Raw genomic sequence first — 56,026 nt, 5'->3', positions numbered from 1 at the left:
GCGGATGTATCTGGGCGTGATCCCGCAAGTGGGCCCCAATTTCGTCAGCTATGCGCTGTTGCGCTTTGAGATCAACATCCGCGCCTCGGCCATCCTCGGCTTTGTGGGCGCAGGCGGCATCGGCTATGAGCTGCGCAATGCCATGTCCTGGGGCCAGGGGCGCTATGACGAGGCGGCGGCGATCTTCCTTCTTCTCTTTGTCACCATCGTTGCGGTGGATCAGATCTCGGACCGCCTGCGCGCCCGTCTGACCCATGGCGCCCGGGCAGGGGTCACGGCATGAGCACCGCCACCACCGATCTGGACCTGATCCACCTGAAACATCAGGCCGACCGTCTTTTCACCCGCAAGCGGCTGTTGGGCTTTGGCCTGCCTGCGCTGGTACTGGCCTATCTGGCCTATATCTTCTTCGCCTTCGACATGCCGGGGCTGGCCGCGCGGGCCAACTGGGACAACGGCCGCACGCTGGTGGCCGACAGCTACAGCTACAAGACCCATGTCACCCGCGACAACCGCTCGGGCGCGGTGTCCGTCGCGGTCGAGGGCGAGCGCAAGGGCACCTGGTCCGACGGGCAGGCACCCGAATGGGTCGCCTTGGGTGAGACCACCGTCATCGACCTCACGGGCGGCCATATCGTCCGCTTTGGCCCCGAGACGGTGGAATATGACATCCCCGGCTATGGCACCCTGCGCGCCACACCGACCCGCACACAGGGCGTGGTCACCGAACTGCCGCCGGGCGAGGTGCCCGACTGGATCAACCAGTCGAAAAACCGCATCAGCGTCACCACCGAGGCCGGGCGCCTGACGGTGACCCGCAACCGGTCGGAAGTGTTCCGCTACTTCGCGGGGTGGGAACTGTTCTGGTTCACCCTCGACAGCCCCTATCACGGCCTGTCCCCCGCAGAACTGGCCCGCCGTGCGGCCAATGGCGAGGCGGGGGCGATCTGGCACGACTTTTGGAACAATGCCATGTGGCGGCATGGCGACGTGGCCTGGGCCATTGGCGAGACCATCCTGATGGCCTTTCTCGGCACCTTTGGCGCCGCCATCATCGCCTTGCCGCTGGCCTTTCTTGCCGCGCGCAACTTCAACCCGCTGGCGCCGGTCCGTTTTGCGGTGCGCCGCATCTTCGACTTCGTCCGCGGGGTCGATGCGCTGATCTGGACCGTGGTGCTGGCCCGCGCCTTCGGCCCCGGCCCGCTGACCGGCGCGCTGGCGATCCTGGTCACCGACAGCGGCACCTTTGGCAAGATCTTCTCCGAGGCGCTGGAAAACGTCGATGCCAAGCAGATCGAGGGCGTGCAATCCACCGGCGCCAATGCCGCGCAGCGCTACCGCTTTGGCGTGATCCCGCAGATCACCCCGGTGCTGCTCAGCCAGGTGCTCTACTTCCTCGAATCCAACACCCGCAGCGCCACCATCATCGGGGCGATCACCGGCGGCGGCATCGGCTTGTTGCTGACCCAGGCGATCATCACCCAGAAGGACTGGGAAGAGGTCGCCTATTACATCGTGCTCATCGTGCTGATGGTGATGCTGATGGACTGGCTGTCGGGCTGGCTGCGTGCCCGCCTGATCCGGGGCGAGGCGGCAAAGCCTCGCAAACGGCGCGCCGCGCTCCAGCCTGATCCGCTCCTGCTGCCCTGATCCTAGCAAGGACCCAAACCGATGGCCCGTCTCAGCGCCGAAGCCCCCTTCCTGCACCCCGGTTGCCAGATCACCGACAGCCGCTTTGGCGCCTATGTCGAGATCGGCGCCAATAGCCGCCTGACCAACACGACATGGGGCGACTACAGCTATTGCGACCGCACTTGCGACATCGCCAATGCCCGCATTGGCAAGTTTGCCAATATCGCCAGCTTCACCCGTATCGGCGCCACCGATCACCCGATGGAAAAGGCTTCGCTGCATCATTTCCACTATCGTTCGGCCGATTACTGGGACGATGCCGAACACGATGCAGACTGGTTCGCCCATCGCGCCGGTCGCACCGCCACCATCGGCCATGACACCTGGATCGGTCACGCCGCCATCATCAAGCCCGAGGTCACCATCGGCCATGGCGCGGTGATCGCCTCGGGCAGTATCGTGACCAGGGACGTGGCCCCCTATACCATCGTCGGCGGCAATACCGCGCGGCTGATCCGTCGCCGCTACCCCGAGGACGTGGCCGAGCGGATGATGGCGCTGGCCTGGTGGGACTGGGACCATGCCCGCCTGCGCGCCGCGCTGCCCGATTTCCGCAGCCTGCGGGCAGAGGCGTTTCTGGAGAAATACGCCTGATCCGCTGACGCGGGCCATTTTAACAAACGCGTGACCTGCGCCCGCGAATGGGGCACACTCGGACCGACGCGCCGTTCGGCGTGTCCATCCGGGATAGACATGCTCAGACCCTTCATCTCGTCGCGCACGCTGCATGGTCTTGACGCGGGGCTGGCGCAGAGCGCAGGCCGCGCTGCCGCCCGGCGCGCGCTGGCGGAGTGCGATCTGCCTGCCGAGGCGCTCGACAATCCGCGCCTCTACATCTCGCAGCTGGACGAGTTGCTCTTTCTGAACCGGATCGCCGGAATCGCCGGAACCGACAATCTGCTGTTCGCCCTCGGGCCCTATGCGAGTGTCCGCAATTACGGTCCGTTTGGTGACTATGTGACCTCTGCCCCCACCTTTGGTGCGGCCTTGCGGATGACCTGCGAATTGATGGCCTATCACGCCTCGCTGGACCGGATATCGCTGGGCCAGACCGGCCAGGGGTTCCGCTTTACCTATCACGCAGCCGTCCGCAATGCGCCGGGCTATTCGCATTACGCGACACTGGCGCTTGCCGTGGTGCTCAGCATCGCGACCTCCTATATCGGCAACCGCCACCGCCGCATGGTCGCGCTCAACTTCCCCAAACCCCGCGAAACCGCGGGGTATGAGGCGTTTTTTGGCTGCGACGTCCGGTTCGACCAGCCCGAGTTGCGGCTGGTCTTCGATCCCGAGGCCGAGTTTGCCCGCCGCATCGTTCCGGCCACTGGTGATCTGACCCTGGCCGATGTCGCCCGCGACGCCTTTGGGTCGGCGCCGCAGACTCTGCTCGAGACAGTCCGGGCGCTGGTACGCGCAAGTCTGGCGGACGATCCGGGTATTGAGCGGGTCGCCCATCAGCTTGACATGTCCGCTCGCACCCTGCGCCGGCGGCTTGAGGATCAGGGCACCAGCTTTCGCGATCTTGTCCGCGCTGTGCGGGTGGACATGGCGCAGGAACTCATCCTGTTCTCCGGTCTGGATCTGACCGAGATATCGCAGCGGGTGGGTTATTCCCATGTCTCGCATCTGGGCCGCGCCTTTCGGCAGGTCACCGGCATGACACCCTCCACGGCGCGCGCGGCCCAGACGGGCCGCTGATCCGGTGCGACATGGCCGGAAATGGTTACCGGGCCCGGTGGCCGGGCGGCTAGACTTGCCGCCAGAACCTCAGGAGCGTGACCATGCCGATATCCAGACTGTCCCTTGCCGCCATTCTGACCGGTCTCGCCACCACTGGCGCCGCGCTTGCCGAACCTGTCGCCGTCACGGTCGACAATTTCGACCGCGCCGAAACCAACGAGATCATGAAATCCTATGTGGGCGTGGCGGGCATCGGTGAATGGGTCCACAACCGGGCGCCCACTCCGATTGATCAGCAGAACGTCGTTCGGATGAACCGCGACACGCTCTATTCCTTTGCGGTGGTCGACATGAGCACCCCGGTCACCATCGTCAAACCGGAAAGCGACCGCTTTCAGTCGATGCTGCTGATCAACGAAGAGCATTCGATGCTGCCCGCCATACACGAGGACGGCACCTTCACTATCCCGCCCTCGCTGGTCGGCACCCGCTATCTGGCGGTGGTGATCCGCACCTTTGCCGACCCAAACGACCCCGAGGATGTCAAGGCCGCCAACGCGCTTCAGGATCAGTTGCAGATCGTTCAGCCTGACAAGGGCGCATTCGAGAGCCCCGACTGGGATCCCGAAAGCCTGGCGCGCGTCCGCGACGCGATCAAGGTGCTGGGCAATACCCGCAGCGACACCACCCCCTATTTCGGGCAAAAGGCGCTTCTCAACCCGCTCTATCACCTGATCGGCACCGCGGTCGGCTGGGGCGGGAACCCGCCCGAGGCGGCGATGTACACGCTTGGGCTGGTCCCCAACAATGACGGCACCCCCTATACCGTCACGGCCAAGGACGTGCCGGTAAACGGGTTCTGGTCGGTCACCGTCTACAATGCCCAAGGCTTTATGGAGGCCAACGATCTGGGCGTCTATTCCTACAACAACGTCACCGCCAAGCCGAACGCCGACGGCGGCTATACCATCAACTTCGGCGGCTGCGCGGACGGGCGCATCAACTGCATCCCGATCATGCAGGGCTGGAACTATGCCATCCGCCTCTACCAACCCCGCGCTGAGATCCTGGACGGAACCTGGAGATTCCCCGATTTTCAGCCCGCGGGCTGATCCGACGCACCCCGCCGGGCTTGTCTCGGGGTGCCTCGTATGCGACGCTCGGAATGAAACGCCATCGCTTCCCCGGAGACGATCATGAAACACCTGACTTCCACAGTCTTTGCGCTGGCTCTCGCGGCGGCGACGCCGCTCGCGGCCCAGCAATCCAACTGGCGATACGAGGCGACGGTCTATCTCTTCACCGCAGAGACCGAGACCGGCGTGACCACACCCACCGGCACCATCGAGGGCACGCTCAGCTTCAAGGATGCGCTCGACAATCTCGACTTTGCCTTCATGGGCGCGTTCGGCGCCACCAACGGCCAATGGAGCTTTCTGGCCGATTACATGCTGACCGACATCTCCTTTGGCAATCCGACGCCGGGCGGTGCCTTTTCGGGCATCAACACGGCGGCCAAGACGCAGGTGTTTAACGCCTATGCCGCCTACCGCGTGCATGAAACCCCCGATCTCGCCGTTGATCTTGGCGCCGGTCTGCGCTGGTTCGATACCCGCACCACGCTGACCGCGCTGCCGGGAATCCTGCCGGGGCGTACCGTGGTGGCCAATGACAACTGGATCGACCCGGTGATCGCGCTGCGCGCTCGGGTGCGCCTGTCCGACAGGTGGAACGGCACCGCCTTCTTCGACTATGGCGGATTTCAGAGCGACAGCGAAAGCTGGCAGGCGCTGCTTACTGCCGACTACCAGTTGAACGACAACTGGCGGCTACGGTTCGGTTATCGCCACCTGTCGGTCGATCACACGCTGTCGAACGGCAACGACTACTCGTTCACCCAGTCCGGCCCGGTCTTTGGCGCCACCTACCGGTTCTGACAGCGCTTGGCCGCGCCGCCCGGCTGCCGTAAGAACGGCACACGCAGCCGGAGACCCGCATGACCCGCGACTGGATCGCCCTTGACTGGACCACGACGCGCCGCCGCCTCTGGGTGATGCGCGGTCGCGACGTGCTGGACGAGGCCGTCGATGACGGCCCGCGCCCCGCCGATGCCGCCTCGATCCTCGCACTGGTGGCCGGACGGCACGCGGGACAGGGGGTTCCGGTCATTGCCTGCGGTCCGCTTGGCCCGGTGCGCGATGTGGTCCCCTGTACGCCGCTCTCGGGCGGGCTCTGGCAGATCGACCTTGGCGATCCCCGTGTGGTGCTGAACGCGGTGCCGGGTCTTGCGCAGGCCGAACCCGCCGACATGATGCAGGGCGATGAAACCCGCGTTGCCGGGTTTCTTGCCCTCAACCCCGGTTGGGACGGTGTGATCTGCCTGACCGGCGACACCAGCCGCTGGGTGCATGTCAGCGCCGGTGAAGTTGTAAGTTTCCGCAGCTTCCTCTCGGGGGCGATACTCTCGTCGCTGGCCGCCGGGACGGTTCTGGGGCGCTGGCTGGGCGCGGCGGGGGTGGATGCCGGTGCGTTTTCCGATGCGGTTGCCGATGGCCTGTCGCGACCCGAGCAGATGCTGGCCCGCCTCTGGAGCGCCCATGCCGCTGCCACGCTGCAGGGGCTGCCGGAAGAGGCCGCGCGTGCGCAGATTCTCGGCGGGCTGATCGGGGCGGAACTGGCAGCGACCCGGCCGTTCTGGTTGGGACAGCAACTTGCGGTAATGGGAGAGGGCCAGATGCCTCGCCTCTATGTCGATGCTCTGGCCGCACAGGGGGCACCCGCGACCCAGGCCGATGCAACGCGGATGACCCGGCAGGGGCTGATCGCCGCATGGGAGGCGATCACCGCTTGAGCTGTGCGCCGACCACGGGCAAAAGTCGACCGACCGATACAAGGGGGCCAGATGAGCTTTACCACCGAAATCGAAGTCCGGTTCAAACATTGCGATCCGGCGGGCATCGTGTTTTTCCCGCGCTATTTCGAAATGATCAACGACGTGGTCGAAGACTGGTTCGCCACCGATCTGGGCCTGCCGTTTCACGAGTTGGTCAAGGAAAACGGCGCCCCTACGGCGCAGATCCAGGCCACCTTCACCGCGCCCTCGATGCATGGCGATGTACTCACCTTTCGGCTGACGCCCACCCGGATCGGCAATTCGAGCCTTGACTACGAATTGACGGCGCATTGCGGCGACGAGTTGCGCCTGCGAGCCTCGACGACATTGGTGCATGTGGCCCGGTTGGGCCGGTCGCTGCCCTGGCCCCAGGCCATCCGCGACCGGGTGGCGGCTCAGATCGCCAGTGCCTGACTGGCCAGCCCCGGCAAGTCGCTGAAATCGGCAAAGGCCGCCCGATGCGGCACCTCTGCGACCGGCCGCTTGCGATAGCCTTGGGTGAACAGCAGAAAGGGGACCTCGGCGTTCTGTGCGGTTTCCGCATCGACCTCGCTGTCACCCACATAGATGCGGGGCAGATCCGGAAGGGCGGCAAAGGCCGCGTGCAGCATCTCGGGGTTGGGCTTGCGCGTGGGCAGGCTGTCGCCGCCGATCACCACGTCAAAGAACCGGTCAAGCCCGAGATCGGCAAGGACATGGCGTGCGGGTTCGATTGGTTTGTTGGTGCAGATCCCCATTGCGGCGCCTCGTGCTTTCAGAGCTTCGAGCGCGACAATCACGCCCGGATAGGGGCGTGTCAGTGAGGATGCCGACCGGTTGTACTCGGCCAGCGTCCTGGCGGTCAGGGCGTCATGACGCGCCATGTCGAGACCCAGATAGTCGATGACCCGCGCAACCAGATGCGGCAGCCCCTTGCCGACAAAGGAAGTGACCGTGGCCAGATCGAGCGCGGCCAGCCCTTCGGCCGCCAGCATTCGGTTCACGGCGGCGGTTATGTCGGGCGCGCTGTCCACCAGCGTGCCATCAAGATCGAAGACAAGGGCAAAGGTCATGGGCAAACTCCGACTGTGCCTCGATCCCTGTCAGAGCGTGGCGGCAACGGCAAGCCCGTATGAGCGGTTCTGACGAACCGCCCATGCCTCCGGCGGAGGTATTTTTGAACAGAAGAAAGGAACTGTTAACGTTAATGCGCCATTCTGACCAGGCGGTACAGGCGGAGGCGCCGATGGCCGTAACAGGAGAAGGCCCCCTGCCACATGCGCAGGGGGCTGACCTTTTGGCCCCCAGTCTTCTTCTGTTTCAAAATACCTCCGCCGGAGGCAGCCCGCGCAGCGGGCTTTGTCGCGCTCAGCCCTCCAACGGGACGAACCTGTATCCGTCTTCGGCGGCTTCCACATGGCCCATGCCGCCCTCGGGCAGGTGATAGCCGATCATGGTCATGCGTTCGCTGGCAAGGCGCTGCATCAGGCGGACCCGGGTTTCGGCCCCCATCGCGCGATTCTGATCCGCGCCCGAAGGCCAGTGCGGGCGGGCAAAGGCAAGGTGATGGTTGCCGATCGCATCACCCACCACCATCAATGCATCACCGCCTTCGCGGATCTCGAAGGACATGTGCCCGGGCGTGTGTCCGAAGGTCGCGACCGCCGCAACACCAGGCAGGATCTCGTCCCCATCCTCGAAGGTCTCGAGGGTTTCAAGCGCTTCCAGCCGCCGCGCGGCGCCCACGGCGAACGAGGCGCGGTCGGCGCCGATCTGATCGACGGTCGCCGGATCCAGCCAGTAGTCGCGCTCGACCCGGCCGATCAGGTGGCGGGCATTTGCGAAAAGCGGGTCGTCGAAATCGTCGAGCACACCCCAGAGATGGTCCGGGTGACCATGGGTGAATACCACCTCGGTGATGTCGTCGGGGGTAAGGCCAATGGCATCCAGCGCATCGACAAGCTCGCCCGCACTGTCCTGAAAGCTCGCACCGGACCCTGCGTCGAACAGGATATTGCGTCCCTCACTCTGCATCAATGTGACGTTGCAGTCGGGCCGCAGCGTATCGCCTTCCAGCCCATAGCGCGCCAGCAGCAGCGGCAGCTCCGCCTGCGGCATCGGGTCGAACATGAAACCGGCCGGAAGCACCAGATGACCATCCGACAGGCTGGTGATGCGCGCGGCGCCGATGTTTGTCTCGGTCGCCGACCATAGCCTCAGCGGGGTGGTGGCGGTCAGGGCAAGGCCGGCGCCGAGGCGGCCGAGCAGGGTGCGTCTGGTCAGGGTCATGAAACTCTCCTCTGGATACATTCTGACATTCATGGACGTGAATTACAATTGATGAGATTTGGGGTCGAAGGGCGGCTTGACAAAGACGACAAAAATAGTCAGGTTTAGGGTGTGCGCAGCCATCGGAGTCTCCGTCAGCCAGCGATCAACAGCGACCCCATTTGCCGATACGGAGACAATGACATGACGATCCACAGCGCCACCCCGACCGCCGATCCTGCGTTCCAGATCCTGCCCTCGCACAAGGCCGAGGATCTGACCAAGGGAGGCAATCTTGCCCATATCCGGCTGGGCGACCAGCTCTATACCCTGCGCATCACCCGCGCGGGCAAGCTGATCCTGACGAAATGAGCGCGGCGGCACATCGCGGCGGTGCTGCTGTCGGGCACCTGGCCGATCTTCCCGCACTCGAGGCCTCGGCGGTGCATTGCCTGCGTTTGTGGAGCGATGCGGTGGAGGGCCGCGCGGCGTTGCCCGAGGGGCGCTCTGCCGAGCTGTTGCGGCAGATCTGCGGGCTGTGTGCGTCCTATGGGCGGCGTCCGTTGATGCGGCATGGTCTGGGGTGCGCCTGTCTGGGGGCGGACGAGGCCTGTTTTGCGCATATGGTGGCCGCCGCCGCCACCGGCGCGCGCGAGGATGCGCTGATGCTGGCCGCGCTGATCGTCCGACCCGATCTGGCGCCTGCGCTGGTGGCGCTGAGCGAACAGCTGGGACTGGCGCTGCACCGTCGACCGATGGTCACGACGGCGCAGAGTCGCACGTTAGAGAGCCGGGCAGGGCGTTTGCACTAGCCTGCTAGCAGCAACCACAGCCCGCGTGATGATGATCGTGATCGCAGGCCGGGGCAGGCGCCCAGTCGCCGACCTCGGCCAGCACCGTGCGCAGCGCCCACAGGATCATGTCCACATCCTCTTCCTCGATGGTCAGGGGCGGGCGGATCTTCAGGATATTGTCCTTGGGCCCTTCGCTGCCGATCAGGATGCGGTGGTCGCGCATCCGGTTCTTGACGTATTGGCAGATCTCGGTCCCCTCGGATCCGTCGGGGTTGATCAGCTCGACCCCTAGGAACAACCCCATGCCCCGCACATCGCCGACACAGCCGAATTCGCCCTCCAGCGCGCGCAACCCGTTCATCAGCCGCGCGCCCATCAGGCGCGCGTTTTCCTGCAAGCCCTCGTCATCGACGATATCCAGCACCTCCTTGCCGATCCGGCAGGAGAGGGTGGAGCCGCCGAAGGTCGAAAAGAACTCGATCCCGTTGTTGAAACTGTCGGCAATCTCGCGCGTGGTCACCAGAACCCCCAGCGGATGGCCATTGCCGATGGGCTTGCCCATCACCACGATATCGGGCTCGGCGCCCTGGTGCTCAAAGCCGAAATAGTAGTCGCCCAGCCGCCCCAGCCCGGTCTGCACCTCGTCGGCGATACACACCCCGCCCGCCGCGCGGATCTTGTCATAGACCGCTGCCAGATAGCTCTTGGGTGGAATGATCTGGCCGCCGACGCTGGGAAAGGTCTCGGCGATGAAACCGGCCACGCCATGGCCCTTTTCCTGCAACCGCGCGATGGCGGGATCGACAAGATCGGCGAATTTCCGGGCGCGCTCCGCATCGTCGCGCTTGAAACGGCCGCGATAGTCGTCGGCCACCTCGACCAGTTCGACCCAATCGGCCTGCCCCACGCCGCCCGGCTTGTTGAACTTGTAGGCCGAGATGGCGATCGCGCCGGTGGTATTGCCGTGATAACCGTGATCGGGCGTCACCATGCCGATGTTGCCCGTATGCGCCCGCGACAGGCGCAGCGCCAGTTCGTTCGCCTCGGTGCCGGAGTTGACGAAGAAACAGACCTCGAACCGCTCGGGCAGCTTCGACAGCACCTTGTCGGCGAAGGCCAGTTGCGCCGGATGCAGGTATCGGGTGTTCGAATTCATCCGCTTCAGCTGATCCGCCGCCACCGCCTGAATGCGGGGATGGGCATGGCCCACATGGGGCACGTTGTTATAGGCGTCCAGATAGGGGCGCCCCCATTCGTCGAACAGGTGATGTTTCCAGCCGCGCACCAGCATCACCGGATCGTCATAGGTAAGGCTCAGGTTGCCGCCGAAATGCGCCCGCCGTCCGGCCAGCACGGCGGCCTTGTCGGTCGGGCGATAGAACACCTTGTCATCGGGCAGGTTCAGCAGCGCCGCCGGGTTCGGGCAGACCGCGTGCCACAGGTCCATTTCGTCCGGGTCGCCGACACCGGGCCAGTCGGCCTCCATGCCTTGCGTCGTCAGGGCCAGCTGGAAATGCACATGCGGCGCCCAGCCGCCGTTCTGACTTGCATCGCCCAGCCGTGCAAAACCGGCCCCCTGCGCCACTGGATCGCCCGGTTTCAGCCGGTCGCAGACCTCGGGGTCGAGATGGCCGTAGAGTGTGAAAAACGCGTCGCCCTGCGGTGTCTCGTGATGCAGGATCACCACGCCACCATAATCCAGATGCCCGGTGCGGTTCTCCACCGCCTCGACCCGCCCGCTGAGCGGTGCGTGCAGGATCGTACCGGCAGGGGCAAACACATCCACCGCCAGATGCACGGTACGCCGGTCGCTGGCCTTCCACGGCCCCTTGCGGAATCCCGGCTCGGCATAGATCAGGCGTGGTTCGTTGTAATAGCCCAACCACAGGCCGGTGCCGAATTCCTCGCCCACGCGCGCGGCCTCGTCCAGCGGCATGTGGAACGGGTTCTGCGGCCAGGTCGAGTTTTCGACCGACAGCGAACCCATCGGCGCCGCGCTCAGATCGGTTCCGAACATCTGCGCGAAACGGCCCCGGTGCTCGTCCAGATGGGCCTGTACCCGCTCGGCCCCAGCGGTCACCGGCAGGCCACAGGCCACCCGCAGCCGCGCCGCCATCAGCCCGCCATTGACCGAGGCGTTTTCCAGGAACCGCCAGGCCGGGGCCTGGCTGATCGTCACATAGGGGTCGTCCGGGTTTTCCACCGCCATCAGGGTCGAGTTCACCACCGACACGGCCAGCCGCATCCTGAGAAGCGGCCAGATCAGGTCCACCTCTGCGGCACTCAACCGGTTGGCCGCGTGATAGCCGCGCACCAGCGCCGCCAGCGCCCGTTCAGGCCTGGGGTGGTCCAGCACCACATAGGCCCCGGCAATCGCCAGGTCGCAGACACGCGGCGCGGCGCACATGTCGCCCAGGTCGATCAGGCCCGAGACCTTGCGGGTCTCGTTCAGCCCGCCCTCGACCAGGATGTTGTAATCGTTGACGTCATTGTGGATTGCCTGGATCGGCAGGGCTGCGAGTCGGTCCCCGATCGCGGCGAACTCTGCCGTGATTTCCGCCAGCAGCGCCTGCCGTGCCGGATTGGTGATTGCCTCCAGATGCCGGTCGATCCAGCCCGCCTGCACCAGGTTCCATTTGAAATCCCGCGCCAGCCCGTCATGCGCGAACCCCTCCAGCGCCCGGTCGGTGGCGCCCAGCACCCGGCCCAGCTTCAGGATCAGCTCTTCGGAATGCGGCAGGGACAGCACATAGCAACGCCCCGGCAGACGCTCAAGCAGCCAGACCCGGCGCGGCGCGCCCGCCTCATCCGCGATCTCGGGCAGCATCGCGCCATCGAGCGCGGCAAACACCTTGGGAAAGGGCAGGCCCGGCGCCACCTCGGCGATGTGATCCAGCGCCGCCACCTGCATCTCGACCAGCCCGGCCTCGCATTCGGGCCGCATCACCTTCAGCACATAGTCCCGTCCGTTCCGGCCACGGGCCAGAAAATTCAGGTCATATTCGCCATCGAGCCGTTCCAGCGCCGCCTCGATCCCCCAATGCGCCTGCAGGGCCTCTGCCCAGAACTCCGTCAGCACCGCCGCTCTCCCATCACATTCCTGCCGAGGCGGCCGTTGCCCCCCGGTTCTTCATTTCGCCAAAAATACTCCGGGGGAGTCCCCGCAGGGGACGGGGGCAGCGCCCCCTTTCCCTCAGTCCAGCTTGCGCAGGCGCGCCAGCAGGCTCGACGTGTCCCAGCGCCCGCCGCCCATCTTCTGTACATCCTTGTAGAACTGGTCGACCAGCGCCGTCACCGGCAGGCTGGCGCCGGTCTCGTCGGCGGTGTCCAGGCAGATGCCCAGATCCTTGCGCATCCAGTCCACCGCGAAGCCGTGCGTCCAGTGGTCGTCCAGCATGGTCTCGTACCGGTTGGCCATCTGCCAGCTGCCTGCGGCGCCCTGGCTGATCACCTCGACCACCGCGCGGCCGTCCAGCCCCGCCTTTTCGGCGAAATGCAGCGACTCGGCGAGGCCCTGTACCAGGCCCGCGATGGCGATCTGGTTGCACATCTTGGTAACCTGCCCGGCACCGCTCTCGCCGATGCGGCGGCAGATCCGGGCATAGGCGGCGATCACCGGTTCGGCGCGGTCATACTCGGCCTGATCGCCGCCGCACATGACCGACAGCACCCCGTTCTCGGCCCCCGCCTGCCCGCCCGAGACCGGTGCGTCGACAAAGCCCACGCCGCCATCCTTGGCTGCGGCATAAAGCTCGCGGGTGACCTTGGCCGACACCGTCGTGTGATCGACAAAGACGCTGCCCGCCGCCATGCCCGCCAACGCGCCATCCGGCCCGGTGCAGACACTGCGCAGGTCGTCATCATTGCCGACGCATGCCATGACGAATTCGGCGCCTTCGGCGGCCGCGCGCGGTGTCGCGGCCATCGCACCGCCGTGCTGGGCCACCCATTTCTCGGCCTTTGCGGCGCTGCGGTTATAGACGGTGACATCGTGGCCCGCGGATTTCAGGTGCCCCGCCATCGGATAGCCCATCACGCCCAGGCCAAGGAATGCTAGTTTTGCCATGTCCGGATCCTCTCTCGTTCTCCGGCGGCGCGTCTCCCCCGGCTTGTTCCCGACAGAGACAAAGCAAAGCTTGTGGCAAAGGGCAAGCCCGCGCGTCAGTCGGTCCCGCCCAGATCGCGCAGGATCGGACAATCGGGCCGGTTGTCGCCCGCGCAGGCATCGACCAGTTCAGTGAGCGTGTCGCGCATGGCGATCAGGTCGGTGATCTTGGTCTCGATCCGGGCCAGATGATCGCGGGCCACCTGTTTGACATCGGCGCTGGCGCGGCTCTGATCCTCGTAGAGTGCCAGCAGGGTGCGGCAGTCCTCGATGGTGAACCCCAGCGCCCGGGCGCGGCCCAGAAAGGTCAGCTTGTGCAGATCCTGTTCGCGAAACCTGCGATAGCCGTTCAGATCGCGCTGGGGCGTGATCAGGCCGATATCCTCGTAATAGCGGATGGTCTTGGCGGGCAGGCCGGTGCGGTTGGCGACATCTCCGATATTCATGCCGGTCTCCTTACTCTGCCGGGGCGGGCGCTGTGGCCGGGGTCAGGGCCGCATCCTGCCGCGCGGCAGGCAGGGCGGCCCGTACCCGCCGCAGGCGCAGGGCGTTGGTGACGACAAAGACGCTCGACAAGGCCATCGCGCCCGCCGCCAGCACCGGCGACAGCATCGGCCCACCAAACGGAGAGAGCAGGCCCGCTGCCACCGGGATCAGCAGCACGTTATAGCCAAAGGCCCAGCCCAGGTTCTGGCGGATGTTGCGCATGGTGGCACGGCTCACCTCCAGCGCGTTGGCCACGCCGCGCAGATCGCCCGACATCAGCACCACATCGGCGGCCTCGATGGCCACATCGGTGCCGGTGCCGACCGCGATGCCGATATCGGCATGGGCCAGGGCGGGGGCGTCGTTGATGCCATCACCGACAAAGGCCAGCGCGCCATGATCCGCCCGCAACGCATCCAACGCCGCGACCTTGCCCTCGGGCATGACTTCGGCTGTGACCGCGTCGATACCCAGTTTCGCCGCCAGCGCCTGTGCCGTGCGGGTGTTGTCGCCGGTGATCATGGCCACGCTCAACCCCATCTGGTGGAACCGCTCGATGGCCTCGACCGTGCCGGGTTTCACCGGGTCCGAGACCGCCAGCACCGCCGCCGCACGGCCACCGACCGAGGCATAAAGCGGCGTCTTGCCCTCTGCGGCCCAGCCCGCCCCGATTTCGGCCAGCGAGCCCAGGTCGATACCTTCGCGGGCGAACAGCCGGTCGGCGCCGACCCGCACGTCCTGGCCCTCGACCGTGGCGCGGGCGCCCAGCCCGGTCAGGCTCTGGAACCGGTCCACCGCAGGCACGTCGCCCTTGGCCGCGCGGGCAATGGCCGAGGCAATCGGGTGTTCCGACTGCGCCTCGACGGCTGCTGCCAGCCGCAATACGCCATCACGGTCAAACCCTTCGGCGGGGCTCAGATCGGTCAGTTCCGGCCGCCCCAACGTCAGCGTGCCGGTCTTGTCGAAGGCAATCACCTTCGCCTCTTGCAGCCGTTGCAGCGCGTCGCCCTTGCGGAACAGCACGCCCAGTTCGGCGGCCCGGCCCGTTCCCACCATGATCGAGGTCGGTGTGGCCAGTCCCATGGCGCAGGGGCAGGCGATGATCAGCACCGCAACACCTGCGACGAGGGCGTGGGCCAGAGCGGGCGAGGGGCCGAAGATCAGCCAGACCAGCACCGTCAGCGCCGCGACCCCCATCACGATGGGCACGAACCACAGGGTGATCCGGTCCACCACCGACTGGATCGGCAGCTTGGCGCCCTGCGCCTGTTCCACCATGCGGATGATCTGGGCCAGCACGGTGTCGGCGCCCACCTTTTCAGCGCGTGCGCGCAGGGCGCCGGCCCCGTTTACGGTGCCGCCCACCAGCGTGTCGCCGGCGGATTTGGTCACCGGAACCGGCTCGCCGGTGATCATGCTTTCGTCAACATGGCTCTGGCCGTCCAGCACCAGCGCGTCTGCCGGAATACGCTCTCCGGGGCGGATGACCAGCGTGTCGCCCGGTTGGATGTCGGCGATGGCCACCTCTACCGCTTGTCCCTTGCGTTCGATACGCGCATGGCGGGGTTGCAGCCCCACCAGGGCCTCGATGGCGGCACCGGTGCGCCCGCGCGCCCGCGCCTCGAGCCAGCGGCCCAGCAGGATCAGTGCCACGATGACGGCGGCGGCCTCGTAATAGACATTGGCGGTGCCGTTGGGCAGCAGGCCGGGGGCGAAGGTCGCGACCAGAGAAAACCCATAGGCGGCCCCGGTCCCTAATGCGACCAGAGCATTCATGTCGGGGGCGCCGCGCATCAGGGCCGGGAAACCCTTGGCATAGAACACCCGACCGGGGCCAAGCAGCAATACCGTGGTCAGCGCAAACTGGATCAGGTGGCTGGCCTGTTGGCCGATGGTCGCCAGGATCCAGTGGTGCAGGGCGGGGATCATGTGCCCGCCCATTTCGATCAGGAAAACGGGCAGCGCCAGCAAGACGGCCAGCAGGGTTTGCCGTTTGAGCACCGCGGCCTCGTCCGAGGGCTCCTCGCCCTCGTCCTCGGCGCCCCCTGCGGGGCGGGCAGCATAGCCCGCGGCGGTCGATACCGCCGCCAGCGCAACCGGATCGGTGCTGCCGGTGACATAGCTGACCCGCGCGGTGCGGGTGGCCAGATTTACCTGTGCCTCGACGACGCCCGGTGCGGCGCTCAGCGCCCGTTCCACCCGGCCCACACAAGAGGCGCAGCTGAGCCCTTCGACATCCAGCGTGGTTTCCGACACCTCGGCCGGATAGCCCGCGTCAGCCGCCGCTTGGGTCAGCGCGGCGACCGGGCCGTCATGGTGGACCTGCGCTGTCTTGGTGGCGAAGTTGACCGAAGCCCCGGCAACCCCCGGAACCGCTTGCAAGGCGCGCTCCACCCGGCCCACGCATCCCGCGCAGCTCATGCCCGTGATCTTCAGCGATGTGGTTTGTGCTGACATGCGACTCGTCCTTGTCCTCTGATCACCCCTCAGATGGGGCTTCCAGTCACGGGAAGGTCAAGAGGGGTGCCGGGAAAATTCTCAGCCGCGTCCGATTTTATTTTCCATCAGCCGTTGATAGAGGCCCGGCGACAGCCGATTGATCCACCAGGCCAGTCGCGCCACCCGGCCCACCGGGATCATGTCGCGACCCCGGTCGAGACCGCGCAGGATGGTCGCCGCCGCCGCCTCGGGCGTCATGTAATCCATCCCGTCGGTGGCCGAGCCGGGCCGGGCGATGCCATCGGGCTGCGCCTGCGGGTTGCCCAGATTGGTGGCCACAAAGGACGGGGCCGCGATCTGCACCGCCACCCCATGCGCGCGCTCCTCGGACCGCAACGATTTGAAAAACCCCTCCAGCGCGTGTTTGGACGCGGCATAAGAGGTGCGGCTGTAGAGCGGCGCGAACCCCGCCACCGAGGAGATTGCCAGATGGGTGCCGCGTGCCTGCCGCACCGGGTCGATCATAACGCGGGCCATGTTTACGGCGGCGAAATAGTTGATCTCGAAAACCCGGCGGTGACTGGCCTCGTCACTGTCGGCAAACAGGCCGATCTGGGTGATGCCGGCATTATAGATGACCAGGTCCACCCCTCGTCCCCCGACCGCCGCAGTACAGGCGGCGGCCAGTTGACCGGGATCGGTCAGGTCGCATTGAATGACGCGCTGGGTCTCGCCGGGCTCGATGGTCGAGATATCGCGGTCGAGCAGCGTTACATGCCAGCCGCGCGCTTGCAGCGCATCCGACAGCGCCCGGCCCAGCCCGCCCGCTCCCCCTGAGATCACCGCCCGCTTCAAAGACCCGCCTCGCGCCGCCAGAGGTCGAAGACCTCGTCACTGGTCAGCTCAGGCACATAGCCGAACACCTGTTTCAGTGCGTCATTGGCCAGCACCGGGCGGTATTGCAGGAACCGCACCTGTTCGGGCCCATAGCGCGACAGGCCCAGCGGGCGTGCGACCGCCAGCGCCGCCTTCAGCGCCTGCGCGGGCAGACGCAGCACCGGCTTGCCCAGGACGCGTGCAAGGTCACTGACCCCCATCACCCCGTCGCCCGCCACGTTATAGATACCCGCAGGCCCTTCGCCCGCCGCCCGCGCCAGAATACGGGCCAGATCGCGGGTCCAGATAAAGACAAACGGGCTTTCCGATCCGCGCACCGCCAGCAGGCGGGGTTTGTGAAAGAGGGCGGTGATCTGGTTCTCGGTGCCTGCGCCCAGAACCGTTCCCACCCTCAGCACCACCTGTTCCAGCTGCGGCGCGCCCTGGCGTGCCTCGGCCAGCATCTCTTCGACCTGGCGCTTGTGATCGGCATAGGCGAACTCTGGATTGCCGCGCAGCGGGTCGCTTTCGCGCAGCGGCACCGGGTTGTCGGCGTGATAGCCATAGGCAGCGCCCGAGGAAGTGACCACCAGCCGCCGCACCCCATGCGCCAGACAGGCGTCCAGCACCGCCCGCGTGCCGCCGACGTCGACGCGATGGGCAACCTCGCGCGCCACACCGGGTGACACGATAGAGGCGAGGTGAATGACCACATCCGGCCGCACCTTGGCAATGACCCGGTCAGGGTCATCGCCTGTCACATCCATCTTGAAATAGGTCATGCCCTCGGGCAGCGGATCGGGCCGCGCAAGATCGGTGGCAAAGACCTGCTGACCAGACAGTTCGGCCAACAACGCCTGCCCCACCATGCCCGCCGCACCGGTAATCAGGATGCGGTTCATCGGGCCGCCTCGGTCCTCGCCATGAGCATCGCCAGCCCAAGGCCCGAGATCGCATGCCAGATCCCCCAGAATGCTGCCGCGACCGCCATGCCGCCCAGCCCGTTGAAGAACGCAAAGATCAGCACAAGCCCGAGGCCCGAGTTCTGAATGCCGGTTTCGATCGTCACCGCGCGCCGGTCGTAAGGGGACAGCCGGGTCAGAGTGGCCACAACCCAGCCGCCCCCCAGAGCCAGGCCGTTGTGAAGGATCACAAGCCCGGCGACAGCTCCGGCGAAACTCAGGAAGTACCCCCAATTTGCAGCCAGAGCGAGTATGATGAACGCGATGAAGATGCCCATCGACAGCAGTTGCAGCGGCCGCCGCAGCCGCGCGGTCAGGGCAGGGCGGCGCATGTTCAACGTCACGCCCAGTATCAGTGGGAGGATCAGCATCAACCCGACCGTGACGGCGATCTGCACGGGGTCGATATGGGTCTCTTGCAGGATGGCGCGGGTGGGGGGATACAGGCTTCCCCACAGCGCGATATTCGCGGGAGTCATCACGATGGCGCCCACGGTGGCAAAGGCGGTCATCGACACCGAGAGCGCCGCGTTGCCGCCCGCCCGGTGGGTGATGAAGTTGGAGATATTGCCGCCGGGACAGGCCGCCACCAGAATCAGGCCCAGCGCAATCGACGGGTGTGGCGCGGTGAGCCAGACCAGCGCAAAGGTCAGCACCGGCAGCAGCACGAATTGCGAGAAGAGCCCCACCAGCACGGGTTTCGGGCCGTGCGACAAGCGGCGGAAATCCTCAATCGTCAGGTCGATCGCGATGGAGAACATCACCACCGCCAGGATCGCGTTCAGCAGCGTCAGCGAGGCGGGCGAGAAATTCAGCAGGATATCGTCGATGCCGGTCATGCTCGCGCATCCTTCAGCCGCTTGATCCATCCGGTCACCGCGCCGCGATAGGTGGCCTTGTCCACGTAATAGGCCATGCGCGCCAGCTTGAGGTAGTTCATGCCGCCGGTCGCCCGTTCAAAGCCTGCCGATTTCGCGGCCTTTAGTTCCTCGGCGGCCTTGTTTCCCGCGCGCAGCCCGGTGATGTAACGCGCCACCATCTCGGCCTGTTCATGCCGGCCCTGCCAGCCCAGACCGCTGGCCTCGATCATCCCCAGCACAAAGAGGTCGTCGCGCTCGGGGTGCAGGGCGTTCAGGTAAAGATGCGGCGCATCGCCCTGCCAGTTCAGGAGGCTGCGGTCGATGAATGGATAAAACAGCTTGTAGCCGGTGGCGGCGAGGATCATGTCATACTCCTCGCTCGAACCATCGGCAAAGATCACCCGGCTTCCGTCAAGACGGTCGATATCGGGACGGATGCGCAAATCGCCATGGCCCGCGTGATAGAGGACCAGCGAATTGACCACCGGATGGCTTTCGTAAAGCTGGTAGTCGGGCTTGGGAAACCCGTATTTCTGCGGATCGCCCACGAACCATTTCAGGATCATCCCGTCGACCCGCCGTTTCAGCCACATCGGCAGCTTGATCATGCCGCCCAGCGTATCGGCCGGTTTGCCAAAGACGTATTTCGGTACAAAATAATATCCGCGCCGCATCGACAGGTCGCACATCACCCCGTGATGGATCGCGTCCACCGCGATATCGCAGCCGGAATTGCCCGCCCCCACGATCAGCACCCGCTTGCCATCGAATTGCGAGGGGTGGCGGTAGGCCGAGGAATGGATCAGTTCGCCGTCAAATGTTCCCTTGAACTCCGGCATGTTGGGTTCGGATAACGTGCCATTGGCGATCATCACCCCGGCATAGGTTTCCGCATGCTCTCCCTCTGCGTCGCGCCATGTGACACGCCATCCGTCACCCGGTCCACCCAGCGGCTCACACCGCAGCACCTCGGCCCCGAAGCGGTAATGCTCGCGCAGCCCGAAATGGTCGGCGAAGGCGTTGAAGTACCGCTTCAGCTCGCGGTGCGAGGGGTATTCGGCGACCGCGTCCTCCATCGGGAAGTCGGTGAATTCGGTCATCCGCTTGGAGGAGATCAGATGCGCGCTGTCGTACATGGTCGAGCGGGGGCCATCGATATCCCACAGCCCGCCCACATCCGAATGCAGCTCGAACCCGTCAAAGGCGATGCCCTGTTCCAGCATCACCTTGGCCATGGCCAAGCCCATCGGACCTGCCCCGATCAGGGCAAATCTGTCGCGCGTTTCGATCATCTGCGTCCTCCCGTCGTTCTTAAGTTGAACGAGTGTTCAAAATAAGGCAAGATAATTTGCAAGGGAGATGTTTGTTTTGGAAAAACAACGGCAAAGGGCGCCATCGGCGCGGTCCTTGCAGACGCGGGCCCGTATTCTGGATGCGGCAGAGCAGCTCTTTGCCGCGCGCGGATTCGAGGGCGCGTCGATTCGCGACATCGCCAAGGCCGCAGGGGTGCAGGGGGGGCTGGTGGCGCATCACGGCGGCAGCAAGGAAGAGCTGTTTCGGCTTGTGGTCGCGCGCCGTGCCGGTGCGTTGTCGCGCATCCGTGTCGAGGCACTCGAGGGCGCGCGTGCGCAAGGGCCCCTTGATCTGGCGACCATCCTTGATTGTTTTATCCGGCCCTATGTGACGCTGGCCCAGGAGGGCGGGCCGCATTGGGTCGCCTATGGAAGGCTGCTGGCGCATGTCTCTGCCGATCCACGCTGGAGCACGCTGGCGGCAGAGTGTTTCGACCCTACCGCGCAGCAGTTCATTGACGAGATCGCGGCGCTCTACCCCGGGGCCGTGCCGGGGCGGGCGGCAATGGGGCAGATCTATGCGGTCTCGGCGATGCTGGCCCATGTGTATTCAGCCTGGCGCCTGGATACGCTCAGCCCCGGCGCGGGGGAGGCCGACACCGATCGGCTGATCGCCTTCGCCACGGCCGGTATTCACGCGGTCATGACAGAGAGGGTGCCGGAAAAATGAAATTTTTCCGGGCCGTTTTCCGGCGCGGAAAACGGCCGCCTGCCGCAAGCGCGCATCAATACGATGTCAGAGCGCGCTGCCTTCTTGCGGTGTGGGGGTGTGGTTGAAAACATAAGAATTGCGGCAGGCCTCTTCCCCGCCCAATTCCGCGATCCGCCGCCGCTGGTCGGCAAAGGCGCGGGTATTTACAGCTTCCGGGTCGCATATAAGGCGCAGGCGATGCTCTCCCTCGAGCAATGCGGCCCGGATTTCGGGGTCATCCAACGCGTGTTTGGCAAGGTCCACCAGTTCCTGCGGGTCGCTATCCAGATCGAAAAGCTGAGAGGCTTCGCCGACGTAGTGCACGTATTTCCAGCGCCCCCAACGCAGCATGAACGTGCCTGTGCGGGAGCCGCCGTCGTGATACTCGCTGAACCCGGCCCGCTCGGGATCATCTGGCGCAGTGGAGATAGCACGCAGTGACACTCCGGGCAGGTCCGCGCGCGCCGCTAACCCGCACACCTCGCGCGCGGTTGCGGCGATATCGGTGAGGCTGGTGCAGGTCGATACCCGGTGCCCGGCGGGGATGCCCGGGCCGGCGGCAATCATCGGCACACCGGCGCTGGCCTCGTACATAACCTGTTTGGTCCAGAAACCCTGGTCCCCCATCATGTCGCCATGGTCGGAAACATAGAGGATCACGGTGTTTTTGGCCTGTCCGCTGGACTCAAGCGCGGCCAGTACCCGGCCCACGCAATCATCCATGAAGGAGGTGAGGCCATAATAGGCGGCCTTGGCGGCGCGCATCTTCTGTTCGTCGAAATAGGCGTCATAATTGAAGAACCCGCCGATGTTGCGCAATTCGGCATGATCCGGCAGGCCCAATCCATAGCCCACGGGCAGGTCCATGTCGTCTGGATCGTAGAACGTGGACCATTCCTCGGGACAGGTCAGCGGGTAATGCGGGCTGACCAGCGACACGAAGGCGGCCCAGGGCTGCTCTTGCCGGGCCGGGTCGGCCAGCCAGGTCTCGGCCGCGGCGGTGATGGCGCGGTCATACTCGGTATAGCTGCTGGAGCCGACACCGACATCGGCCGCCAGCTCGGCGGCGGCGTCATAGGTGGGCGGGTTCTTGCGCAGCAGACCCACGGCCCAACCCACACCACCCACCACGTGCATTGGCAGGATCTCCTGCGAAAACCCGTTGTCATCCTCGGATGAGCGGAAATGCAGCTTGCCGATGGAAACGACCTCGCGCCCGGCATCGCGCAGGTCATGCATCCAGCTGCGTGGCTGTCCGGCATAGGGGGTGGCGCTGTCCCAATGGCCGGTCCTGTGGATCCAGTTGCCGGTGGCCAGCGCCGCCCGGGTCGGCACGCACATGGGCGAGGGGGTATAAGCGGCCTCGAACATGGTGCCGCGCGCGGCCAGCGCATCCAGGTTGGGTGTCTTGACGATGGGATGCCCTGCGCATCCCATCGCGTCCTTGCGATGCTCATCCGAGACGATCACCAGAAGATTGAGCGGCTCTGCCATGTCTGGTCGCCCCTTTCCTCAGGTTTGCCTGCCCTGCGCGTCCCGCAGCAGCCGACGCAGGATCTTGCCCGAGGCAGATTTCGGGATCTCGTCCACCACCTGCAACTGGCGCACCTGCTTGTAATGCGCCAGCCGGGTGTCGAGATACGCCTGCACCTCGGCCAGGCTTGGCCCCGCCTGACCGGCCGCCGCAACGACGAAGGCCAGCGGCACCTCGCCCGCCTCTTCATCGGGGGCGCCGATTACCGCCGCATCCGCGATGGCGGGGTGAGTCAGCAATGCCGCCTCGACCTCGGCCGGAGCGACCTGGAATCCCTTGTACTTGATCAGTTCCTTGAGCCGGTCGGTGATATAAAGGAATCCGTCCTCGTCGAAATGGGCGATGTCGCCAGTGCGCAACCAGCCGCCCTCGACGATGGTGGCGCGGGTGGCGGCCTCGTTGTTGAGGTATCCCTTCATCACCTGTGGCCCCCGTACCCACAATTCGCCATCTTCATCCAGCGGCAGGTCGGCGCCGGTCTCGGGGTCGACGATGCGGCATTCGGTGTTCGATATCGCCACGCCCGAGGCGCCCGGCTTGCCCTCTCCACGTGGCGAGACATGACTGACCGGGCTGAGCTCGGTCATGCCATAACCCTGGTTCACCTTTGCACTGATGCGTCCCCCCAGCGCCTCGCCCACGTCACGGCCCAGCGGGGCGGCGGCGCAGAACACCTGTTCGACGCAGGACAGATCGTAATTGGCCACTACCGGATGCTTGGCCAGCGCAATGGCGACCGGTGGCACGATCCACAGTCGAGGTGTGCGGTAGCGCGACACGCAGTCAAGATATTGCTCCAGATCGAAGCGCGGCAGCGTCACCAGGCCGCCACCGCCGGTCAGGTAAATGTTCATCAGCACCTGCAAGCCGTAGATGTGGAAGAATGGCAAAAAGGCGGTGGTCATCTCGCCGGGACGCAAATCGGCGGGCAACAGCGTCTGGTCGATATTCACCACCAGATTGCGATGCGTCAGCATCACGCCCTTGGGTAGCCCGGTGGTGCCCGAAGAATAGGGCAGGACCACCACATGCTCGGACACGTCGACCGGCACTTGTTGTTCAAGCGGTGTGCCCATCAGCTCGCCGAATGACAGCATGCCCTCTGGCGCCTCTCCGACCACCACGATTCGGTCGACACCGGTCCCCTCGATCGCGGCCCGCGCGGTGTCCAGAAACGCGGGTATCGTCACCAGAACCGTGGCCCTGGCATCGTTCAGCTGATGATGCACTTCGGGCGCTGTATAGGTGGGGTTGATCGTGGTGATGGTGCCGCCGGCCCAGGCGACGCCGTGAAATGCGATGCAGTATTCGGGAAGGTTCGGCAGCATCAGTCCGACGCAAGTGCCCGCACCCATCCCGCGCTCGGTCAGCCCCCCGGCCAGGGCCTTGACCGCGTGGATGAACTGAGCGCCGCTATAGCTTCGTCCGCTGGGTCCATCGATCAGGATGGTCATCTTTGGGTCGATCCCCTCGAACACCCGTTCGGTGACGGTCTTGTCGCTCAGGGCGACGTCCTCGAATCTGCTCTTGATAATGGTCATCTGAAATTCTCCCCCTGAAGCCGGGCGCTGCCCGGTCAGGCCATGCTAGAGGCAGGCCCGTTATTTCCAAAGGAATAACACGGGGTGACCGGCAAACGATCTTGCGCTTCGGTGCCGAACCCCCTATAGAGCGCACGTCGATAAGGCGATTTGAGCCATAAAAGAATGAGACGGGCAGGGTCGGGAGTATCCGGCCCTCTTTGTTTTGTGGTGACAAGACCGGATCGTCTGACCAATCCGTGCCGCCCCGGCGGACATCAAACAAGACCGGCGGAGACAACCGCTCGGCCAGCAAAACCGAACTGAAAAGGAAAACAACGCCGCATGGCTAACGCATCCATGGAGGAATTCGAAGCCCTCCTTAACGAAAGCTTCGAAATGGACACCCCCGAAGAGGGATCGGTTGTCAAAGGCAAGGTCATCGCGATCGAAGCGGGCCAGGCCATCATCGATGTCGGCTACAAGATGGAAGGCCGCGTCGAACTGAAAGAATTCGCAAATCCCGGCGAGGCCCCTGAGATTGCCGTTGGCGACGAGGTCGAAGTCTACCTGCGCGCCGCCGAGAACGCCCGTGGCGAAGCTGTCATCTCGCGCGAGATGGCCCGCCGCGAAGAGGCCTGGGACCGTCTGGAAAAAGCCTATGCCGACGACCAGCGCGTCGAAGGCGCGATCTTTGGTCGTGTCAAGGGAGGCTTTACCGTCGATCTGGGCGGTGCCGTGGCCTTCCTGCCCGGCTCTCAGGTCGATGTGCGCCCGGTGCGCGATGCCGGCCCGCTGATGGGTCTCAAGCAGCCCTTCCAGATCCTGAAAATGGACCGTCGCCGTGGCAACATCGTCGTGTCGCGCCGCGCCATCCTGGAAGAAAGCCGCGCCGAACAGCGCGCCGAAGTCATCGGCAACCTGACCGAAGGTCAGACCGTCGACGGCGTGGTCAAGAACATCACTGAATACGGTGCGTTCGTTGACCTGGGCGGTGTGGACGGCCTGCTGCACGTCACCGACATGGCATGGCGTCGCGTCAACCACCCCAACGAGATCCTGAACATCGGCGAGACCGTCAAGGTCCAGGTGATCAAGATCAACAAGGACACCCACCGTATCAGCCTGGGCATGAAACAGCTCCAAGAAGATCCGTGGGATCTGGTCGGTGCCAAGTACCCGCTGGAATCGGTGCATACCGGCCGCGTGACCAACATCACCGACTACGGCGCATTCGTCGAGCTGGAGCCGGGCGTCGAAGGCCTGGTGCACGTCTCGGAAATGTCCTGGACCAAGAAGAACGTCCACCCCGGCAAGATCGTTTCGACCAGCCAGGAAGTGGAAGTCATGGTTCTGGAGATCGACAGCGCCAAGCGTCGCGTGTCGCTGGGCCTGAAACAGACCATGCGCAACCCGTGGGAAGTCTTTGCCGAGACCCATCCCGAGGGCACCGTGGTCGAGGGCGAGGTCAAGAACATCACCGAATTCGGTCTGTTCATCGGCCTTCCGGGCGACATCGACGGCATGGTTCACCTGTCGGACCTGTCCTGGGACGAGCGCGGCGAAGACGCGATCCAGAACTATCGCAAGGGAGACATGGTCAAGGCCGTCGTCTCCGAAGTCGATATCGACAAGGAACGCATCTCGCTGTCGATCAAATCGGTTGGCGGCGACAAGTTCGCCGAGGCCGTTGGCGGCGTTAAGCGCGGTTCGATCATCACCGTGAACGTCACCGCGATCGAGGATGGCGGCATCGAGGTGGAATACGAAGGCATGAAATCCTTCATCCGCCGCTCCGACCTGTCGCGTGACCGTGCCGATCAGCGCCCCGAGCGCTTCTCGGTCGGTGACAAGGTCGATGTGCGCGTCACCAACGTGGACAGCAAGACCCGCCGTCTGGGCCTGTCGATCAAGGCGCGCGAGATCGCCGAAGAGAAAGAGGCCGTGGAACAGTACGGCTCGTCCGACTCGGGTGCATCGCTGGGCGATATCCTGGGCGCGGCGCTGAAGGGCGACAACTAAGTCCTGACCGACGTCTGAGCAAGAAAAGGCCCCGCAGGAGCGATCCTGCGGGGTTTTGCGTTCCATGGCGGTGGTTTGGCGTCGCCCTAACCGAAGATCGACCAGCCCGTCGCCCGCGCCAGATGTTCGACCGCCAGCGTGCCAAGAGCGGAATTGCCATGTGGGTTCAGCCCGGGTGACCAGACCGCGATCGAGGCGCGACCGGGCGCAATGACCAGAATGCCGCCGCCAACACCGCTCTTGCCGGGCAGGCCGACGCGATAGGCGAAGTCGCCAGACCCGTCATAGTGGCCACAGGTCAGCATCAGTGCGTTGATCCGGCGCACGCTGTGGCGCGAGATCAGTGAGGGTGCGGCCGGCCCCCCGACAAGGAACCGGCCGGCCAGGGCAAGCTGGCGCGCAGTCATTTCTATCGCGCATTGGTGGAAGTAGGTGCCGCAGGTCAGGTCCGGGCTGTTGACGAAGTTGCCATGCGCCGCGAGGAAATGCGCCAGGGCCATGTTGCGGTGGCCATGATCGGTTTCAGAGCGCGCCACGGACTCGTCGATATGGATGTTCTCATCATCCGCGGCAGCCCGCACGAAACGCAGGATCTCGCCCAGAACCTCTCGGGGTTGATGGCCGGCAAGAATGGCGTCGGTAACCACCAGCGCCCCCGCGTTGATGAAGGGGTTGCGGGGTATGCCGCCCTCGTGTTCGAGTTGCAAAATGGAATTGAAGGGCAGCCCGGACGGTTCCCGACCGACCCGCTGCCAAAGCCTGTCTCCCAGTCGACCGAGGGCCAGCGCAAGGGTGAAGACCTTGGAAACCGACTGGATGGAGAACGGCGTATCCGCATGTCCCGCGGCAAAGCATCGACCGTCGGCCAGGGCCAGCGCGATGCCGAACTGCTCAGGGTCAACCGAGGCAAGTTCGGGGATGTAATCGGCGACACGGCCCTTGTCGGCGGTGGCGAGCATCCCTGCCGCGATCCCCTCGAGAAGGGTGGTATAGTTCAAATCGTCCATGTCTCCTCGCGCGTGGTCGCAAAGGCTCATACCTCTATCCTTACCTGCTGGCAAAACCGAACTTCCTGCTGTGACCTGGTTGAACGGGCCGGCCTATCGCTGGCGCGGAGCGTTCCGAATCAAGAGGCTTTGCATACGCAGCAATTGATCTTGGTAAGGCTCCGGCAAGGGGTCTCGTCCGGGAATCCGGGCCCATCGCCCTGCTGAATGACGGGTTTGTTGACGGTTATTTGCGGGCAAATGGCGAAATATGGCTTGGCCGCAATCGGTAACCTGTTTCCGCAGAAGGGTTTTCTGCATATAGTCCCTGACATAAGAATGACGACCTTTGGCGTTGGGAGGGCCAGGCGCATGATCCGTTCGGAACTGATCCAGAAGATTGCCGATGAAAATCCGCACCTCTACCAGCGGGATGTCGAGCGGATCGTGAACACCGTTTTTGAGGAAGTCACCGACGCCATGGCACGCGGCGACCGGGTGGAACTGCGCGGTTTCGGCGCTTTCTCGGTCAAGAAGCGGGACGCGCGCATTGGTCGCAATCCCAGAACCGGCGATACGGTCCATGTAGAGGAAAAGCATGTGCCGTTCTTCAAGACCGGCAAGCTGCTGAGGGATCGCCTGAACGGAAAAGCCTGACCCATGATGCGCTATATTCGCTACGCCTTTCTTGCAACGCTCGGGATCATACTTGTCTCGGTGTCGCTGGCCAATCGCCAGATGGTGACGCTGAGCCTGCTGCCCGAAGATCTGGCCCATCTGCTGGGCGTCAACTTTTCGCTGACACTGCCTTTGTTCCTGGTGGTTCTGGGCGGGATCGCGTCGGGCGTGGTGATCGGATTTGTCTGGGAGTGGCTGCGCGAGCACAAGCATCGCCGCACGGCGGATGTAAAGCACCGCGAGGTGCGTAAGCTCGAGCGCGAAGTCAAGTCGCTCAAGAAGAAGCAGAACGAGGGTAAGGACGAGGTCCTGGCGATTCTCGACGATGCCGCTGCCTGATCGCTGAAATGGTCGACGACATTCGCGTCAAGATTTGCGGGCTGACCGATCCACAACAGCTGCGCGTCGCCGTTGAGGCGGGTGCGCGATACGCCGGCTTCGTGTTCTTTGCGAAATCACCCCGGCACCTGACGGTGGACCGAGCGGTTGAACTGGCGGTGTCGGTCCCGGTTGGGGTGGCCAAGGTGGCATTGGTGGTGAATCCAACCGATGCGGACCTGGATGCCATCACTGCCGCCGTTCCGCTCGACATGCTTCAGCTTCACGGCAAGGAAAGTCCCGCGCGCGTGACCGAGGTGAAGGCACGCTATGGTCTGCCAGTCATGAAGGCGATCGGGGTGGCCGAAGCAGCCGATCTGGCGCAGATCGACCTCTATTCCGATGTGGCCGACCAGTTGCTGATAGACGCCAAGCCGCCGTCGGGTGCGGACCTGCCCGGTGGCAACGGGCTGGCCTTTGACTGGCGGCTGCTGGCGGGGCGGAAGTATTGGCGCAAGCCCTGGATGCTGGCAGGCGGGTTGACGCCTGACAATGTGGGCGAGGCGATCCGTCTGACCGGGGCGCGGCAGGTCGATGTCTCGTCGGGCGTCGAATCCGCGCCGGGGGTCAAGGATGCCGGGCTGATCCGAGGTTTTCTTGCGGCTGCGCGGGCGCAGTAACCCATTCTTTACCAGGTCTCGTGCAAAATGGCGCTATGAATCTCGCCCTCCCACCCCAGAGCCCTGAGCAATGGTTCGATCATTTGTTTACCGCCAAATCCGCCCGTTCCGGCGGTGTGGTGCGCCGCAAGGTACGGGACATGGAGCGCATGGTGGGGCGGGAGGTCTTTCTGGCAGAGATCCGGCGCCGTGGCTTTACGGCGGTCGAAAATGCCGGGCAGGTGATCGTGTTCTGCAACGCCGAGCCTGTCCGCCTGATCACGGCACGGGCACAAACTTTCTCTGAAAGTTTGTGATCAAATCCTGAACAGGATTTGGTGTCAGACTTTCGCGAAAGTCTGACCGCTTTACCTTTCAGCGTTGTACCGCTAGTGCTGGACCGCGATACTAGGGAGCACGCCATGGCCAACGACCTTTTCAATTCCTTCATGTCTGGGCCTGATGAACAAGGCCGGTTTGGCATTTTCGGGGGACGCTTCGTCAGTGAAACGCTGATGCCGCTGATCCTGTCGCTGGAAGAGGAATACGAGAAGGCCAAGACCGACCCAAGCTTCTGGGCGGAGATGGATGATCTCTGGGCCAACTACGTGGGGCGCCCCTCGCCGCTCTATTTCGCTGAACGGCTGACCGAGCATCTGGGCGGCGCCAAGGTCTACATGAAGCGGGATGAGCTTAACCATACCGGCGCGCACAAGATCAACAATGTGCTGGGTCAGATCATCCTGGCGCGCCGAATGGGCAAGACCCGGATCATCGCCGAAACCGGCGCTGGGCAGCATGGTGTTGCGACCGCGACGGTCTGCGCCAAGTTCGGCCTGAAATGCGTGGTCTACATGGGCGCCCATGATGTGCGCCGCCAGGCGCCCAACGTGTTCCGCATGCGCTTGCTGGGGGCTGAGGTTATTCCGGTCACCTCAGGCCGTGGTACGCTCAAGGACGCGATGAATGACGCGCTGCGCGACTGGGTGACAAATGTGCGCGACACCTTCTACTGCATCGGCACGGTTGCGGGCCCGCACCCCTATCCGGCCATGGTACGCGATTTCCAGTCGATCATCGGCAAGGAAGCCAAGGAACAGATGATGAAGGCCGAGGGCCGGCTGCCCGACACAATCATCGCGGCAATCGGTGGTGGCTCCAACGCAATGGGTCTGTTCTACCCCTTCCTCGACGACAAATCGGTCAACATCATCGGGGTCGAGGCCGGTGGCAAGGGCGTCAACGAGAAGATGGAACATTGCGCCTCGCTGACCGGTGGCCGCCCCGGCGTGCTGCATGGCAACCGCACCTATCTGCTTCAGGACGACGACGGCCAGATCCTCGAAGGGTATTCGATCTCGGCGGGGCTCGATTATCCCGGCATCGGCCCGGAACACTCCTGGTTGCACGAGGTCGGGCGCGCCAAATATGTCTCGATCACCGACAAGGAAGCGCTGGAGGCGTTTCAGCTCTGCTGCGCGACCGAGGGGATCATTCCGGCGCTCGAACCCAGCCACGCGCTGGCCCACGTGATGAAAATCGCACCGGTCCTGCCCGAGGATCACATCATCTGCATGAATATGTGCGGCCGGGGCGACAAGGACATCTTTACCGTCGCCAAGTTCCTGCGCTTTGACATGTCCGATACCGAAGGCCGCGACGCCGAGGATTGAGTCGCCCTTTTCCGGGCGGCTATGGCCGAACGGTTTGGACCCTGTCGAATAAACCAAAGGCAGACGACAGCGGCCCCGGAGGCCGCTGTCTTCTTTTCTAGCGATGACGATCTAAGCAGAGATTTCGTGTAAGTATCAGATAATTATGATAAACATTTGTTTATCTGCCTCCACCCGTCTTGTTGGTGTCGCTCTAAACCGCAGACCCATTTCTCTCTTGGATCAGCTGTGCAGCCTGATCTCTGTCGGTTGGTTTCCAACGGCATGCATTGGTGACGGAGGTATGAAATGCGAAAGACAATGACATCCAGGGTTGCACTTACAGCCGGAGCAATCCTTGTCGGCGGGCTGGTCGGTCTGGCCGAGGCGAGTGTGGTGCAGACTGATATGATTGCACCCGATCAATCGGGCCTGACCGGTGCGATCGCGGAAACTGCTGTAGGGAGCTTTGCGATTGCAAGTCGCGAGGATGACGGGCGTGGCCGGGGTCGTGGCCGCGGTGCGGATGACGGCCCGGACCATGACGCGGGTGACGACCATGGCGGTCGGGGCCGTGGTGCGGATGACGGCCCGGACCATGACGTGGGCGACGACCATGGCGGTCGGGGCCGTGGTGCGGATGACGGCCCGGACCATGACGTGGGCGACGACCATGGCGGTCGTGGCCGCGGTGCGGATGACGGCCCAGACCATGATGCAGGTGATGACCACGGCGGTCGCGGGCGCGGCGGGGATGATGGCCCCGGCCACGATGCGGGTGACGATCATGGCGGCCATGGCGATGATGGCCCGGGTGACGACGATTGAACGACCGGGGGTTGCCTTGATCCCGCGAAGCGGCAAACCTGCCGTGACTCCTGCCCTGATCAGGGCAGGAGTCTTGTTGATCAGGTAGGCAAATGGATCGCAGAAGCTTCATCACCTCCGGGCTTGTCCTGACACTCTGGACCGGAACCGCCTGGGCACAGTCCGGGACGGACGCCATCACGCGGCAACTCAAGGCGCAGGGCTATACCTCTGTCGAGGTCAGTCGGACGCTGCTCGGGCGCGCGCGGATCGTGGCTAAGCGCCCAGGCGAACAGCGTGAGATCATCGTAAACCCACGGACCGGCGAGATCTTGAGGGACTACTGGCAGGGTAACAGAAACAACGGAGGCGGGTTGCTAAACCGGTCCACCGAAAACGAGACCGAAACCGAGAACGAGGCCGAGGCCGACGACGGCAGCGGCCAGGGCCGTGGACGCGGCCGTGGTCGAGGGGGAGACGATTCGAGTTCGGGTAGCGGATCGGATGGCGATGACGGCGGTGACGATGGTGGCAACAGCGGCCACGGTGGAGGTGACGATGGCGACAGTGGGTCGGGAGGCGATGGTGACGACTGATTTTCTCTGGCCTACCGTCCGCCGGTCAACAGGCGCATGAGGGGCGTTCCGATCCTGTTGGCGATTGCTGTCGTTCAGACGGTGTGCGCGGTCTTCTTCGTGTCCGAAATCCTGCTGACCGTGATCGGCCTGCGCACCACGCCGATCAGCTGGCAGACCCGAGAGTTTCTCGAAATCGGTGCGGCTGTCGGATTGCTTCTCGGTGTAGTGCTGGGGTGGCTTGCTCTCAGCCGGACATGGCGGAGGGCGCGACAGGCGGAAGAGAAACTGCGAGCGGCCTCTGGCGCATTCATGGAGTTGCTGGACGAAAGGTTTGACGACTGGGGCCTGACGGCGGCTGAACGGGACGTGGCGCTTTTTGCGATCAAGGGGTGCAGCCTTCAGGAAATCGCGGCGCTGCGCAACACCTCCGAAGGCACGGTCAAGGCGCAAACCAATGCGATCTATCGTAAGGCGGGCGTATCTGGGCGCCCCCAATTGCTGGGCCTCTTCATCGAAGACCTGATGACCGGTGACCTGATGCCGGAACAGGCGGGCAAGGATCAGTCGCGCCGGATGGCGTGACGCTCCAGCACCTCCAGCGGGACGATTTCCAGCGCGCGCCTGTGGGTCGCCTCCAGGTGCACCTGCGGGCCACACCCCTCGTCGGCGGCCTGCATGAAACGCGCCGCACACAGGCACCAGCGGTCGCCGGGCTTCAGCCCGGCAAAGCCGAACTCGGGCCGAGGGGTGCTGAGGTCATTGCCGACATATTTGGAATAGGCGAGGAATTCGGCCGTCATCACGGCACATACCGTGTGGCTGCCCTGATCCTGCGCGCAGGTGTTGCAATGCCCGTCGCGAAAGAAGCCGGTGACGGGATCGGTCGAGCAGGGCGCCAGCGCTCCACCCAGAACATTGAGATTCGGGTCGGGTGTCATGATCCGATCCTAAAGGCTTTGCGCGATCTTGCGGAACATTTCGATATTGGCCTCGTTCACGCCCTCGCCGCGAAAGCCGCGATCGGCGCCGGTGGTGACGATCACCACGCCGCGCGGCTGGTCGAAATAGATGTATTGGCCATAGACGCCGCGCGCCAGGAATTCGCCCGGACCGGCACCAACCGGGATCCACCATTGATAGCCATAGCCGATCTTGCCGGGCGCGGTCGGGGCGCTGGCGGCGGTCGAGGCGGCGATCCAGTCCGCCGGCACAACCTGTTTGCCGCCATAGCTACCATTCTCAAGGATCATCTGGCCGAACCGGGCATAGTCACGGGTGGTGAAATTGAGCCCACCCAGCACAAAGGCCACGCCCGCGCCATCGGTGATGTAGTAGCCGTCACGCTCCAACCCCAGCGGCGCGATTATCTTTTCGGTCAGCAGGTCGGTGACGCTGCGCCCAGTGGCACCCCGGATCACCATGCCGATCACATGGGTGTCGATCGAGACATATTGCCAGGTCTCGCCGGGCGCGGCGAAACTGTCGGTGAAGCTCGCTGAGAAATCGTCCAGCGTGCCGCCAAGTGCCACCACCCGGCCCATCCTGTTGATGTCGGAATTCTTGTCGAAATAGTCCTCGTCGAAGGTGACGCCACTGGCCATGTTCAGCACGTTGCGAATGCTGGCCGGTTCATAGGCGCTGCCCTTGAGCTGGGGGGCGTATTTGACAACCGGATCGTCGATCGAGGCGATTGCGCCCTCCTCCAGCAGGACACCGAACAGTGCCGAAAGGTAACTCTTGGCTACCGACCATGAGATGCGGCGATCGTCGGGTCCGGTGCCGAGATAATACTCCTCGAACCGGATCTGGCCGTCCTTCATGACAAGAAGAGAAGTGACCGCCCGTTCCTCGACCCAGTCTGCGCCGCCGGTGGGCAGCTCAAAGGCGGCACCATGGGGCAGGTCCGAGGAGGGGCCATTGCCCCGGGCGACCGGGGCGGTCAGAAAGGCCGCGTCCATATGCGAGAAGTTGGAGACGATCTTTTCGGCGTTGAACAGAGAGTTCACGGCGAGCAGCCGGTTGATCTCTTCCCATTTCCAGACGCCGATGACGCCTGCGGCCAGGATCAGGGCCAGCAGGACCCGGCCCAGCCATTTTCCGAATACGCGCATGTCACTCCTCCGATGGGACCACGCGGGAAGGGTCGCAAGGCTTGGGACGCCACGCAACTGCTACGTCGCGGCAGCGGGTTATTTGAACCGGTCGACCAGCTTTTGCAGCGCGCTGCGGTCGTCGGACCGGGGCGCGGGCTCCGGGGCTGGCGCTGCTTTTTCGGGCGTTGCCGATGGCGGACGGGCTGTTCCGGTTGACGAGCGCGGTGGCGCGGTGCGCAGGGCGACCGCGTTCATGAACCGCGCCCCGTCTCCGGCGGCCAGATGCGGCGCGCCGTCCGAGACACCACGCAGCACATTGTCCAGCCAGTCCTCGTCCGCGCGGGCGAAATCATGCAGCACATAGCCTGCCACCGCCTCTTTGCGGCCGGGATGCCCGATGCCCAGCCGCACCCGGTCATAGGCGGCGCCGATATGGTCGTGGATCGAGCGCAGGCCGTTATGGCCGGCATGTCCGCCGCCTGCTTTCACCTTGACCTTGCCGGGGGCAAGGTCAAGCTCGTCATGCAGGACAGTGATGTCAGTGCTGTCGAGCTTGTAGAACCGCATCGCCTCGCCCACCGACTGGCCCGAGCGGTTCATGAAGGTTTCGGGCTTCAGCAGCAGTACCTTTTCGCTGCCCAGCCGCCCCTCGGCGATCTGGCCCTGAAACTTGGCCCGCCACGGGCCAAAGCCGTGATCCTCGGCGATCCGGTCCAGCGCCATAAAGCCGATGTTATGCCGGTTGCGGGCGTATTTCGCGCCGGGGTTTCCCAGTCCGACGAACAATCGCATGTCGGGCCTCTTGCTTTGCCAGTTGCCGGTCCTTCTTGCCGCTTGCGGCTGCAAAAGGCCAGACGGCCCTCTGGGCCTGACTACAAAAAAAGGCGGGGCAAACGCGGCCCCGCCTTCTGAGATTTTGACGGTCGCGAAGATTATTCTTCGGCGTCTCCTTCGGCCTCTTCGCCTTCGGCTTCTTCATCGTCCGACGAGGATGCCAGGCCCGACGGGGCCGAGATGTTGGCGATCACGAAGTCGCGGTCGATGGTCGGCTTGGCGCCGGCGGGCAGATTGACGCTGGAAATGGTCACGACGTCACCGATGTTCAGACCGGACAGGTCGACGGTGATGCTTTCGGGAATGTCGCCCGCGGTGACTTCCAGTTCCACCTCGGGGCGCACCACGGTCAGCACGCCGCCCTTTTTCAGGCCCGGAGCCGCCGCGTGGTTCACGAAGTCCACGTGGATGAACAGCTTGATCCGGCTGGTGCGGCGCAGGCGCATCAGGTCCAGGTGGGTCGGCAGGTCCTTGACCACGTCACGCTGCACGTCGCGGCAGATCACGCGGACATCCTCGTGGCCTTCGACCTTGAGGTTGAACAGCGTCGATTTGAACCGGCCCGCCTTCAGCATCTTGAGCAGCTTGTTGAAGGGGATCTGGATCGGCAGAGGATCGTTGTCGCCACCAAACACAATGCCCGGAACCATGCCGTCGCGGCGTGCCTGACGAGCGGCGCCCTTGCCTGTCCCCGTCCGTTCCAGAGCTACGAGATCAGGAATCTCACCAGCCATGATAATATCTCCAATGTTAGGGCGGGGCTCCTCCAAGGCTGTAGCCCCGCGTGAAGCCGCGCTCTTACAGTGGATCGGGGTCAAAGGAAAGGGGGATTCGCCCGATTTTGCCCCGTTTGCCGGTTCAGGCCCAGCGGCCGCCGAAATCCTCGGGCACAAGCAGGTTGTGGCTGCCCAGATTGGCAACATTCTTCTCGCCGCACAGGGCCATGGTGACGTCAAGCTCGCGGTGGATCACCTCCAGTGCCTTGGTCACCCCGGCTTGCCCCATGGCACCCAGACCATAGACAAAGGCGCGCCCGATCATGGTGCCCTTGGCCCCCAGCGCCAGCGCCTTGAGCACGTCCTGACCCGAACGGATACCGCTGTCCAGATGCACCTCGATGTCGCCGCCCACCGCGTCCATGATCTCGGGCAGAACCCGGATCGAACTCAGCGCGCCGTCCAGCTGCCGGCCACCGTGGTTCGAGACCACGATAGCATCGGCGCCCAGTTTGGCCGCCATTTTTGCATCCTCGGCATCCAGGATACCCTTGAGGATCACTTTGCCGTCCCATTGTTCCATCAATTTGGCGACCTTGCCCCAGTCAAGCGTCGGGTCGAACTGCTCGGCGGTCCAGGCGCCCAGATTGGCGGTGTCCGAGACGCCGTGAACATGGCCAACGATATTGCCGAAATTGCGCCGCTTGGCGCCCAGCATCTCGATCCCCCAGGCCCATTTGGTCATCAGGTTGGCGATGGTTTTGGGCGTCAGTTTCGGCGGGGCGGACAGGCCGTTCTTCAGATCCTTGTGCCGCTGGCCCAGGATTTGCAGGTCGAGCGTGATCACCAGCGCCGAACACTTGGCGGCCTTGGCCCGCTGGATCAGGCGGCTGGTATAGTCGGTGTCGCGCATGATGTAGAGCTGGAACCAGAAGGGGCGGCCCGTGGCCTCGGCCACCTCCTCGATCGAGTTGATCGACATCGTCGACAGCGTAAAGGGCACGCCGAATTCGTTGGCGGCGCGGGCGGCCTTGATCTCGCCATCGGCGTTCTGCATGCCGGTCAGCCCCACGGGCGCCAGCGCCACCGGCATCGCCACGTCCTGCCCGACCATCTGGCTGGCGGTCGAACGGCCGGACATGTCGACGGCAACCCGCTGGCGCAAGCGGATCAGGTCGAAATCCGAGCTGTTCTCGCGAAAGGTCTGTTCTGTCCAGCTGCCGCTTTCGGCATAATCGTAGAACATGCGCGGCACGCGGCGTTCATAGATCCGCTTGAGATCTTCGATATTGGTGATGACGGCCATATCCTGTCCCTCAAAATTGGTTAAATTTGTTTACCAATATTTTTGCCGCTTGGCAACTCGGTCTGGCCGCGACACTGTGCACCGGGCGCTTTAGCAAGGGCAGAGGGCATGACGAAATACTGGGAGGATTTTCCGGTCGGGTTCCGCTACGAGTCCGACCCGTGGGAAATGACGGGTGACGAGATCATGGATTTCGCGCGCAAATGGGACCCGCAACCGTTCCACATCGACCCCGAGGCGGCAAAGGACGGCCCGTTCGGGGGGATCATCGCCAGCGGCTGGCACACGCTCGTCACCGCGTTCGAGCGTTGGTATGCATCGGGCCTCTGGGCCGAGGCCTCGATGGGGTCTCCAGGTATGACCGATGTAAAGTGGATGGTGCCCGTGCGCCCCGGCGACTTGCTGCGGGTGGTGGCAACGGTCACCGAGAGTACCGCGTCGCGTTCGCGACCCGACCGTGGCCGGATCACGGTGCTGAGCGAGATCTACAATCAGGACGGCCAAAAGGTTGCCGAATATTCAGGCATCAACATCCTGCGGCGCCGGCCCTGACGCTCAGGCGCTGTGCGCGCCGTCCGCCAGCGATTTGACAAAGGCCAGGACCTCGGCCACCGGTTTGCCCGCGCCGATCTGGCTCACGATGGCCGAACCCACAACGGCGCCATCGGCGACGCTGGCGATGGCGCGCGATTTCTCGGGCGTGTTGATCCCGAAGCCCACGATAATTGGCAGGTCGGTCGCCGCCTTGATCCGGGCCACTTCGGGGCCGACATCGGTCGCCTGCGCCTCGGCCGCGCCGGTGATCCCGGTGATCGAGACGTAGTAGACAAAGCCCGATGTGTTTTGCAGCACGCGCGGCAGACGCTTGTCGTCGGTCGTCGGCGTGGCGAGCCGGATGAAGTTCAAACCGGCCGCTTGTGCGGGCAGGCACAATTCGGCGTCTTCCTCGGGCGGCAGGTCGACCACGATCAGCCCGTCGATACCGGCGGCCTTGGCATCGGCCAGAAACCGGTCGACGCCGCGATTGTAGATCGGGTTGTAATAGCCCATCAGGACGATGGGCGTGCTGTTGTCGGTCTTGCGGAACTCGGTCGCCAGATCCAGTGTCCGCTGAAGCGTCATGCCGCCATCAAGCGCACGCTGGCCAGCCAGCTGGATCGTGGGACCGTCCGCCATGGGGTCGGTAAAGGGAAGACCCAGTTCGATAACATCCACCCCAGCGCCGGGCAGGCCCTTGACCAGCTCCAGCGAGGTGTCGAAATCCGGATCCCCCGCCATCACATATGAGACAAAGGCCTTTTTGCCTTGGGCTTTCAACTCGGCGAATTTGGCGTCGATACGGGTCATCGGGCGTCCTTGCGTTCTGCTATCGGCCTGATGTGCAGAAAACCGTGCCGAAAATCAATCCCACACCCGACGCGCAGCTCAGAAAGAGCGGTGGAACCGCAGCAGAACCGAGTTGACTCCCGGGTTGAACTCGGAAATCGAGGCATTCGATTTATGCGTGATCGCCAGCGACAGCGCATCGCCATTGTCAAAGCGGTAACCGACGCCAAACAGGCTGCGCACTTCGAACCGGCTGCCCAGCGTGTTGCTGTCCTCACCCTCGAAATAGACGCCGGGCAGAACGCTGGCCTCGATGAACCAGTTTCTGTCCAGGGCATATTCTCCGGCAACGCCCGCGCCCAGGTGGAAATCGCCATTGGCATGCAGCGTCGCCGCCGCGGCCAACCGGGTGCTGAGGCTACCCCGCTCCCAGAACGGCGTGTGCTGGTATTCCAGTGACAGAACCCCCTGATCTTGGGACTGCTCGTGCTGGAAATCCGCGTATCCCGCGCCAAGGACAAGGGATTGCGCCTGCGTTGTGCCGGCAAGCCCAAAGGCCAGGATCGCGGAGAGAAGGAACTGTTTCATATCGCTGCCATTTCTTGTGACGGTGTTCGGCAGGAGAAATGTGTACCGATCAGTAACCCCACAAGTGGGCTCACGCGGGGCTTGCGCAGTCGTGAAGGGATGAAACATGCCGACGCGCGCGCGGCTTGCGCATTTGCGCCGACCCGCCTAGAAGGCCCCGTCAGATGGCATCAGGAGACGGTCATGGGTTTCAAAATGGGTATCGTGGGTCTGCCGAACGTGGGCAAGTCGACCCTGTTCAACGCATTGACCCGCACCGCAGCGGCGCAGGCGGCAAACTTCCCCTTCTGCACCATCGAGCCCAATGTGGGCGAGGTGGGCGTGCCCGATGCCCGGCTGGACAAGTTGGCCGCGATTGCCAAGTCGAAACAGATCATCCCGACCCGCATGACATTTGTGGACATCGCCGGGCTGGTCAAAGGCGCCTCCAAGGGCGAAGGGCTGGGCAACCAGTTCCTGGCCAATATCCGCGAGGTCGACGCCATCGCCCATGTTCTGCGCTGTTTCGAGGACGGCGACGTGACCCATGTCGAGGGCCGCGTCGACCCGGTGGCCGATGCCGAGACCATCGAGACCGAACTGATGCTGGCCGATCTGGAAAGCATCGAGAAGCGCCGGGCCAATCTGGTGCGCAAGCTCAAGGGCAATGACAAGGACGCGCAACAGCAGGACCGTTTGCTGGCCGCGGCGCAGGCGGCGCTGGAAGATGGCAAGCCCGCCCGCGTGGTCGAGGTCAGCGACGAGGACGCCAAGGCCTGGAAGATGCTGCAACTGTTGACCACCAAGCCGGTGCTTTATGTCTGCAACGTGGGCGAGGCCGAGGCGGCCGAGGGCAATGCCCATTCCGCCCGTGTCGCTGAAATGGCCGCCGCGCAGGGCAACAGCCACGTGATCATCTCGGCCCAGATCGAGGAAGAGATCAGCCAACTCGAAGATGACGAGGCCGCCATGTTCCTCGAAGAGATGGGGCTGGAAGAGGCCGGGCTCGACCGGCTGATCAAGGCCGGATATGCGCTCTTGCATCTGGAAACCTATTTCACCGTCGGCCCGAAAGAGGCGCGCGCCTGGACCATCCGTCAGGGCACCGCTGCGCCGCAGGCGGCGGGCGTGATCCATGGCGATTTCGAAAAGGGCTTCATCCGCGCCGAAACCATCGCCTATGACGACTATATCGCCTGCAACGGCGAGCAGGGCGCCAAAGAGGCTGGCAAGATGCGGGCCGAGGGCAAAAGCTATGTCGTCAAGGACGGCGACGTGCTGCACTTCCTGTTCAACACCTGACCCGATGGGCCGGACAGCCGGCGCTTGACCGAATCCCCGCCTATGTTAGCGTGCTAACGAGTTTCTCGTTTCGCGGAGGGCGCCATGTCGGGCAAGCTTGTCATCACCAATATCGGCCTGTTGCTTTCGGGCAAGATGGAAGAGCCGATCTATGACGGCGATTGCGTCATTGCCATCGACGGACGGATCTCGGACTGGGGATACGAGGGTGATCTGGATACCGAAGGCGCCGACACGCTGATCGACGCCAATGGCGTCACCCTGGCGCCGGGCCTGATCGACAGCCATGTGCACCCGGTGGTGGGGGATTATACCCCGCGCCAACAGCAGTTGCACTGGATCGACAGCACCCTGCACGGGGGCGTGACCACGCTGATTTCGGCGGGCGAGGTGCATATGCCGGGCCGCCCCAAGGATATCGTCGGCCTCAAGGCGATGGCGATCGCGGCGCAGCGCTGGTACGAGAATTTCCGCCCCTCGGGTGTAAAGGTGATGGCCGGTGCTCCGGTGATCGAACACGGCATGGTCGAGCAGGATTTCAAGGAACTGGCCGATGCCGGGGTCAAGCTGCTGGGCGAGGTCGGTCTGGGCACGGTCAAGGACGGCAAGACCGCGCGTCAGATGGTCGATTGGGCGCGCAAATACGGCATCCAGTCCACCATCCATACCGGTGGCCCCTCGATCCCCGGATCGGGCCTAATTGACGCAGACATGGTGCTGGAAACCGGGACGGATGTGATCGGCCATATCAACGGCGGCCATTCGGCGTTGCCTGACGACCAGATCATGTGCCTGTGCGAAAGCTGCACCGCCGGGCTGGAGATCGTGCATAACGGCAACGAGCGCGCCGCACTGTTGACGCTGAACACCGCGCGCGAGTTGAAGCAGATGGACCGGATCATTCTGGGCACAGATGGGCCGGCGGGCTCGGGCGTGCAGCCGCTGGGCATCCTGCGCATGGTGGCGATGCTGTCGGCGCTGGGCAATGTCCCGGCCGAGATCGCGTTCTGCTTTGCCAACGGCAACACCGCCCGTCAGCGCGAGCTGGATACCGGGTTGCTGGAGCGGGGCTATGCCGCCGATTTCGTGCTGATGGATCAGGCGCAGCATGCGCCGGGCAAAACCCTTCTGGAATCGGTGCAGCTGGGCAATCTGCCCGGCGTCGGCATGACCGTGATCGACGGGGTGGTGCGCAGCGAGCGCAGCCGCAACACCCCGCCCGCAACCCGCTTGCCCCGGATCGTCAGCTAGGGCAGAACCTGCCCTGACGTCACCGGCAGGGAAAGGGCAGGCAGATGAGCGCACCGTTGCAAGGGCTGAAAGTGGTCGAACTGGCCCGCATTCTGGCGGGGCCATGGATCGGCCAGACCCTAGCCGATCTGGGCGCCGAAGTGCTCAAGGTCGAAAGCCCCGAGGGCGACGACACCCGCAAATGGGGCCCCCCCTTCATCGAGCGCGAGGGCGACCGCTCGGCCGCCTATTTCCATGGTGCAAACCGGGGCAAGACCTCGATCGCGCTGGATTTCGGGGATGCGGGAGATCGCGACAAGCTGCTCGACCTGATCCGCGAGGCGGATGTGCTGATCGAGAATTTCAAGGTCGGCGGGCTGAAGAAATTCGGCCTCGATTATGACAGCGTCAAAGAGGTCAACCCGCGCCTTGTCTATTGCTCGGTCACCGGGTTTGGACAGGACGGCCCCTATGCTCATCGGGCGGGCTATGACTTCCTGATCCAGGGCATGAGCGGCATCATGGACCTGACCGGCGACCCGGCGGGCGAGCCGCAAAAGATCGGCGTGGCCTTTGCCGATATCTTTACCGGGCTTTACGGCGTCATCGGCATTCAGGCGGCGCTGGCCGAACGCGAACGCTCGGGGCTGGGCCAGCATGTGGATCTCAGCCTGCTCGACTGCATGACCGGGGTGCTGGCCAACCAGGCGATGAACTTCCTTGCCTCGGGGCAATGCCCGACACGTCTGGGCAATGCCCATCCCAATATCGTGCCCTATCAGGTGTTCCCGGTGGCTGATGGCCATATCATCATCGCATGTGGCAATGACCGGCAATATGGCACGCTCTGCACCATCCTCGGGGTGGCCGAGCTGATCAATGACCCACGCTTTGCCACCAATCCAGACCGGGTCGCGCACCGGGCCGAGATGACCGAGTTGCTGACGGCGGCCTGCCTGAAATGGACCAAGGCGGATCTGCTGGCCGCGCTGGAGCAGGGCGGCGTACCGGGTGGGCCGATCAACTCGGTGGCCGAGGCGCTGGCCGACCCGCAGATCGCCCATCGCGGCATGCGGATCGAGCCCGAGGGTGTACCCGGCCTGCGCACGCCGATCCGGTTTTCGCGCTCGGAGCTGGTGCTGGACAAGGCCTCGCCGAAAAGGCCGGTCAGATCATGACAGCTTGGCCAGCAGCCTGAGAAAGCTGCGCTGTTCGGTGGGGGACAGGGGGGCGAGCGTGTCGGCGGTGATGCGTGCGCCCGCGTCCTTCATGCGGGCCACCAGGGCCGCGCCCTGCGGCGAGAGCGAGATCAGCATCCGCCGCTTGTCGCCCGGATCGGGCTCGGCCAGCGTCAGCCCCTTCTGCCGCAGCCGATCGACCACGCCCTTGATCGTGGCCACGTCCATCGCGGCCAGTCGGCCCAGCTGGTTTTGCGAGCATTTGCCATGTTCGGACAGCCGCACCAGCGCGGCGAACTGGGTCGCGGTCAGCCCCTCGATGGTCTGCGACTGAAAGATCGCGGCATGACGCTGGCTGGCCAGCCGCAGCAGATAGCCCACCTGATCGTCCAGCCGATAGGGCTCTGCCCCGTGTTGCGCCGTGTCGTCCATCACCCTGTGCACCGGAATTTCCAATGACCCGCCTTACCGCAAGGGCAGGCAGGTCACAACCGTCAGACCGCCAGATACTGGGCCGAGACCTCGGGGCGGGCGTCGAGATCGGCAAAATCCCCCTCGTAGCGCATGGTGCCCTTTTCGATGATATAGGCCCGGTCCGACACTTCGCGCGCGAAATGCAGGTTCTGTTCGGACAGCAGCACCGACAGCCCCTCGCGTTTCAGCTCCGATATGACATTGGCCATCTGCTCGACGATCACCGGGGCAATCCCTTCGCTCGGTTCGTCCAGCAGCACCAGCGAAGGGTTGCCCATCAGGGTGCGGGCGATGCTCAGCATCTGCTGCTCGCCCCCCGACAGCTGCTTGCCCAGGTTCTGGCGGCGCTCGGCGAGGTTGGGAAACAGTTGGAACAGGTGGTCGGTGGTCCAGTGCGGCGCGCCCTCTCGGGCGGGGCGGCGGCCCACTTCGAGGTTTTCTTCGACCGTCAACTCGCCAAAGATGCGCCGGTCTTCGGGGACATAACCGATCCCGGCGCGGCAGATCAGATGCGACGCCCGGCCCAGGATGCTCGCACCGTCAAGGCGGATGCTGCCGCCGGTCTGGCGCACAAGCCCCATCACCGATTTCATGGTGGTGGATTTGCCCGCGCCATTGCGGCCCAACAGCGCCACCACCTCGTTACGGCCCAGTGTCAGCGACACGCCGTTCAGGATTTGCGCGCGCCCATATCGGGCGGTGAGGCTGTCGATCTCAAGCATTGCCGCGCTCCTTCTCGAACAGGCGGCCGCCGCCCAGATAGACCTCTTGTACCAGCGGGTTGGCACGGATCTCGGCGCCGGTGCCCTCGGCGATCAACCGGCCGCGATTGAGCACAAGGATCCGGTGGGCATGGGCAAAGACCACGTCCATGTCATGTTCGGTGAACACGACCGAGACATGCCCGCGCGCCACGATATCCGCCGTCAGCGCCATCAGCGCCACGCGCTCGGACGGGGCCATTCCGGCAGTGGGTTCGTCCATCAACAAGAGAGCCGGTTCATGCGCCAGCGCAATCGCCAGTTCCAGCCGCTTCAGGTCGCCATAGGCCAGTTCCGAACAGGGCCGGTCCGCCTGTTCACGCATCGAAACCAGATCGAGCAGCGCCATCGCCTCGTCCAGATACATCCGCGTCGCCCGCGAGAACAGGTCATAGACCCGGCGGTGATGCGAGATCAGCGCCATCTGCACATTCTCCCGCACCGTCATCGACAAAAAGGTCGCGGTGATCTGAAAGGTGCGTCCGACCCCCAAGCGCCAGATCCGGCGCGGCGGCGTGCCGATCAACTCGCGCCCGTTCAGTTTGACCGAACCCGCGCTGGGCGGCAGATAGCCGTTGAGCATGTTGAAACAGGTGGTCTTGCCCGCGCCATTGGGGCCGATCAGGGCGAGGAACTCACCCTGTCTCAACTCAAAGCTGACATCGTCGACCGCCTGTACCCCGCCAAAGGCCTTGGACAGGCCGCGTACCTCAAGAACCGGGGTCATGCCGCATCCCTCCGCACCAGCTGGATCAGCCGCCGGACACCGCCCGCGATCCCGTCAGGCGCCAGCAGGACCACCGTCAGGATGATGCCGCCGAAGATGAACCGCCAGTAGTCGAGCCGGCTGACCCAATCCTCGATCAGCACCATCGCCATGGCGCCATAGACCGGCCCCGCCAGCGCATGGATGCCGCCCAACAGGACCATGATCAGCCCGTCGATACTGTGCCCGATGCTGAGCGCGTCGGGAAAGACCGAGCCCTTGGAGAACACGAACACGACGCCCGCCAGCCCCGCCAGCGTTCCGGCCAGCGTAAAGCCCATCCATTGATGGAACCTGGTGTCGATGCCGATCGCCTCGGCCCGGATGCGGCTGTCACGGACCCCGCGCAGGGTATAGCCAAAGGGCGAATGCGCCACGCGTCTCAGCAGCCAGATACCGCCCAGGCAGAGGATCAGCGCCAGATAGAAATAGACCCGGTCGGACGAGGCCCATTCGGCGGGCCAGACGCCCAGTATGCCGTCGTCACCGCCGGTGACATCCTGCCATTGGAACGTGACACCCCACAGGATCTGCGCCGCCGCCATGGTCAGCATCGCCAGATAGACGCCCGACAAGCGCACGCAGAACCAGCCAAAGAAGAGCGCCGCCAGCGCCGCCGCCACCGGCCCCAGCGCCATGGCGGGCAGCATGCCCCAGCCCAGCATCTTGACCGCCATCGCGGCGGCATAGGCGCCGACGCCGAAATAGGCCGCATGCCCGAAACTGACCATGCCGCCGATGCCCATCATGAAGTGTAGCGACACCGCAAAGAGGGTCGCCACCATCACATCGACCAGCAGGATGGTGGTGAAATCCGACACCACCGCGGGGCTGAAGGCGAGCATCGCGACCAGCGCCAGCAGCACCATGGTCGATCTCTGATCCAAGAGGCGCAGCGGCTGTTCCGGCTCTTCCGCGCCGCCATGCTCGCTGCCGGGGCGGCCGAACAGCCCATAGGGCCGTACGATCAGCACCGCCGCCATCACGACAAAGGGCAGCACGATGGAGACCTGCGGAAAGATCAGGATGGCAAAGGCATTGAGGACCGAAATCAGCACAGCGGCGACAAAGGCCCCCGTGACGCTGCCCATACCGCCGATCACCACCACCACAAAGGCCTCGCCGATGATCGACAGGTCCATTTGCAGCGACACCGCCTCGCGCGGGATTTGCAATGCGCCGCCCAGCCCGGCCAGGGCCGAGCCCAGCACGAAGGCGGCCGAGAACAGCCAGGCCTGATTGACGCCCAGGGCGCCCACCATCTCGCGGTCTTGCGTGGCCGCGCGCACCAGCACGCCCCAGCGGGTGCGGTGGAATACCAGCCAGATCGCCGCCAGCACGGCGGGGCCGATGGCGATCAGCGCCAGATCGTATTCGGGGATCGGTTCGCCCATCAGGCGCACCGCGCGGTCAAGGCCGGGCGCGCGTGGCCCCAACAGGTCCTCGGCCCCCCAGATCGCCAGCGTCAGGTCCTGCACGATCAAAACGACACCAAATGTGGCGACCAGCTGGAACAGTTCCGGCGCCCGGTAGATGCGGCGCAGGATGGTCAGTTCCACCACCAGCCCGATGCCGCCCACCAGCACCGCCGCCGCCAGCACGCTGAACCAGTAGCCCGGTATGCCGCCCTGTAACGTGGTCACCAGCGTATAGGCCAGATAGGCCCCCAGCATGTAGAACGAGCCATGGGCGAAGTTCACGATCCGGGTCACGCCGAAGATGATCGACAGGCCCGACGCGATCAGGAACAGCGAGGACGCGTTCGCCAGTCCCGTCAGCAATTGTGCGAGATAAAAGCCCATCAGGCCGGTCTTCCTCTGGTCAGGTCAGGGTCCCGAGGGGCGCATGGCCCCTCGGGTTTCAGGGCGTTACTCCGCCGGGCGCAGCTTGGCGGCCTCTTCCTCGGAGGGCAGATAGGCCGCGCCATCGGCATAGGTCCAGTCCACCATCTTGGGCTGGCCATCAACCAGCGCGGTCTTGCCCACATAGGCGCCCATGGTCGACTGGTGGTCGGCGGCGCGGAACATGAACGGGCCGGTCGGGCTGCTGCTCACTTCCAGACCTTCCATCGCGGCCAGCATCGCCTCGGTGTCGGTCGATCCGGCCTTGGTGATCGCTGCGGCAATCGACAGGACCGAGTTGTAACCCACGATCGAGCCGGTCTTGGGCGCTTCGCCGAACTTGGCCATATAGGCCTCGGCGAATGCCTTGTGCTCGGGCGTGTCGATATCGGTCGAGGGATAGCCGGTGACGATCCAGCCATTCGGCGTCTCGCCCTGAAGCGGCTCGAGATACTCGGGCTCGCCCGTCAGCAGCGACACCACCGGGCGGTCGTCGAACAGGTAACGCAGAGAGCCTTCGCGCACGAACTTGGCAAGATCACCGCCAAAGGTGACGTTATAGATCGCGTCAGGCTTCGATGCCTCAAGCGCGCGCACGGTGGGGCCTGCGTCGATCTTGAAGACCGGCGGCCACTGCTCCTCGACAAATTCCACATCGGGACGCAGGCGTGTCAGTTCCGCCTTGAAGGCCGCGACCGCGTCCTGACCATAGGCATAGTTGGGCGCCACCGTGGCCCATTTCACCGCATCCAGCTTGGCCGCCTGTTCGGCCAGCATGGCGGCCTGCATATGGGTCGAGGGGCGCAGGCGATAGGTATATTTGTTGCCCTTGGACCAGACGAGCGCGTCCGAGAGTGGCTCGGAGGCCAGGAAGAACACCTGCTTCTGGTTCGCGAAATCCGCGACCGCCAGCCCGATATTGGACAGGAAGGTGCCAAAGATCATCACCGCGCCTTCCTTGGCGATCAGCTCTTCGGCGATGCGGATGGCGGTGGCCGGGTCGCCGGTATCGTCGCGGCTGACCACGACAAGGTCCTTGCCCAGCACGCCGCCAGCGGCGTTGATCTGCTCAATGGCCAGTTCCCAGCCCTTCTTGTAAGGCTCGGTAAAGGCGGGCAGGCGGGTATAGCTGTTCACCTCGCCCAGCACGATGGTATCGGCCGCGCGGGCGATCTGAGGCGTCAGTGCCGCCAGCGGCAATGCGGCCAGAGCGCCCAGAACGGTACGTCTGATCAGTGTCATGTCATTTCCCTCCGGTTGATCTGTTGGTCTCAAACGGGCCGGTTGCTCCGGCCTCTGTCTGGGCGGCCCGCCCGTGGGGCAGGCCGCGAGGCTCATCTCAGGCCGTCCTTGCCTTCGGCCGCGTCATGGGTCAGCCCGCCGACACGCGGCAGCGGGCGGCCGCTGTCGGTAACGGCAACCGCCACCATGATCTCGTTTGCGCGCGGCGCATCGTTCAGCCGCACCTCGATCCCGTCGAAATGGCTGCGGACATAGGCCGCGTCCTTGTGGCCCAGCGGTACGTCCAGCACCTGTCCCGGGCTGCCCATCTTCTTGGACGAGGGCACCAGCGCCGCGCCTTTTTCCACCGCCTTGCGCAGGGGCGCGCCCAGTTTCGGATGCAGGATGGCGGCGGCATGTTCCAGTTCGCCATTCTCGCCCACCATCGCGGATTTGCCATAGCTTTCGGCCTGCTCGGGCGCGATCCCCAGCGCCTGAACACAGCGCTCGCCCAACAGAGCGCCCAGCTCGGCACCGGTCTCCATCAGCTCACCCAGATCCTCGACATAGCGCCCGGCAAACGGGTTCTCGATCACCGCCACCGCCACCGCCTTGCGGGTGGGCGGGGATATCTCGCGGCCCGCCTCGATCCGGGTTTCCTCTATGAATACAGCGATCTTGCGGATCTTGGTCATCTCAGCCCGTCCTCTCCCTTGATCTGCCAGGCCTCCAGCCCGCCCGCGCGGGAATGCACCCGCGGGCCGGTGCTCATAACCAGCACCAGCGCCATCTCGTCGGCGCGGGGGGCGTCGTTGCAGCCGACCTCCATACTGTCGAAATGGCTGCGCACGTAAGAGGCGTTGATATGGGTGATCGGCACGTCCAGCCGGGCGCCGACACCACCCACCTTTTTCGACGAGGGCACGATGGCATTGGCGGTGCCCAAGAGCTGCCGCATCGCATAGCCCCCCGGCGCATGCCAGAGCGCGCCATGTTCCAGCTCTCCCGCCTCGCCGATCAGGGCGCCCTTGCCATAGCCCTCGATTTGTTCCGGCCCGCCGAGCATCTCCAGAAGCTGCTGCGCCATGCTCAGGCCTAGGGGTTTGAGATCCTCCATGAACCCCTGGATCTCGGGTTCATACCGCCCGGCAAAGGGGTTCTTGAGGATGCTCATGACCGAGGCCCGGCGCAGCGGGGTTGCGGCCACCGGGCCGCCCTCGTGCCAGATCTCTTCCAGTGCCGAAACGGTTTTTCTGAGGATCAGGTCAGGCAAGGGCAAGGCTCCTTTCAGGGGCGGTCACGGGGATGGCGCCGGCATGGCGGGCCTGTCCGCGCAAGGACAGATGGGCGGCACGAATGTGTCCGGCGGCGATCAATTCACTTGCCAGTTTCTGCCCGTTTTCAAGGGCATGCAAGACCTCGTTGCGGGCAAGGGCACCGCAATGGGTGATAACGGGGCGGTGGCCCAGATCGCTGTCATCTCTGACTGCGCAGGCAGGTTCGCGGCGGATCGCGGGGTGGCCGGGCAGGTCGGTCGCGTTGGCGATCAGCGTCGCGGCGGCATCGGCGGCGGCGGCGTTGCGGGCGAGCACGGTGACACTCTCGGCGATGCCGAGGCTGAGGCTGCGGCCACCCAGACCCGAGGTTGCGATGCCGCCGATCCCGTCGCTGGCGCCGACCGAGATGCGGCCAAGGTCGCGCCCGTCGGGCGTGGCCATGGCGAGGTTGAAATGAGCCTCGCCCCTCAGGTGCAGGGCGATATCGCCGCCGTTGTTCACATAGGCGCGGGTCAGCGGCGCGGCGGCCAGCATCGCGGCCAGCACCTCGTCGGCCACACCACCGGCAACGGCGGCCATGCGGGTGAGGCGCAACGCCATCAGCGGGCGGCAGGTGGCGTCCATGCGCCGGGCCACCGGGCCACGGGGCAGGGGCGCATCGGGGGTGAGTTCGGTTTTCAGGAGCGGCAGTTCACCGACCAGTTCCTCCAGCACCGTCTGGAACCGCGCGGTTGCGGCGGCAAACGCGGCCTTTCGCGCGCCCGGTCCGCCCTCGGCCCCGATGATCAGGTCAATGGGCCCGTGCTGCAAATGCAGCCGTTTGCCATCGGGCAGCAGGGCGGCGACAGCTCCGGTCATTCGTCCTCCCCCCGCGACCAGCGGTAATTCTCGCGCGCGTTGGGGTCCGGCTGGGTGTCGCGCTTGCCCAGCTTGCGGTCGCGTTCCGAAACCACTTGGGCCACCGGTTTGATTTCGCTGACATGGCCGCCGAGCGTGCCGTAATCGCTGACCCGCATGGTAAACTCGATGGGGGCCACCAGCGCGGGCGTGGGCACATAACCGAAGGAATTCGAGGGCATCTCGGTCACGTCCACCATCACGGTGATGCCGCCGCCGGGCCAGACATAGGCCGCCGCCCCGCCGCAGGACACATGGGTGAGCGAGGATTTCACCGATTTGGTCAGCCGCACCGGGTTCTCTGTCACGCCCGCGCGCAAGCTACCGCCCGCGCCCCCCATGAAGAGGACCGAACAGACCGAGGGTTCGCAGTTTTCCGCGATCAACTCGGCCGAGGCGCGCAGTTTCTCGGGGATCGGTACCGGTTGCGGCACCAGATCGGCGTCTAGCTCGTAATAGGCGAATTGCTCGCCCGTGGTGGAGACCATCATCAACCGCAGGCCGGGCCAGGCCACGTCTGGCTTGAATTTATCAAGGATGACCAGCGGGTCCTCGACATCGGTGCCGCCCCAGCCGGTGCCTGGATCGGCCACCTGGAAATAGCGGCCCGGGGTCGAGCGGCGGCCCTTGATGCGGATGCCGGTGGGCGGCACGTCGAGCATCTTGCCCGCCTGATGCTCGCTGAGCACGCCGGTGATGTGGTCGTCGACCACCACCACGTCATCGGCATGGCCCAGCCATTGTTTCGCGAACATGCCGATCGCGGCAGAACCGCAGCCGACGCGCATCAGCTTTTCCTCGGCCCCGTTGATGATGGGGGCGCGGCCCGCCTGCACGATCAGCGTGGTTTCATGGCCCGGCTCGCCGATCACCATCTCGACCGCTTCGCAATTGCACAGGCGCAGGAGCGCGTCACAGGTGACACGGCCCTCTTTCTTGGACCCGCCGGTCAGGTGCTCGACGCCGCCCAGCGACAGCATCTTGGAGCCATATTCGCTGGTCATCACATGGCCGATGGGCTCGCCATCGACCCGCACCACGTCGCGTTCATGGCCGATATGGCGGTCGGTGTCGATCTTCACCTTGACGCCGCAATAGGAGAAGATGCCCTCGGTCACCACGGTGACCATGTCGATGCCCTCGACCTGTTGGCTGACGATGAAGGGGGCGGGTTTGTAATCGGGATAGGTGGTGCCGGCACCGACGGCGGTGACAAAGGCGCGGTTCTGCTGGACGATGTTGCCGTCCCAGTCATCGCCTGTCTGCGCATCCTTGAGGAAGGGCACGACGCGGGTGCTGCCGCTTTCGATCACGGTGAGCGCATCGAGGCGGACCAGTTCGCCGCCATGGTTGGCATAGCGGTCGCAGGCGCCGGATTTGCCATCGGCGATATAGCAAAGCACCGGGCAGGCGTCGCAGCGGATTTTCTCGGGGCGGATACGGTCAGTCATGTCCGGCTTCCTTCAGCGCGGCGCGCAGGCGGGCGGGGGTGACGGGGGTCTGGCGGATCGAAACGCCGGTGGCGTGGCGGATCGCGTTCAGCAGTGCGGGGGCGGTCGGGATCAGGGCGTGTTCGCCCAGCCCCTTTGCACCGTATGGCCCGTGCTCATCCGGGTCCTCGATGATCAGGGTGTCGATCGGGGGCACGTCGCCGATGGTGGGGATCAGGTAGTCGTGCAGGTTGTCGGTGCGGCCGGGGATGTATTCCTCCATCAGCGCCATGCCGAGACCCTGGGCGATGCCGCCCTCGACCTGGCCCTCGACCAGGGCGGGGTTGACCGCGTGGCCCACGTCATGGGCGGCGGTAAAGCGGAGCGGGCGGATTGTGCCCAGCCGTGTGTCGATCTCGACCAACGCCAGATGGGCGGCATAGCCGAACTGGGCGTAAGGCACCCCCTGGCCGTTCTTGTCGAGCGGTTTGGTGGGCGGGTCATAGGTCTCGGAGGCGCCGAGGACATAGCCGTCGGCGTCCGTGGGCAGGTCGGAGAGGTCGATCACATGGGCGCGGCCATTGTCGGTGACGTGGATCCGGCCCTGTTCGAGCGTCAATGTGGCCTCGGGCCCGGCATTGACGCGAGTCAGGATCGCGGCGCGCAGCGCCGCGCCTGCCAGCTTTGCCGCATTGCCGGTGACAAAGGTCTGGCGCGAGGCCGAGGTCTTGCCCGCGTCGGGCGTCAGGTCGGTATCGGCGCCGATCAGTTCGATCCGGTGGGTCGGGATGCCAAGGGCCGTGGCAAAAAGCTGTGTGATGACGGTATTGGCGCCCTGGCCAATATCCATCGCCCCCTGATGCAGTACGAGTGTGCCATCGGCGCGGATGCCGCATTTGATGGTCGAGGGGTTGGGCAGCGAGGTGTTGCCGCAGCCATACCAGCCCGCCGCGATACCGACGCCGCGTTTCAGGACCGAGTTTTCGGCGTTGAAGGCCTCGGCCGCCGCGCGCTCGCGCGTCCAGTCGGGTTTCAGCGCTTCCAGGCAGGCACGGATGCCGACACCCTGGGTAAAGACCTGGCCGCAGACGGTGGGCTGGCCGGTGGTCAGCGCGTTTTTCAGGCGGAAGTCGAGCGGGTCCATCCCCAGTTTTTCGGCAAGCTCGTCGAACAGGGTTTCCTGGGCTATGGCGGCCTGTGGCACGCCAAAGCCGCGAAACGCACCCGAGGGCGGGCAATGGGTATGGATACCCTGCGCCTCGGCCCGGTAATCGCGGATGAAATAGGGGCCGGAACCATGCACAGGCACCCGGTTGGCCACGGTCGGCCCCCAGCTGGCATAGGCGCCGGTATTGAACCGACCTTGCAGCGCGAACCCCTTGAGCCGCCCGTCGGCACTGGCGCCGATGCGCAGGTGCAGCTCGGACGGGTGGCGCTTGGTGCTCATCTGCATCGACTGCACCCGGCTATAGGCCAGCCGCACCGGCTGTCCGGTCTTCAGCGCGGCAATCGCCAGATAGGGCTGCACCGACATGTCGAGTTTCGAGCCGAAACCGCCGCCGACGCCGGTGGGGATGATGCGGATGCGATCAGGACTGAGCCCCAGCACCATCTGGAGCCCGTCCCGGTCCAGCACCGGGGCCTGAGTGCAGGCATGCACCACCACCTTGTCGCCGTCCAGATAGGCATAGCCCGCCTCGGGCTCGATATAGGCATGTTCGACAAAGGGGGTGGCATAGCGCCCTTCGACCACCACGTCGCTTGCGGCCAGCGCCGCCTCGGCATCGCCACAGGCGACAAAACCGGTGACCATGACATTGCCCGCGCGGTCCGGGTGCAGCAGCGGCGCGCCGGGGGCGGTGGCGTCCGCAGTGTTTTCCACCGCGTCGAGCCGGGTCCATGTCACCGGGAAGAGGGAGAGGTCGAGCGTCGCGGCGACCTCGGGCGGGGCGACGATGGCGGCGACGGGTTCGCCGCGAAACCGGGTCTCCGTTTCGGCAAACACCGGCTGATCCTCGAACCCCGGCATCACGCCGAACCGGTTGCGGCCCGGCACGTCGGCGGTGGTCAGCACCGCCACCACGCCCGCGTGGGCGCTGTGCCAGCTCTCGATATCGCCCAGCGTGAAGCCCGCGCGGGGGTAGGGCGCGCCGACCAGCAGGATCTCCAGCGTGCCCATGGGGGCAACATCGTCGCCATAGGCCTCGGTTCCCGCCACCTTGCCGACGCCATCCAGCCGGGGGATGGCGGCGCCGGAATGTCCGTCGCCCGCAGGGGCGGTGGGCAGAGGTGCGCCCGCCTGCATCACCGCCTGGATGATCTTGCGATAGCCGGTGCAGCGGCAGAGCACGCCGCCAAGTGCGTCCTGAACCTGCGCCTCGGTCGGCTGCGGGGTTTCGCGCAGCAAAGCGGTCGCCGCCACCATCATGCCGGGGGTGCAGATGCCGCATTGCGCCGCGCCATGGGCGAGGAAACTGTCGCTGAGCTTCTGCGCCACCGGATCGGTGGCAAGCCCCTTGAGCGTGTCCACCCGGCGGCCCGCCACCTGATGGGCAGGGGTCAGGCAGGCGCAGACGGGTGCGCCATCGACCAGCACGGTACAGGCGCCGCAATCGCCCGCGTCGCAGCCCACCTTGACCTCGCGCGCGCCGCAACGCTCGCGCAGCATCCGCGAGAGGCGTTCGCCCGGTTGCGGGGTGGCGCGCGCGGGCGCACCGTTCAGGGTGAAATCTGTTGTTGTGGACAAGGGACGGTCCATCACTGTCCTCCTGCCGCGCGGATGGCGCGGGCGATCTGCTCGGCCACCGCGTCCAGCCGGTATCCGGCGCTGCCACGCACGTCGTCGATGGGCGAGAGCGGGGTGAGGTGATCCTGGGTGACGGCCACCTGATCGGGTCGCTGGCCGATCAGGTCGCGTTCCAGCCCGCTCAGCCGCTGCGCCACCGGCGAACAGGCGCCCACGGCGACGCAGGCATGGTCGATCCGCCCCTGCGCGTCGCATCCGATCACCACCGCCACCATGGCGATGGAAATCACCAGATAGCGTCGCGCTCCCAGCTTGACAAAGGCGCCGCGCGCATGGGCGGGCGGATCGGGCAGCAGAAGGGCACTGACCAACTCGCCCGGTTGCAGGGCGGTGCGGCGGACACCGGTCAGAAACTCGGATAGCGGCAGCACCCGCTGGCCGGTGGTCGAGGTCAGCTCGACCCGCGCCTCAAGCGTCAGCAGCGGCGGCACCCCATCGGCGGCGGGCGAGGCATTGCACAGGTTGCCCGCAACCGTGCCCGCATTCTGGATCTGGATGCTGCCCACCTCGCGCGCAGCGGCGCGCAAGCCGTCAAAGGCGGGCGGCAGGTCGGCCCGCGCGATTTGGGTCCACGTGGTGGTGGCGCCGATGCGCCAGCCCTCGTCCCCCCGGCTGATGCCCTGAAGGGCCGCGATCCGCGTCAGATCAAGGATGTCGCCGCCAAACGGTGCCGCCCCTTGTGCCGGATAGACATCGGTGCCGCCGGCGACAACGCGCATGTCCCTCTCGGCAAGGCGGTCGAGCGCCTCCTTCAGTGAGGCAGGGGCGTGATAGGCCATGAGCGTCGTCTCGTCCGTCCGGTGGATTTCATTTGTACGCTAACGGTATTTCCCGGTTTCGATTCGTGTCAACCGCTTGTTGGAAACCGGGCTGTTGTTGCGGGCCGTCTGGTCTATTGTGGCGCACGGAGCGGACCGGGAACAGAGATTTGATCGAACTGCGCGACCTGCAATTGCTCAGCGCCCTGGCGCGGCATCGACACTTTGCCAAGGCGGCCGAGGATTGCGGAATCTCGCAACCGGCCTTTTCGATGCGCATCCGCAATCTCGAAGAGCGGCTGGGTGTCACTATCGTGCGCCGTGCCAACCGGTTTCAGGGCCTGACCGAAGAAGGCGAGATGATCGTGCGCCGCGCCCGCCGCATCCTGGGCGATGCCAAGGCGCTGGAACAAGAGGTCGCGGCGGTCCGGGGCGAGATTTCGGGCGCGCTGATCCTGGGGGTGATCCCGACCGCGCTGGCCTTTACCGGGCGGCTGGTGCGGCGGCTGCATCAGGCGCATCCGCGGATCGTGGCGCGGATCGATTCGATGTCCTCGACCGCGATCCAGCAGGGGCTGGACGAAGGCACGATTGACGCGGGCATCACCTATGGCGACAGCATCGGCACCGATCTGCGCCATGTGCAGCCACTCTACGAGGAAACCTATGTGCTGCTGGTGCCCGCGCATCTGACCGAGGCGACCGGGCCGGTTCCCTGGGCGCGGGTGGCCGATTTCCCGCTCTGCCTGCTGGAGCCGCAGATGCAGAACCGGCGCATCCTGGACCGGATATTCGCCGAACAGGGTCTGCATCCGCGCATCGTGGCCGAGACCAGCGGCTTTACTGCAGCGATGGTAATGGCGCGCGAGGGGCTGGCGGCCGCCGTTGTGCCGCGCGTTCTGGTTCGGGCGCTGGGCGATCTGCGCGGCACAAAAGTGTTGCCGCTGGTCGAACCCGAAGTGTCCAAACCCATTGCGCTGGCCACGCTGGACCGCGATCCGGAACTGCCGACGGTGACGGCCCTGCGGCAGGTGGTTGCCTCATTGCGGTGATAAGGCGTCGTTATCGTGCGTTCGAAAGATGCGATTTGACGATATCTTATTCTGATGAGAGACGGGCTCTGATCGGAGGGCGACATGGCACCATTGGACAGCAAATCATCAGGCGGCGAACCGGGCGTATGGAAGAGTGGGCGTGGTCGTGGGCGTCGATTGCCGAAGGGTCGTGTTTACAGCGATGAGGGTTTGGCGGCTGTACGGGCTTTGTTGGGGGATCGTCCGCGGCGGCGGGATTTGCTGATCGAGTTTCTGCACCTGATCCAGGACGCTTACGGTCATCTGTCGGCGGATCATCTTGCGGCTTTGGCGTTCGAGATGAAGCTGGGGCAGGCGGAGGTTTACGAGACCGCAACC

At 64.8% G+C, this 56,026-nt stretch carries 57 protein-coding genes (1 of these 57 cut by a window edge); 26 read left to right on the top strand and 31 right to left on the bottom strand.

Going from position 1 to position 56,026, the window contains the following annotated elements:
* The 8 genes from phnE (MB818_RS14995) to MB818_RS14960 all read left to right on the top strand — a co-directional run.
* Positions 1-283: the 3' portion of a phosphonate ABC transporter, permease protein PhnE gene (phnE, locus tag MB818_RS14995; protein WP_238905609.1), read on the top strand. It extends 599 nt beyond the left edge of the window; the window shows 283 of its 882 coding nt (coding positions 600-882); its start codon lies off the left edge, out of view; the stop codon is at positions 281-283.
* On the top strand, positions 280-1,650 hold the full coding sequence (gene phnE, locus MB818_RS14990; RefSeq protein WP_238905607.1) for a phosphonate ABC transporter, permease protein PhnE: 1,371 nt from the start codon (positions 280-282) through the stop codon (positions 1,648-1,650). The genes phnE (MB818_RS14995) and phnE (MB818_RS14990) overlap by 4 nt, the downstream gene beginning before the upstream one ends.
* Before the next feature lie 21 nt (positions 1,651-1,671).
* On the top strand, positions 1,672-2,286 hold the full coding sequence (locus MB818_RS14985) for an LbetaH domain-containing protein (RefSeq protein WP_234143069.1): 615 nt from the start codon (positions 1,672-1,674) through the stop codon (positions 2,284-2,286).
* A 99-nt stretch (positions 2,287-2,385) separates the two neighbouring features.
* Positions 2,386-3,390 carry a helix-turn-helix transcriptional regulator gene (locus tag MB818_RS14980; RefSeq protein WP_238905605.1) on the top strand — a complete coding sequence of 335 codons (1,005 nt, stop codon included), beginning with the start codon at positions 2,386-2,388 and terminating at the stop codon, positions 3,388-3,390.
* An 83-nt stretch (positions 3,391-3,473) separates the two neighbouring features.
* Entirely contained in the window at positions 3,474-4,484 is a 1,011-nt protein-coding gene (locus MB818_RS14975; RefSeq protein WP_238905604.1) for a DUF1214 domain-containing protein, read from the top strand.
* A gap of 84 nt (positions 4,485-4,568) precedes the next feature.
* Complete coding sequence (locus MB818_RS14970; RefSeq protein ID WP_234177972.1) at positions 4,569-5,309, top strand: porin family protein; 741 nt, start codon at positions 4,569-4,571, stop codon at positions 5,307-5,309.
* Positions 5,310-5,368: 59 nt separating this feature from the next.
* Entirely contained in the window at positions 5,369-6,223 is an 855-nt protein-coding gene (locus MB818_RS14965) for a 2-dehydro-3-deoxygalactonokinase (protein WP_238905603.1), read from the top strand.
* 51 nt (positions 6,224-6,274) lie between these two features.
* The gene (locus MB818_RS14960; RefSeq protein WP_238905602.1) at positions 6,275-6,679 is read left to right on the top strand and encodes an acyl-CoA thioesterase; all 405 of its coding nucleotides are present in this window, start codon (positions 6,275-6,277) and stop codon (positions 6,677-6,679) included.
* On the opposite strand, the gene gph is transcribed toward MB818_RS14960, so the two are convergent.
* Positions 6,661-7,317, bottom strand: a complete 657-nt coding sequence (gene gph / locus MB818_RS14955) for a phosphoglycolate phosphatase (RefSeq protein ID WP_238905601.1) — start codon at positions 7,315-7,317, stop codon at positions 6,661-6,663. The two genes, MB818_RS14960 and gph, sit on opposite strands and share 19 nt — an antisense overlap.
* A 295-nt stretch (positions 7,318-7,612) precedes the next feature.
* Positions 7,613-8,533: an MBL fold metallo-hydrolase gene (locus tag MB818_RS14950; RefSeq protein ID WP_238905600.1), complete on the bottom strand. Its 921-nt coding sequence runs from the start codon at positions 8,531-8,533 to the stop codon at positions 7,613-7,615.
* Positions 8,534-8,716: 183 nt separating this feature from the next.
* Between MB818_RS14950 and hemP the strand changes: the two genes are divergently transcribed.
* Entirely contained in the window at positions 8,717-8,884 is a 168-nt protein-coding gene (gene hemP / locus MB818_RS14945) for a hemin uptake protein HemP (protein ID WP_234140056.1), read from the top strand.
* Complete coding sequence (locus MB818_RS14940; protein WP_234140055.1) at positions 8,881-9,324, top strand: hypothetical protein; 444 nt, start codon at positions 8,881-8,883, stop codon at positions 9,322-9,324. The genes hemP and MB818_RS14940 overlap by 4 nt, the downstream gene beginning before the upstream one ends.
* Positions 9,325-9,328: 4 nt before the next feature.
* Here the strand turns inward: MB818_RS14940 and MB818_RS14935 are convergent, their stop codons facing one another.
* From MB818_RS14935 to MB818_RS14900, 8 genes are all read right to left on the bottom strand, one after another.
* Complete coding sequence (locus tag MB818_RS14935) at positions 9,329-12,385, bottom strand: aminotransferase class III-fold pyridoxal phosphate-dependent enzyme (RefSeq protein ID WP_238905599.1); 3,057 nt, start codon at positions 12,383-12,385, stop codon at positions 9,329-9,331.
* 114 nt (positions 12,386-12,499) lie between these two features.
* Positions 12,500-13,372, bottom strand: a complete 873-nt coding sequence (locus tag MB818_RS14930) for an NAD(P)-dependent oxidoreductase (protein WP_234140053.1) — start codon at positions 13,370-13,372, stop codon at positions 12,500-12,502.
* A gap of 95 nt (positions 13,373-13,467) precedes the next feature.
* Positions 13,468-13,857, bottom strand: a complete 390-nt coding sequence (gene cueR / locus MB818_RS14925) for a Cu(I)-responsive transcriptional regulator (protein WP_234143077.1) — start codon at positions 13,855-13,857, stop codon at positions 13,468-13,470.
* Between the two features lie 10 nt (positions 13,858-13,867).
* Positions 13,868-16,354, bottom strand: coding sequence for a heavy metal translocating P-type ATPase (locus MB818_RS14920; protein ID WP_238905597.1), 2,487 nt, complete (start codon positions 16,352-16,354; stop codon positions 13,868-13,870).
* Between the two features lie 81 nt (positions 16,355-16,435).
* Entirely contained in the window at positions 16,436-17,179 is a 744-nt protein-coding gene (locus MB818_RS14915) for an SDR family NAD(P)-dependent oxidoreductase (protein ID WP_234237747.1), read from the bottom strand.
* An 8-nt stretch (positions 17,180-17,187) separates the two neighbouring features.
* The gene (locus tag MB818_RS14910; RefSeq protein ID WP_238905596.1) at positions 17,188-18,114 is read right to left on the bottom strand and encodes an SDR family oxidoreductase; all 927 of its coding nucleotides are present in this window, start codon (positions 18,112-18,114) and stop codon (positions 17,188-17,190) included.
* Positions 18,111-19,013 carry a bile acid:sodium symporter family protein gene (locus MB818_RS14905; RefSeq protein WP_234177963.1) on the bottom strand — a complete coding sequence of 301 codons (903 nt, stop codon included), beginning with the start codon at positions 19,011-19,013 and terminating at the stop codon, positions 18,111-18,113. The genes MB818_RS14910 and MB818_RS14905 overlap by 4 nt, the downstream gene beginning before the upstream one ends.
* On the bottom strand, positions 19,010-20,326 hold the full coding sequence (locus MB818_RS14900; protein WP_238905594.1) for a flavin-containing monooxygenase: 1,317 nt from the start codon (positions 20,324-20,326) through the stop codon (positions 19,010-19,012). Before MB818_RS14900 ends, MB818_RS14905 begins: the two co-directional genes overlap by 4 nt.
* A gap of 115 nt (positions 20,327-20,441) precedes the next feature.
* Between MB818_RS14900 and MB818_RS14895 the strand changes: the two genes are divergently transcribed.
* Complete coding sequence (locus MB818_RS14895; RefSeq protein ID WP_234217154.1) at positions 20,442-21,056, top strand: TetR/AcrR family transcriptional regulator; 615 nt, start codon at positions 20,442-20,444, stop codon at positions 21,054-21,056.
* A 66-nt stretch (positions 21,057-21,122) separates the two neighbouring features.
* Here the strand turns inward: MB818_RS14895 and MB818_RS14890 are convergent, their stop codons facing one another.
* Both MB818_RS14890 and MB818_RS14885 read right to left on the bottom strand, forming a co-directional pair.
* Positions 21,123-22,571 carry a sulfatase family protein gene (locus tag MB818_RS14890; protein WP_238905592.1) on the bottom strand — a complete coding sequence of 483 codons (1,449 nt, stop codon included), beginning with the start codon at positions 22,569-22,571 and terminating at the stop codon, positions 21,123-21,125.
* An 18-nt stretch (positions 22,572-22,589) separates the two neighbouring features.
* Entirely contained in the window at positions 22,590-24,152 is a 1,563-nt protein-coding gene (locus MB818_RS14885) for an AMP-binding protein (protein WP_238905590.1), read from the bottom strand.
* A gap of 324 nt (positions 24,153-24,476) precedes the next feature.
* Between MB818_RS14885 and rpsA the strand changes: the two genes are divergently transcribed.
* The gene (gene rpsA / locus MB818_RS14880) at positions 24,477-26,153 is read left to right on the top strand and encodes a 30S ribosomal protein S1 (protein WP_234140043.1); all 1,677 of its coding nucleotides are present in this window, start codon (positions 24,477-24,479) and stop codon (positions 26,151-26,153) included.
* 86 nt (positions 26,154-26,239) lie between these two features.
* Here rpsA and MB818_RS14875 read toward each other — a convergent pair whose 3' ends face one another.
* The gene (locus MB818_RS14875; protein WP_234167263.1) at positions 26,240-27,160 is read right to left on the bottom strand and encodes a glutaminase; all 921 of its coding nucleotides are present in this window, start codon (positions 27,158-27,160) and stop codon (positions 26,240-26,242) included.
* Positions 27,161-27,511: 351 nt separating this feature from the next.
* Here MB818_RS14875 and ihfB point away from each other — a divergent pair, with 351 nt between their 5' ends.
* The 8 genes from ihfB (at position 27,512) to MB818_RS14835 (ending at position 32,413) form a co-directional block, all read left to right on the top strand.
* Positions 27,512-27,796 carry an integration host factor subunit beta gene (gene ihfB, locus MB818_RS14870; protein WP_011046553.1) on the top strand — a complete coding sequence of 95 codons (285 nt, stop codon included), beginning with the start codon at positions 27,512-27,514 and terminating at the stop codon, positions 27,794-27,796.
* Positions 27,797-27,802: 6 nt separating this feature from the next.
* The gene (locus MB818_RS14865; protein ID WP_234143598.1) at positions 27,803-28,156 is read left to right on the top strand and encodes a lipopolysaccharide assembly protein LapA domain-containing protein; all 354 of its coding nucleotides are present in this window, start codon (positions 27,803-27,805) and stop codon (positions 28,154-28,156) included.
* Between the two features lie 8 nt (positions 28,157-28,164).
* A complete protein-coding gene (locus tag MB818_RS14860) occupies positions 28,165-28,815 on the top strand; it encodes a phosphoribosylanthranilate isomerase (protein WP_238905588.1) in 651 nt (216 codons plus the stop codon).
* Between the two features lie 35 nt (positions 28,816-28,850).
* Positions 28,851-29,111, top strand: coding sequence for an N-(5'-phosphoribosyl)anthranilate isomerase (locus MB818_RS14855; protein WP_234140040.1), 261 nt, complete (start codon positions 28,851-28,853; stop codon positions 29,109-29,111).
* Between the two features lie 105 nt (positions 29,112-29,216).
* Positions 29,217-30,467 carry a tryptophan synthase subunit beta gene (trpB, locus tag MB818_RS14850; RefSeq protein ID WP_234140039.1) on the top strand — a complete coding sequence of 417 codons (1,251 nt, stop codon included), beginning with the start codon at positions 29,217-29,219 and terminating at the stop codon, positions 30,465-30,467.
* Between the two features lie 300 nt (positions 30,468-30,767).
* Entirely contained in the window at positions 30,768-31,274 is a 507-nt protein-coding gene (locus tag MB818_RS14845) for a hypothetical protein (protein WP_234140038.1), read from the top strand.
* Positions 31,275-31,366: 92 nt separating this feature from the next.
* Positions 31,367-31,849 (top strand): hypothetical protein, encoded by a 483-nt coding sequence (locus tag MB818_RS14840; protein WP_234140037.1) that lies wholly within the window; start codon positions 31,367-31,369, stop codon positions 31,847-31,849.
* 36 nt (positions 31,850-31,885) lie between these two features.
* Entirely contained in the window at positions 31,886-32,413 is a 528-nt protein-coding gene (locus tag MB818_RS14835) for a helix-turn-helix transcriptional regulator (RefSeq protein WP_234167261.1), read from the top strand.
* On the opposite strand, the gene MB818_RS14830 is transcribed toward MB818_RS14835, so the two are convergent.
* From MB818_RS14830 to MB818_RS14810, 5 genes are all read right to left on the bottom strand, one after another.
* Entirely contained in the window at positions 32,392-32,769 is a 378-nt protein-coding gene (locus tag MB818_RS14830) for a DUF2237 family protein (protein WP_238905586.1), read from the bottom strand. The genes MB818_RS14835 and MB818_RS14830 overlap by 22 nt on opposite strands.
* A 9-nt stretch (positions 32,770-32,778) precedes the next feature.
* The gene (locus MB818_RS14825) at positions 32,779-33,942 is read right to left on the bottom strand and encodes a serine hydrolase domain-containing protein (protein WP_238905584.1); all 1,164 of its coding nucleotides are present in this window, start codon (positions 33,940-33,942) and stop codon (positions 32,779-32,781) included.
* A gap of 78 nt (positions 33,943-34,020) precedes the next feature.
* Positions 34,021-34,716, bottom strand: coding sequence for an aminoacyl-tRNA hydrolase (gene pth, locus MB818_RS14820; protein ID WP_234177956.1), 696 nt, complete (start codon positions 34,714-34,716; stop codon positions 34,021-34,023).
* A 140-nt stretch (positions 34,717-34,856) separates the two neighbouring features.
* Entirely contained in the window at positions 34,857-35,492 is a 636-nt protein-coding gene (locus MB818_RS14815) for a 50S ribosomal protein L25/general stress protein Ctc (RefSeq protein WP_234140032.1), read from the bottom strand.
* A gap of 124 nt (positions 35,493-35,616) precedes the next feature.
* Complete coding sequence (locus MB818_RS14810; RefSeq protein ID WP_238905582.1) at positions 35,617-36,780, bottom strand: alpha-hydroxy acid oxidase; 1,164 nt, start codon at positions 36,778-36,780, stop codon at positions 35,617-35,619.
* A gap of 108 nt (positions 36,781-36,888) precedes the next feature.
* Between MB818_RS14810 and MB818_RS14805 the strand changes: the two genes are divergently transcribed.
* The gene (locus tag MB818_RS14805) at positions 36,889-37,332 is read left to right on the top strand and encodes a MaoC family dehydratase (RefSeq protein WP_234140030.1); all 444 of its coding nucleotides are present in this window, start codon (positions 36,889-36,891) and stop codon (positions 37,330-37,332) included.
* Between the two features lie 3 nt (positions 37,333-37,335).
* Here the strand turns inward: MB818_RS14805 and trpA are convergent, their stop codons facing one another.
* Both trpA and MB818_RS14795 read right to left on the bottom strand, forming a co-directional pair.
* Entirely contained in the window at positions 37,336-38,127 is a 792-nt protein-coding gene (gene trpA, locus MB818_RS14800) for a tryptophan synthase subunit alpha (protein ID WP_234140029.1), read from the bottom strand.
* Between the two features lie 78 nt (positions 38,128-38,205).
* Positions 38,206-38,694, bottom strand: coding sequence for an acyloxyacyl hydrolase (locus MB818_RS14795; RefSeq protein WP_238905581.1), 489 nt, complete (start codon positions 38,692-38,694; stop codon positions 38,206-38,208).
* A gap of 183 nt (positions 38,695-38,877) precedes the next feature.
* On the opposite strand from MB818_RS14795, the gene ychF reads away from it, so the two are divergent.
* The 3 genes from ychF to MB818_RS14780 all read left to right on the top strand — a co-directional run bounded on the left by ychF (position 38,878) and on the right by MB818_RS14780 (position 42,383).
* Positions 38,878-39,975: a redox-regulated ATPase YchF gene (gene ychF / locus MB818_RS14790; protein ID WP_234140027.1), complete on the top strand. Its 1,098-nt coding sequence runs from the start codon at positions 38,878-38,880 to the stop codon at positions 39,973-39,975.
* Positions 39,976-40,059: 84 nt separating this feature from the next.
* Complete coding sequence (locus MB818_RS14785; RefSeq protein WP_234167244.1) at positions 40,060-41,226, top strand: amidohydrolase family protein; 1,167 nt, start codon at positions 40,060-40,062, stop codon at positions 41,224-41,226.
* 44 nt (positions 41,227-41,270) lie between these two features.
* Positions 41,271-42,383 (top strand): CaiB/BaiF CoA transferase family protein, encoded by a 1,113-nt coding sequence (locus MB818_RS14780; protein WP_238905580.1) that lies wholly within the window; start codon positions 41,271-41,273, stop codon positions 42,381-42,383.
* On the opposite strand, the gene MB818_RS14775 is transcribed toward MB818_RS14780, so the two are convergent.
* The 11 genes from MB818_RS14775 to MB818_RS14725 all read right to left on the bottom strand — a co-directional run bounded on the left by MB818_RS14775 (position 42,378) and on the right by MB818_RS14725 (position 54,635).
* The gene (locus MB818_RS14775; protein ID WP_011046570.1) at positions 42,378-42,815 is read right to left on the bottom strand and encodes a MarR family winged helix-turn-helix transcriptional regulator; all 438 of its coding nucleotides are present in this window, start codon (positions 42,813-42,815) and stop codon (positions 42,378-42,380) included. The genes MB818_RS14780 and MB818_RS14775 overlap by 6 nt on opposite strands.
* A 62-nt stretch (positions 42,816-42,877) precedes the next feature.
* Positions 42,878-43,579 (bottom strand): ABC transporter ATP-binding protein, encoded by a 702-nt coding sequence (locus tag MB818_RS14770; RefSeq protein WP_238905579.1) that lies wholly within the window; start codon positions 43,577-43,579, stop codon positions 42,878-42,880.
* The gene (locus MB818_RS14765; RefSeq protein WP_234140024.1) at positions 43,572-44,345 is read right to left on the bottom strand and encodes an ABC transporter ATP-binding protein; all 774 of its coding nucleotides are present in this window, start codon (positions 44,343-44,345) and stop codon (positions 43,572-43,574) included. The genes MB818_RS14770 and MB818_RS14765 overlap by 8 nt, the downstream gene beginning before the upstream one ends.
* Positions 44,342-46,186 carry an ABC transporter permease gene (locus MB818_RS14760; protein ID WP_238905578.1) on the bottom strand — a complete coding sequence of 615 codons (1,845 nt, stop codon included), beginning with the start codon at positions 46,184-46,186 and terminating at the stop codon, positions 44,342-44,344. Before MB818_RS14760 ends, MB818_RS14765 begins: the two co-directional genes overlap by 4 nt.
* Positions 46,187-46,252: 66 nt before the next feature.
* Positions 46,253-47,467, bottom strand: a complete 1,215-nt coding sequence (locus tag MB818_RS14755) for an ABC transporter substrate-binding protein (protein ID WP_238905577.1) — start codon at positions 47,465-47,467, stop codon at positions 46,253-46,255.
* A 92-nt stretch (positions 47,468-47,559) separates the two neighbouring features.
* Positions 47,560-48,141, bottom strand: coding sequence for an amino acid synthesis family protein (locus tag MB818_RS14750; RefSeq protein WP_234177949.1), 582 nt, complete (start codon positions 48,139-48,141; stop codon positions 47,560-47,562).
* Entirely contained in the window at positions 48,138-48,719 is a 582-nt protein-coding gene (locus MB818_RS14745) for an amino acid synthesis family protein (RefSeq protein ID WP_238905576.1), read from the bottom strand. The genes MB818_RS14750 and MB818_RS14745 overlap by 4 nt, the downstream gene beginning before the upstream one ends.
* Positions 48,712-49,581: a UPF0280 family protein gene (locus MB818_RS14740; RefSeq protein ID WP_238905574.1), complete on the bottom strand. Its 870-nt coding sequence runs from the start codon at positions 49,579-49,581 to the stop codon at positions 48,712-48,714. Before MB818_RS14740 ends, MB818_RS14745 begins: the two co-directional genes overlap by 8 nt.
* Positions 49,578-51,071 carry a 6-hydroxynicotinate reductase gene (locus MB818_RS14735; protein WP_238905573.1) on the bottom strand — a complete coding sequence of 498 codons (1,494 nt, stop codon included), beginning with the start codon at positions 51,069-51,071 and terminating at the stop codon, positions 49,578-49,580. Before MB818_RS14735 ends, MB818_RS14740 begins: the two co-directional genes overlap by 4 nt.
* Positions 51,064-53,808: a molybdopterin-dependent oxidoreductase gene (locus tag MB818_RS14730; RefSeq protein WP_238905571.1), complete on the bottom strand. Its 2,745-nt coding sequence runs from the start codon at positions 53,806-53,808 to the stop codon at positions 51,064-51,066. Before MB818_RS14730 ends, MB818_RS14735 begins: the two co-directional genes overlap by 8 nt.
* Positions 53,808-54,635, bottom strand: coding sequence for an FAD binding domain-containing protein (locus MB818_RS14725; RefSeq protein WP_238905569.1), 828 nt, complete (start codon positions 54,633-54,635; stop codon positions 53,808-53,810). Before MB818_RS14725 ends, MB818_RS14730 begins: the two co-directional genes overlap by 1 nt.
* 149 nt (positions 54,636-54,784) lie before the next feature.
* Between MB818_RS14725 and MB818_RS14720 the strand changes: the two genes are divergently transcribed.
* Both MB818_RS14720 and MB818_RS14715 read left to right on the top strand, forming a co-directional pair.
* Positions 54,785-55,666, top strand: coding sequence for a LysR family transcriptional regulator (locus MB818_RS14720; RefSeq protein ID WP_234143107.1), 882 nt, complete (start codon positions 54,785-54,787; stop codon positions 55,664-55,666).
* Positions 55,667-55,750: 84 nt separating this feature from the next.
* A partial coding sequence (locus MB818_RS14715) for an NAD(P)H-dependent oxidoreductase subunit E (RefSeq protein ID WP_238905568.1) occupies positions 55,751-56,026 on the top strand: 276 nt, incomplete at its 3' end.

Origin of the sequence: Ruegeria alba (assembly GCF_022321465.1) — a bacterium.
GTDB classification, from domain to species: Bacteria; Pseudomonadota; Alphaproteobacteria; order Rhodobacterales; family Rhodobacteraceae; genus Ruegeria_B; species Ruegeria_B alba.
This window is presented reverse-complemented; position numbering and strand designations above follow the sequence as displayed.

Bases quoted from the DNA above. Each gene is read 5' to 3' on its own strand.
- MB818_RS14900 (WP_238905594.1), bottom strand. From the start codon at position 20,326: ATGATCGAAACGCGCGACAGATTTGCCCTGATCGGGGCAGGTCCGATG.
- MB818_RS14735 (WP_238905573.1), bottom strand. From the start codon at position 51,071: ATGACTGACCGTATCCGCCCCGAGAAAATCCGCTGCGACGCCTGCCCG.
- MB818_RS14780 (WP_238905580.1), top strand. From the start codon at position 41,271: ATGAGCGCACCGTTGCAAGGGCTGAAAGTGGTCGAACTGGCCCGCATT.
- MB818_RS14930 (WP_234140053.1), bottom strand. From the start codon at position 13,372: ATGGCAAAACTAGCATTCCTTGGCCTGGGCGTGATGGGCTATCCGATG.
- MB818_RS14910 (WP_238905596.1), bottom strand. From the start codon at position 18,114: ATGAACCGCATCCTGATTACCGGTGCGGCGGGCATGGTGGGGCAGGCG.
- MB818_RS14985 (WP_234143069.1), top strand. From the start codon at position 1,672: ATGGCCCGTCTCAGCGCCGAAGCCCCCTTCCTGCACCCCGGTTGCCAG.
- MB818_RS14965 (WP_238905603.1), top strand. From the start codon at position 5,369: ATGACCCGCGACTGGATCGCCCTTGACTGGACCACGACGCGCCGCCGC.
- MB818_RS14785 (WP_234167244.1), top strand. From the start codon at position 40,060: ATGTCGGGCAAGCTTGTCATCACCAATATCGGCCTGTTGCTTTCGGGC.
- MB818_RS14980 (WP_238905605.1), top strand. From the start codon at position 2,386: ATGCTCAGACCCTTCATCTCGTCGCGCACGCTGCATGGTCTTGACGCG.
- MB818_RS14730 (WP_238905571.1), bottom strand. From the start codon at position 53,808: ATGGACCGTCCCTTGTCCACAACAACAGATTTCACCCTGAACGGTGCG.
- cueR (WP_234143077.1), bottom strand. From the start codon at position 13,857: ATGAATATCGGAGATGTCGCCAACCGCACCGGCCTGCCCGCCAAGACC.
- MB818_RS14810 (WP_238905582.1), bottom strand. From the start codon at position 36,780: ATGGCCGTCATCACCAATATCGAAGATCTCAAGCGGATCTATGAACGC.
- MB818_RS14815 (WP_234140032.1), bottom strand. From the start codon at position 35,492: ATGGCTGGTGAGATTCCTGATCTCGTAGCTCTGGAACGGACGGGGACA.
- ihfB (WP_011046553.1), top strand. From the start codon at position 27,512: ATGATCCGTTCGGAACTGATCCAGAAGATTGCCGATGAAAATCCGCAC.
- hemP (WP_234140056.1), top strand. From the start codon at position 8,717: ATGACGATCCACAGCGCCACCCCGACCGCCGATCCTGCGTTCCAGATC.
- trpA (WP_234140029.1), bottom strand. From the start codon at position 38,127: ATGACCCGTATCGACGCCAAATTCGCCGAGTTGAAAGCCCAAGGCAAA.
- MB818_RS14825 (WP_238905584.1), bottom strand. From the start codon at position 33,942: ATGCGCGTATTCGGAAAATGGCTGGGCCGGGTCCTGCTGGCCCTGATC.
- MB818_RS14740 (WP_238905574.1), bottom strand. From the start codon at position 49,581: ATGACCGGAGCTGTCGCCGCCCTGCTGCCCGATGGCAAACGGCTGCAT.
- MB818_RS14960 (WP_238905602.1), top strand. From the start codon at position 6,275: ATGAGCTTTACCACCGAAATCGAAGTCCGGTTCAAACATTGCGATCCG.
- MB818_RS14750 (WP_234177949.1), bottom strand. From the start codon at position 48,141: ATGACCAAGATCCGCAAGATCGCTGTATTCATAGAGGAAACCCGGATC.
- MB818_RS14805 (WP_234140030.1), top strand. From the start codon at position 36,889: ATGACGAAATACTGGGAGGATTTTCCGGTCGGGTTCCGCTACGAGTCC.
- MB818_RS14855 (WP_234140040.1), top strand. From the start codon at position 28,851: ATGAATCTCGCCCTCCCACCCCAGAGCCCTGAGCAATGGTTCGATCAT.
- MB818_RS14770 (WP_238905579.1), bottom strand. From the start codon at position 43,579: ATGCTTGAGATCGACAGCCTCACCGCCCGATATGGGCGCGCGCAAATC.
- MB818_RS14950 (WP_238905600.1), bottom strand. From the start codon at position 8,533: ATGACCCTGACCAGACGCACCCTGCTCGGCCGCCTCGGCGCCGGCCTT.
- MB818_RS14835 (WP_234167261.1), top strand. From the start codon at position 31,886: ATGAGGGGCGTTCCGATCCTGTTGGCGATTGCTGTCGTTCAGACGGTG.
- MB818_RS14905 (WP_234177963.1), bottom strand. From the start codon at position 19,013: ATGACCGGCATCGACGATATCCTGCTGAATTTCTCGCCCGCCTCGCTG.
- MB818_RS14975 (WP_238905604.1), top strand. From the start codon at position 3,474: ATGCCGATATCCAGACTGTCCCTTGCCGCCATTCTGACCGGTCTCGCC.
- MB818_RS14775 (WP_011046570.1), bottom strand. From the start codon at position 42,815: ATGGACGACACGGCGCAACACGGGGCAGAGCCCTATCGGCTGGACGAT.
- MB818_RS14755 (WP_238905577.1), bottom strand. From the start codon at position 47,467: ATGACACTGATCAGACGTACCGTTCTGGGCGCTCTGGCCGCATTGCCG.
- MB818_RS14760 (WP_238905578.1), bottom strand. From the start codon at position 46,186: ATGGGCTTTTATCTCGCACAATTGCTGACGGGACTGGCGAACGCGTCC.
- MB818_RS14725 (WP_238905569.1), bottom strand. From the start codon at position 54,635: ATGGCCTATCACGCCCCTGCCTCACTGAAGGAGGCGCTCGACCGCCTT.
- MB818_RS14940 (WP_234140055.1), top strand. From the start codon at position 8,881: ATGAGCGCGGCGGCACATCGCGGCGGTGCTGCTGTCGGGCACCTGGCC.
- MB818_RS14845 (WP_234140038.1), top strand. From the start codon at position 30,768: ATGACATCCAGGGTTGCACTTACAGCCGGAGCAATCCTTGTCGGCGGG.
- MB818_RS14920 (WP_238905597.1), bottom strand. From the start codon at position 16,354: ATGTCAGCACAAACCACATCGCTGAAGATCACGGGCATGAGCTGCGCG.
- rpsA (WP_234140043.1), top strand. From the start codon at position 24,477: ATGGCTAACGCATCCATGGAGGAATTCGAAGCCCTCCTTAACGAAAGC.
- MB818_RS14970 (WP_234177972.1), top strand. From the start codon at position 4,569: ATGAAACACCTGACTTCCACAGTCTTTGCGCTGGCTCTCGCGGCGGCG.
- MB818_RS14890 (WP_238905592.1), bottom strand. From the start codon at position 22,571: ATGGCAGAGCCGCTCAATCTTCTGGTGATCGTCTCGGATGAGCATCGC.
- ychF (WP_234140027.1), top strand. From the start codon at position 38,878: ATGGGTTTCAAAATGGGTATCGTGGGTCTGCCGAACGTGGGCAAGTCG.
- gph (WP_238905601.1), bottom strand. From the start codon at position 7,317: ATGACCTTTGCCCTTGTCTTCGATCTTGATGGCACGCTGGTGGACAGC.
- MB818_RS14875 (WP_234167263.1), bottom strand. From the start codon at position 27,160: ATGGACGATTTGAACTATACCACCCTTCTCGAGGGGATCGCGGCAGGG.
- MB818_RS14795 (WP_238905581.1), bottom strand. From the start codon at position 38,694: ATGAAACAGTTCCTTCTCTCCGCGATCCTGGCCTTTGGGCTTGCCGGC.
- MB818_RS14830 (WP_238905586.1), bottom strand. From the start codon at position 32,769: ATGACACCCGACCCGAATCTCAATGTTCTGGGTGGAGCGCTGGCGCCC.
- phnE (WP_238905607.1), top strand. From the start codon at position 280: ATGAGCACCGCCACCACCGATCTGGACCTGATCCACCTGAAACATCAG.
- pth (WP_234177956.1), bottom strand. From the start codon at position 34,716: ATGCGATTGTTCGTCGGACTGGGAAACCCCGGCGCGAAATACGCCCGC.
- MB818_RS14840 (WP_234140037.1), top strand. From the start codon at position 31,367: ATGGATCGCAGAAGCTTCATCACCTCCGGGCTTGTCCTGACACTCTGG.
- MB818_RS14860 (WP_238905588.1), top strand. From the start codon at position 28,165: ATGGTCGACGACATTCGCGTCAAGATTTGCGGGCTGACCGATCCACAA.
- MB818_RS14885 (WP_238905590.1), bottom strand. From the start codon at position 24,152: ATGACCATTATCAAGAGCAGATTCGAGGACGTCGCCCTGAGCGACAAG.
- MB818_RS14865 (WP_234143598.1), top strand. From the start codon at position 27,803: ATGCGCTATATTCGCTACGCCTTTCTTGCAACGCTCGGGATCATACTT.
- MB818_RS14765 (WP_234140024.1), bottom strand. From the start codon at position 44,345: ATGACCCCGGTTCTTGAGGTACGCGGCCTGTCCAAGGCCTTTGGCGGG.
- trpB (WP_234140039.1), top strand. From the start codon at position 29,217: ATGGCCAACGACCTTTTCAATTCCTTCATGTCTGGGCCTGATGAACAA.